We start from the raw sequence: 57,671 nt of genomic DNA on the forward strand, positions 1-57,671 counted from the left end.
GGCCGCTTCGGTTCAAAAAGGATGGCCGTTGCGAGGCTGAACTACATGGCCTGCCGCTCTACGAGGACGCCGAAGAGAGGCCCCCGTTGCTGTCGCGCCCCTGCAATCGCGGGTCGCCGATAACGTCTTGAGCGTCGCCCGGTCAACCCTCTCGTCAACGTGGATCACCGATCGTCGTCTGGCGTGGAGGTCCAGACTGTGCGGATGAGCAGAGCGATGAGATAGAATGCGACAAAAAGGACGATTGCCGCACCCACATAGTGAACGTTCTCCATCAGCTTGCGATGGTGCTTCTCAAGCAGCTCGCCCATATTGTTGGCGATGATCGCGAAAGCGGTAAGCAGAGCAGCCACCAGAAACGGCCAACTCTTCTTGATGAACGCTATGATCGTTCGCAACATGCGAACCTCCCTGAATAAGATGGGATCATGCTTCTGCAATTCTGATTCCATCGGGTCGCCTGTGAGTGGAGTGCGGGCAGGCGCAAAACGGACCTCTGCCTAGGGCTGAGCAGTACGATGCTCATTTCGGGCAGCATCCCAGACCTCACGTGCGGCATCGGCATTCATTGCGGCGATGGCCAGACCGACAAGGAGGTCAGGCCAGGCCGAACGCCACACGAAAGCGGTGATCAGACCTGCGGCGATGACGGCGATGTTTGCCAATACATCGTTGCGCGCGGAGAGGAACGCAGCGCGGGTCAAGCTACCGCAATGGTGGCGATAGCGAGTGAGCATCAAGGCGCAGGTAAGGTTGACGACGAGCGCACCGAGACCAGTCAGCGAAAGAGGCAGAGGGGCCGGTGCGACAGGGACCATCAATTTCTGCCACGCGGTCCAGAGGGTGGCTATGGCCGGCACCAGCAGGATAAAAGCCAGCATCATGCCAACGCGGGCACGGTTGCGTGCGCTCCAGCCGAGGGCGATGGCAATCAAGAGATTGACCGAGGCGTCTTCAAGGAAGTCGACACTGTCGGCAAACAGGGAGACCGAACCGATCGACAGAGCAACCAGGAACTCGATCCCGAAATAGCCGAGATTAAGAAGCGCTACTTGTGTCACCACCCGCATCAGGCCCTCACCCATGAACACGGCCATCGTCAGTCCTTCTCTTCCGTTGGCTTCGAGGTGCTACCGCGTGTTTCCTCATGCGCCTCGAATACCTGCTTGGCGAAGGTGTCGAGCAGGGTCTCGCAGGCTTTGAGCCGTTCCTGTGCTTCGGTTGCCAGCGGAGCGCCGTAAAAGTCGAGCTTTCCGATCTTTTCCAGCCAGTCTTGAAGCTTTTTCAAATCGGCGTCGTTCTCCTCAAGCTCCGCATAGGAAAACTTGCCCGCCGCCGTTTCCTTGGTGATCTCCTTTTCGAAGTCGCCGCAGCGTTCAAGAAACTCGTGGTAATGCTCGTCCCGATCCGCCTTGAAGCGAGCGATCACCTTTTCCTGCTGGCCGGGGTCGATCGCGGCAGTCTCCAGAATGACCACCTCCCCGCCCATTTCCATAATGTCGTTCTCGAGCATCTTGAAGCGGCGAACGTGCTCATCCGTCTTCGGCAGCATGCAAACGCCGTTCTGGAGATAAACAGCGCCTAGCCCTTTGATCTTGCGCCAAAGGGCCACCCGCTTGGTCGCGGGATCGGACGGTACCTTATATGTCAGCAACAGCCATGATATCTCTGCCATGGTTTGCGCCAGGCCCCTTCCGGTTTTATCCCACGGGCGGCGACACGGTAGTCCCGCGTCGAACCTGGCCGGCTCTGCCTCACTTCCGTGACGTCGCCAACGCCTCATAGCGCGGCCGGGGATTGCCAGCGAAACGATGGGAACCGGTGTGACTGAGCCTGCTGCCGGTGTCGAGCCAAATCTCTCCGCCGAGAGCCCGCCAGCGATGACAGAAGGCAAAGTCCTCGCTGAGATAGATGCCGGTTTCTTCCTCGATTAGGCTCTCGAAGAGCGCATATTGCGTGGCTGGCGAGCGTTTGGTGCCGGGATAGGCGTGGATCGCACCGTAGCGCAGGTCGGGATAGGCGGCGATCATCTTTTCGATGACGGCACGCTTGATCAGAAGCATGCCCGTGCCCGCATAGATAGCAGTGACGAAATCGCCGTCCCATTCGGCACTCGGACCGGTCAGCGGCGTGCCTACATAGTGCAGTGCTGCTTCTGCCAAAGTTTCAGCGTCCCTTGAGGGCACCTTTACAGCATTGCTCCAGTCATAGTCCTTGATGGGATACATGGCGGCGACCACATCCTTGTCGGCACTCAATAGCCGCATCACCTGCTCGGGCTCGAAGCTGATGTCCGCATCGACAAACAGCATATGGGTCGCCGCTGTATCATTAAGGAAGTGCGAGACGAGCGTGTTGCGGCTGCGGGTGATCAGCGCATCATTGCCGAGCAACGCCAGCGTCAATTGCACACCGGACTGCGCACCGACCTGCATCAGGGAAATGATGGATTGCATATAATCCTTGGCGACCATACCGCCGAAACAAGGGGTGGCTATGAAGACAAGCCGGTTTTCGGTCATTCACCAGATATTCCTTTTCCACCGCATGCCCGTCCGCAGAATCTAGGGAGATTCGTTGTTTCTGTGTGTACCGAATTATTGAATTTTGTTTCTGGCGACCTCGGCGCGGCAACTTGGCGTGAGCCATGCTTTTCACACGCAACGACAAGCTCAGCGATGAAGCTGGAAACGAACGTGTCGGCAGGATCCGATAAGGTTCGCGCAAGTTTCCCTATGCAGGTTTAAACCGTTGGGGAGTACCAGATCGAGAATGCGGCGACTGCCGATGACACCATGACGGCAATAACTGTCATGGCCAATCTTTTTATCTGTTTCCAAGTTGCGCATTCGCGCAAGCGAGGACCCACAACAAGCTTGGCCTCCAGTCTTCGGTAACTCAGTCCGGTCGTATTGAACTCGAAAGGTACGCTGCCGCGTTCATCGAACGCGACATGGCGGCAAGAGTAGCATCGTGTAGGCGTAAAACCGGAGTCCATGTCAACGCTCGCATCTGGAGGCCCCCTTGACGAGCATTACATCCGTCTTATCAAATAGTTATTACCAGTATCAAAAATCTGGTTCGACAACATCGTCCTCATCGGACGATTCCGTGGCGTCCATTCTGGGCAGCAGTTCGTCCAGCAAAAGCTCATCGTCCTCTTCATCTTCTTCGACGGACGATCAGTCCTTGATACCGGCGGCCGAGCAACTGGTTGCGCAGCTCATGAACATCATGCTCAATCTGCAGTCAAACGCTTCCGGCGACGACTCCACCTCGGCGTCGGATGACAGCTCCAGCAGCACATCGGCTGCTCAACAGTGTGGCGGTCCCAACGGTCAAGGCGGTAGCCAGAGCAATAAGATCGCTGCGATGGATACGAATGGTGACGGGAGCATCAGCGAAGCAGAATTCGTCGCCGCACGTCCGTCCGACGTGAGCGAGGATCAGGCTACCACGCTGTTCGAGAGCTTTGATACCAGCAACACCGGATCGCTGACGGAAGATCAGTTGGCAAGCGCAATGCGGTCCAATGAACCACCGCCGCCGCCTTCCGGGCAAACGCCGGACGACAGCCAGATCTCCAGCATGTTCTCCGCAATGGATACGAATGGTGACGGCAGCGTCAGCGAAGCGGAATTCGTCGCCGCACGTCCGTCCGACGTGAGCGAGGAGCAAGCGACAACTCTGTTCGATAGTCTCGATACGACGAGTTCGGGTTCGCTGACGGAGAGCCAGCTTGAGAGCTCGATGAAGGCACAGCCACCGCAGCTTCCGGACTTCGGCTCGCTGTTCGCCTCCAACTATCAGGATGACACAACAAGCAACCTGCTTACCGTCTGATCAAAAATAACGGTAGCAGTTCACATTCAATAATTTCTATCGGTCGGCTACTTGAGCAAGAGACGTTGGGGCCTTTCCGCCCAAGTGTGCCGGCCTTCTTCACAAGCGATCCGATCTGGGCAGACACCCTATCGAAGGGTCAGACTTCGCGCGATGAACGCGCCGGTTCCACCGGGCGCATGGCCTGTGTCATACTCGATCCGTTCAACGCCAACGAGATGCCGACCGCTCATAACCTCGCATATGCCGAGATGATCGAAGGGGCTCCATCGAGAGACTAGCCGGTTTTTCGCTGAGTGGATGAAAAAGCCGGAGCGAAAGGGCGTGCCAGCCTGGCATTCCGAGTGAGCTGAGCGCACACGTTGGCGACCGCCGCCACAATACCCTGGCCGAATAGCTGCAACCCACTATCGGCGGTATCCTACGGTAACTTACCACCTATCAAACGTATTTTACTACGATGTTCAGTTTGCCTGTTCTATTATTCTCTAAACAAGTGGAGGGTAACGTTATGGCTGAAGAGAAATCGGATCCTCGTCCTTCGATGATCAGCGCGGACGAATTGCGCAAGCGAGCGCTTGAGTTGCAGCTCGTGGAGATGCAACGTGACGAAAAGATCAGGGCACGTGAAGCCGAAAAACATGCTGAATTTATCGATGACTTCTTTCGAAAGCATATCGGCGACAAAGAGCGGGACATGATCCGCCGCGTGGTCATGAAGGCTGTGGCAGATGGGAAAGTCGAAGCGCTGGTCTACAGCTTTCCATCCGATTTTTGTTCCGACGGTGGCCGCGCCATCAATAGCCAACGCTCTGATTGGCCTTCGACCCTCCAAGGAAAAGCAAAGGAATTGTACGATCTTTTCGAGGAAGTGGCCCGTCCCCAAGGTTACGGGCTCACCGCGGCGGTCATCAATTTCCCCGGCGGGATGCCGGGCGATATCGGCTTCTTCCTGAATTGGGAAGCCCCCGTTGCCTGATATCTGCCGCAGTCTTGACGCGTGAACGGAGCCGGTGCCTGAGGGTATCGGCTTTTCCGGTTGGTTTGAAAGAGCGGAATTCGCCGCCATTCTTTCCGATCCGCTCTTAAGCGGACTCTTGCGACGACGACAGAGAAGACATTGATCCGGCACCGCCTACCCAAGGTCAACGGGGATGTGGCTCTCGATGATGCTCGGCGTCACTCGCCAATCGACCAGTTATGGTCAGGATTGAATTCCTTAATGGATTCAGCGATCTTGGCGGTATCTTCACCCAGGTCTCGTTGGTAAACCACGCTCTGGTCGCTGATCATGAACGTCTGTACGCCGGTTTCGCGATATTTGACCGGCCAGGCAATAAGCGCAAAGCCATCTGTCATGTGGCCGTTGACCACATAGCTATGTCTACCACCCAAGACATTCGGGCCCTGGCCAGTGAGAATGCGGTACCGGTAGCCGAAATAGCCTTCGCCCTTGAGCGCTTTTCCGAATGCCGCACTTTCGATCAAGTCGGCGGCAGGACTTGCATCGTCTTCCGTCTCGGCTGGCCAATAGAGCCCGTTTCTTTTGCCTTTGTCGCTGATCAACACCTGGGCATACTCGTGTATGCCGTCCCCATTTCTGGGTTCGCTCGCGTAAACATGCTGGGCCAGGACGTAATCATGCATCGTCTGAATGGTTTGCAGCTCGTTTTCACCGATGCGCCGATTGAGAATCTCTTCAAGACCGGCTTGCGTATCGAAAGCCCATTTCCCGTCCTCCCGTTTGACTAAGGGAAACGGGAGCGGCCATAATTTGTCGCCGACAGCAAGAATCTTGCGGTCCCAGATATCTTGCACGGCAACCTGCCTTGCCGCACCTTCCTTGATAAGACCGAATGCAGCAATGGCTTCCTCGCTCGCCTTCAATTTTGCGCCGTCAAGCCCCAGCAGCTGCGCCAGGCCATCAACATCATTGGAAGCCATGACCGCCTTGAACCGATCGATGGCCTGCGAGGGCTGATCGAACTCAGGCGACTTGCTGCCTGAAGCGAAGCTCTCGAGTCTTTGCCGGTCCTGTGCCATTCCGGTGTGCCCGCCTGACAGGGCCAGCACCGAAGCCCCGATGATCAAAGCGGCCAGCTGCATTCCGCGTCTCGTTCTCATTGCACTGCCTCCCCGGAAAATATCGCTTGCCTATCTTCTGCCGCCTCTACCGCCGCCGCCTCTGCCGCCGCCGCCCCGCGGCATGGGACGATGTCCGCCGCCACCGCGGTTCATTGACGGTCTGGGGCCGCCGCCGCCTCGACTTGCCGACGCTCTGGGGGCTGACCGAGGTGCCGCTCCCATGCTCTGACGGCCACGCTGGGACGCCATCGCCTCCCGGCGGCCCGACGACGACGCGTTGCCAAGCGCCGAAGGCTGGCGACCTCTGTTGTCAGGCCTCGAGGCTAACTTCTGCTTGTTTTGACGAGCTGCGTTTCCTGCCTGATTGGGACGGTTTGCGCCTGACGGCGTCTGGCGAGCCGCCGGCCGATCGGCTACGTTCGCCGGCCGCGTCGCCGGCTTCTGTTTCAGGCCTTGCATGGTATCCCTGCGGACGTCGGCCGCGCGGTTGACACGATCGGCCCCGGCGCCGGTACGCTGCCGATTTATATCCTGAGCCCGGTTGCGCAGGTCGTTGCGGCTATCGGACTGAAGATTGTTTCTGATTGCGGACCTGTCCATATTCGCAAGCTGTTGCCTGTCGATGTTCAGCTTGCTGCGATCCACATTCTTCCAGTCGATATCGTTCCATTTGACCTTGCCGTTGAAATTCCTGTTGTTGAAACAGTTGTTGCAGTCAACATCGACGTCTCCGCGCCAGTTGCCGCCCCATACTCCCCAATTATCCCAGTTGACGGCTGCAGCCCATGCGACGCCGGTCACCGCTGCGGCGAAGAAGGCCGCTCCGGGATAGTAATAGTTTGGGTAAGGCTCGGAATAATAGGAAACGGGCTGCGGCGCGTAGCCGGTCTGATAAAGCATTTCCGGCGGATATTGCGGAACGTAGATCTTCTCCGGATTGGTCGGCTGAATGATGACGTTGTCGTTTTGCGTCACCACGGTGATCTTTTCATCAGTCTTGATGATGCCTTTGGCGACAGCCTCGTCGCGCAACTGCTGGATAGCGACCAGTACATCCTTCTGTTGGTTCGTCAGGGCACTACCAAACGCCTGCGTCCACTCCAGGTCGTCGCTCATCATCTTGACGACTTCCGGATAGTTCAGCAGCGAGATGACACTGCCGTCCCAATCACTCTTCGGTTTGAGATCCGCATTTTTCTTCTTCGCTTCCAGGAAACGAGCTGCCTCGACGATTTGAAGCGGGAAAAGTGACGCTGCGGAGATGGCTGCTACCAGATCGTCAGGATAGAGCGCGATGCGGGCGACAAGGACTTCCAACTCGTCGTCCGAAAGTTGCGCCGGCTGCTCTTGGTCCGCTTGAGCCGCCGCGGGCGGATTGTTTGCGGGTGCTGTTTGCGAATAGGCTGGACGCTGCTCCTGCATTACAAGGAATGACACGACCGATAGGCCGATAACAAGCTTTTGCACTTTCATCCCCATAATGATGCCTCCCCCATAGCGATTGATTTCAAACGCCGATTGCGGCCGCAGCAAATGCGGCTTGATGGAGCTCCGTTTGGATCTCGCATCGCTTCCAAATCTGCATCGGCTGCTTGCAGAGAAGCGGGTCCCAAACCGCAATAAAGGCCGCTTGCCATATCCGATTGGCTTGCATGCGACCGCATCGCAGTTCCCGCCAAACACATCGGCTCAACCCTACCGATGCCAATGATCATATTATATCCGGTTGTATATTGAATGTATCATACACGAAGTTACGGCAGCGCCGTTCAGCAGGCGATTACGCCGCCCTCGGCCTGGACACGCAACGCATGAGCGCTCGGCGGACTGTCGTCGCATGCGCGGATCGTTCCATTTCGTGGCGGGCCAAACTGGTATTATCGCACGAGGCCAGACGAACAATGTATCGGGTCCCTGTAGCGGGCTTTGGGACGGTATTTGCAACGGCCGATAGGTTTCCAAACCTGCCCGCCCGTCGCAAAAGCCGCCAGCCGGTTGGTAAGGATTGGCCAGATGGCGGTTCCGGTAGATGTCACCCGCATTTGCGCCGCCAACCGGTAGCAATGGCTTACCTTCGTACTTGCCTTCACCGAGGCGGCATTCGCCTTTGCGGATGGAATCTCCTCCCGGTCATTCTTCTTTGGCTCACTCATCGCATCCGAACGGAAACGATGGATCGCCCTCGCGGCGCTGCGACGTCATTCCGGTAGGAACAAGAATGTTCGTCGATGGTCTGTATACTGGAAGCTCGCACCCCATCGGCGAACGAACTCCAGTTGGTTCCCAAGTCGGCTGCCAGCACGTGACGCGCCGTCGCCGGACGGCGACACGGGGGATGTTACGCGATGCTACACACGCTGCGACGGCCATCGCATTAAAATCGCATCGGCGGACCAGGACGAGGATAAGAGGATAAGCAGTTGGATGAACTACGTCTTTCTCGAACATTGCAGATGCTGTTCGCAGCCATGGCGGCGGAGCTGGCCCGTTTGACCGACGCCCCTTGCGGAAGGGGGGGCTGAATGGCCGTCAGTTTTCATCTGCCCATATTGCGAGGCTTGCGCGGATTTCGCTCGGATTGGCTGCGTGGCGATATCGCTGCCGGACTGTCGATCGCGGCCGTCGGACTGCCCAGCGCCATCGCCTATCCCGCCATTGCAGGACTGCCGCCGGAAACGGGAATCTATGCGAGCATAGTCGCGCCTATTGCCTATGCTCTTTTCGGCCCTTCGCGGCTTTTGGTGGTCGGACCGGACGCCGCCACAATGACGGTGCTCGCCGCCGCGATGACCGCAGTCGTCGCGAGTTTCCCAGCTGGGGCTGAGGTCGATCGGGTGTCGATCGCAGCGGCTCTTGCGCTCGGAGTTGGGTGCTTCTGCTTTGCCGCCCGGCTATTGCGCCTCGGCGTCTTGGCGAATTTTCTCTCCCGCCCAATCCTTGTCGGCTTCTTTGCCGGCGTATCGCTTTCGATACTCGTGGGCCAGATCAGTCGTTTCACCGGCGTGCGGATTGAATCGGATGGTCTGCTGGCACCGATTTTCGAATTACTTCGCAAGAGCGCATCGATCCACTGGCCGTCTTTGCTATTCGGACTCGCGATGTTCTGCCTGCTTTGGGTCGCAAAGTTCATGAACTTTCGGATACCGGGGCCTGTGCTGGTGGTTGTCGTATCCTGTCTGCTCTCTGCCCTCTTTGATTTTCAAGGGCGGGGAATTGCTGTGATTGGCGATATTCCTCGCGGACTTCCGTCAATTTCCTTGCCTGCGATCTCGCAGATGCCGCTGGACAAGATCGCGCTGGGATCGGCCGCAGTCTTCCTCGTCAGTTTCGGTGCAGGCCTCGTCGCCGCCCGGAGCTTCGGAACGCGCGCGGGCGATGAAGTCGACGCCAATCAAGAGCTGATCGGCCTGGGCGCCGCCAACATTGCTCCGGGCCTGTTTGGCTCTTTTCCGATCAGCGTATCGGACTCGAGAACAGCCATCAATCTATCGGTCGGCGGCCGCTCGCAAGTAGCCGGCCTGGTGTCCGCGGCAACCCTGATTGCGGCATTGGTCTTCCTGCACAGCGCCTTGCGCATCCTGCCAATCCCGGCCCTTGCCGCTATATTGGCAACCGCTGCGATCGGCCTGATCGATGTTCAGGAACTCCGGAAGATATGGCGCATCAGCCGGATGGAGTTCGTCTTCGCGTTGATCGCCATGTGGGGCGCTATCAGCTTCGGCGTCTTGAATGGTGTGATCGTCGCCATAGTCGCGACAATGGTCTACCTCCTGCGCAAGACAATGTATCCCCGCGATGGGCTTCTGGGTCGTATCCCGGGCCGCAACGGCTTTTTCGACATGCAGCGGTTTCCGGATGCTGCCGGGATCGAAGGCGTGGCAATATGCTTCATTCAGGGCAGCGTCCTGTTCTACAACGCCGACTATGTGCGGACGCGGCTGTGCGAGATCGCGAACGGCCTTCCACCCAACTTCAACCGCTTTATTCTCGATGGCAGCGCGATCGTGCACCTCGACAGCACTGGAGCGCTGGCACTCGATGCCGTGCGCTTGGCCCTGCGGGAGCGCGACATCGTCTTCGGGGTCGCAGAGCTGAACGCCGAGGCAAAGGGGCTGCTTGAGCGCGCGGGCGTTGCCGAACGCATGGGAGCGGAAAACTTCTTTAACGACAAGGAGTCCGTCCTCATGAGATTCCATCTCCAGAAGGAGCGCGACGGTATGACTGCTCGCGGCGGAGAAGAAGCACAGACATCGTCACCGAGGGAGGGAAATCATGAACAAGGCGTCTGACCCAGGGCAAGAAGAGCTAGCAAGCAGCCGCGACAGCAAGAAAAAGAAAAACAAAAACTATGAAAAGGAGATCGGCAAGCTGCAGGTCGAACTCGCGCATCTGCAAGCTTGGATCAAAAGCTCCGGCGCCCGTATCGTGATCATATTCGAGGGCCGCGACGCCGCCGGCAAGGGCGGCATGATCAAGCGCATCACCGAACGCGTCAGTCCGCGGGTGTTTCGGGTGGTCGCGTTACCTGCCCCCAATGATCGGGAGAAATCGCAGATCTACATGCAACGCTATATCGCCCATCTTCCGGCAGCAGGAGAGGTCGTGATCTTCGACCGTAGCTGGTACAACCGCCCCGGCGTCGAGCGCGTGATGGGCTTCGTTCCGGACAAGAGAGCCCGTCGGTTCCTCGAACTCACTCCTCGTTTCGAGGCCGCGATCGTCGAGAGCGGCATCGTTCTGCTCAAGTATTTCCTCACCGTCAGCGAAGAGGAACAGGAACGCCGTTTCCGCCGAAGAATCGACGACCCGATGCGGCAATGGAAGCTCAGTCCCATGGACGTGGAGTCCTATCGTCGCTGGTGGGATTACTCGCGTGCCTACGACGAGATGCTCCGAATGACCGACAGTGAGCATGCTCCATGGTGGATCGTCCCATCGGATGACAAGAAGCGGGCGCGGATCAATTGCATCTCGCATATTCTCAAGTCGATCCCCTACGAGCGCGTAAAATTCGACAAGCCGGATTTGGGCAAGCGGCAGAAGCGGCCGGCGAACTACGTCGAAGACGAGAGCGTTCGCCATGTCGTGCCCGATGTCGTCTGGTAGGTCGTGGGTCAGCCAGGCGAACGCCAAGTTCATGAGCACGCGACGGGGTTCAGCGTTCTAATGGAAAGTAGCGGGGGTAGCGCCAATGCATGACGACTACTACAAAAACGAGGCCGCTGGCGACGTCCAGCCAAGCCACGCCTCGACCGACGCGCGCATAAGCGATTTCATCCGATTTGGCATCATCGGCCTCTTCGCTTATTGGTCCTTCACGGTCATTGCGCCCTTCATCTCGATCATTGCCTGGGCCGCGATACTGGCAATCGCTCTTTTTCCGCTCTTTCGTCTGCTCACGGCGCTTCTGGGCGGCCACGGTGTAATTGCTGCAACCGTAATCGTGATCGCATGCCTGGTTGTCATCATCGCGCCGCTGGCGGCGATCGTGTTCAGCTTTGCCGACGCGACACAGGGGTTCCTAACCGGCATGAAAGAGGGAACGATTGCGTTGCCGGCCGCTCCTGAAGGCTTGAGAAATTGGACTCCATTCGGCGAGCGCCTTTACCAAGCGTGGAACTACGCCGTAGCCAATTTCGCGGCGATGCTGAAGCAATTCCAGGAGCCCATACGGCAAATGGCCGGCGTCATCCTTGAGAGGACGGCGGCTTTCGGAAGCAATGTGCTTAGCTTCATTGCGTCCGTATTGCTGTGCGGCTTCTTCCTGGTCGCAAGAACCCGGCTGACGACGGCAGTTAACATCGTTGCAATGAGGGTCGGGGGGAAAAGAGGCGCCGACTTTGTCCAGCTCGCGGGCATGACGGTGCGCAATGTTTCCCGGGGAGTCATTGGTATAGCATTGTTGCAGACGCTGCTCTGCGGCCTGTTGTTCGTGCTGTTCGACGTCCCGGCACGCGGAGCGCTGACCTTCGTCGTTTTCATATTGTGCATCGTACAAATAGGGCCAGGCCTCGTGCTGTTGCCCCTGGTTGTTTGGGCCTGGTTCACCTGGACATTCTCCGATGCGTTGCTGTTTACGCTTCTTTCGGTACCGATCACCGTTCTCGATAATTTCCTGAAGCCAATCTTGATCTCGCGCGGCTTGTCCACCCCCATGTCGGTCATCCTGCTGGGTGTCATCGGAGGGGCTTTGTCGCATGGCCTGGTTGGCTTGTTTCTCGGGCCGGTCGTTCTCGGCGTCTTCTACGATCTGCTGGCTGCCTGGGCGAACCCGGCTCCACGTTCCGACGATAAACCCGCTGTGGCCCCGGTTTGAGGTCTGCAGTGATCAAGACGATCTCTGATCACATTACCACCGGCTCTTTCCGGATATGGTCATCTTGGCATGACCACCTTCACGACGACGGCGCTACGACTTGGGCCGGTCGGCCGGCCGTCTCAACACCACGACGTTCGAGTGACGGATCGCTTCGTGTATCTCGTTTACAAGAGCCTCGACGAGATCGGCGTATTCCTGTCGTCGCGCCTCACGTACACTTTCCGGTAAGCGGTCGACATGGGCGAGCGTTTCCATGGCTGCGGCCAAATCTTCACACATGCTGCGAAAGGTTTCGTCGATGTTGAGAAGCTGTTGTACTCGGATGACGTCGTCAGGGAACCGTATCCCTAGAATTGCGAGGGCGGACAAATGCGCTGAATTGTTCTCTTCCGACATTATCCCCCCCTACCCATCATGCGCGCGTCATAAAGATTGAGACATTATATTGGCACCACTTAAATTAGAGGTGTAATATACGGGAACATACGAGGGCACAGACGCCGAAAAGGCGCGAGGGGACACAATGCAAAGTGCGCGAGTAAGCGGCGGGGAGAGCGCGTCGTCTCCCCAAATCTCGGAAATCAGAGAACAACTTGAGCGGATCCTTGCAAGTGACGAGTTTCTCGCACCCGAGCGGGGCCGCAGGTTCCTGGAATATGTCGTTGAGGAGACGCTGGCGGGGCGTGCGGACTACCTCAAGGCCTATACGATCGCACAGGAGGTCTTCACGCGGGATCCCTCCTTCGATGCACAAAACGACCCGGTCGTCAGGATAGAGGCGGGCCGCATACGCCGTGGACTCGAACGCTACTATCTGGTCGCGGGGCAGGCAGACCCGGTCGAAATTACGATTCCGAAGGGCGCCTATGTCCCCTGTTTCCGCTATGCCAATGCTACTGAAAGGCCCCTGGATCAAACGACGGTTGAGGACGACTTTGCGATCGTATCCGAACCGCCGAAACCGGCACCAGCCGCGGAGCGTAAAGATGGGGCATCTCGCCTCTCATGGGCATGGTATGTGCTGCCGGCTGCCGTAGCCGCCCTTGCTGCATTGATCGCGATCACCTTCCTCTTTCCGTTTTCCTTGGCCCGCAAGACTGCCACCTCCTCCATGGGCCTGGTCACGCCCAAGGTTCTCGTCGAACCGTTCGAAGAAATTTCCAAGGGGGGAGGAACTTCCGACATCGCCCGCGGACTTACCGACGAAGTCATTGGCGAACTGGCGAAATTCAAGGAAATCGCCGTCATTACGAGAGAGCCATCCGCCGGACCAGGTATCCAACAGGAGGAACCGCGCTTCGCATTGCAGGGAGGTGTCCGCGTCGGCGGAGACAAACTTCGGCTTACCGTCAGGCTGGTCCATCGAGCCGACGGATCGGTGATTTGGGCGAGCAACTACGACAGGGACCTTCGAGTTCAGGATGTTTTGGAGGTAGAAGCTGATGTCGCACAGCGCGTTGCAACAGCTCTCGCTCAACCTTATGGCGTCATCTTCCAGGCCGATGCTGTGGGAGTGGCGCAGTCCCCACCCGACGACTGGGATGCCTACGCCTGTACACTGTCCTATTACAGCTACCGGATTGATCTCAATCCGCAAAACCATGACGCGGTCCTCGACTGTCTCAAACGCACGACCAAGCGTCTCCCGACCTATTCGACCGCATGGGCATTGCTGTCCCTGACCTATCTGGACGAGGTCAGGTTCCAATACCAGTTGGACACGCGGCAATCGGCCGGGCCATTGGGGCTTGCCGTTGACACCGCCAACCGCGCCGTGGATCTGGACCCTCAAAATGCCCGAGCTTTGCAGGCACTCATGCTTGCGAATTTTTTCAAGGGCGATGTCGACGCAGCATTGAGGGCGGGGGCCGCCGCCTTCGCCATCAACCCTAACGACACCGAAGTCGCAGGCGAATATGGGTTTCGGCTCGCTTACTCCGGAAAGTGGGATACAGGGTGTGAACTGATGTCGAGCGCGGTCAACAGGAACCCAGGCCCGATTGGATACTACGAGGTGGGCTTGGCGCTCTGTGCCTATATGCGCGGCGACTATCAGGCGGCCGAACTTTGGGTTCGCATGGCCGATCTCAAATACAATCCCATGCACCATCTCGTCCTGCTCGCGGTATTCGGGGCTGAGGGCAAGCTCGAGGATGCCCACCAGGAGGAGGCCTGGCTGAAGGCGAACGCCCCGGCTTTATTGCCCAATATTCGCAAGGAAGTCGCGATGCGCCTGCAGCGCCCGTCGGACCAGGACCGCTTTCTTGACGGACTAAGATCGGCCGGGATTGCAATCTCCCCCTGACAAGCATGTATTTTGTGAGACGTCCCTAGCCTCGCCGATAGACGATACGTGATGTTACAGGCGTTCGGGACGTCGCAGCGGTACTATCTCCCTCATCGACTACGGCCGGTAGGCTCGGTTGCGCCAGCCGAAAAGGAGGGACCGTGTTTCTTGACTATTTTGCCCTTGGGGTGCTGTTTTTCGTAGTGATTACCCTGTTCTACGCAGTGATCGCAATTCACGACATCCCGCATCTGATCGCCAAGGCTCGCAATCATCCGCACCAGGACGCAATCCACGTCGCTGGATGGGTGAGCCTGTTCACGCTGCACGTCATCTGGCCGTTTCTGTTCATTTGGGCGACCCTCTATCGGGAGGATCGTGGCTGGGGAATCCGGCCCGACGGCAAGCTCTCGCATGAGGCTGAAGCGAATGCCGAAATCGCCCGCCTTCACGCCCGGATCGCCGAGCTTGAAGCCCGCCCGTCGGAGAAGGAAAAAGTCTGATGGATCTGCTTCTTATTCTTACCTATGCCGCGATCTGCTGGACAATCTTTAAGGTGTTCCGGATTCCGGTAAACCAATGGACGCTTGCAACGGCCGTCCTCGGCGGGATCTTTCTGATCTCTGCCCTGTTGCTTATCATGAGCTACAACCATCCCTACTCCAGCGATGGTCGCATCTATTTTACCTCGGCACCTGTCATTCCCACGGTCGGCGGGCAGGTCGTGGAGGTGCCTGTCACGCCAAACGTGCCGCTGAAGAAGGGCGACGTCCTCTTCCGCATCGATCCGCGACCATACCAGTTCGTCGTCGATCAGAAGAAGGCAGCGCTGGCCGAGGCGGAGCAGACTGTCCTTCAATTGAAGGCTGCCCTCGACGCCGCCAACGCCGGCGTTGTCGGGGCGGAAGCATCGCGAGATCGCTCGTTGCAGGCGTTCGAAAAATTCCAGCAAACAAACGAGAATGCGAAATCCAGCGGCCGGGGTGCCGTCTATTCCGAACTGGAAGTTGAAAACCGTCGTGGGATCTATCTGACGGCGGAAGCGGCTGCCGACACGGCACGTGCGCAGGCGACGCAAGCGAGACTTGCTTACGAATCCGACATCAATGGCACGAATCCTACCGTCGCCCGACTGAAGGCAGAGCTGAGCAATGCGGAATACGAGCTCGACCAGACGACGGTGCGCGCACCTAGCGACGGGTACGTGACGCAGGTCTTTCTCCGTCCGGGGATGATGGCGAACCCGTTGCCGCTGCGTCCGGTCATGGTGTTCATCGACAGTGCGGACCGAATCCTCGCCGCAGCGTTCATTCAGAATTCGTTGCAGCGTGTGCGCGTAGGCGATGAAGCCGAGGTCGCTTTCAAGGCGGTTCCCGGCAAGATCTTCAAGGCCCGCGTCGCACAAGTCATCGATGTGATGGCCCAGGGTCAGCTTCAGCCGGGCGGAGCGCTGATAGACCCGCAGTCGCCTGAACGCGCCTCCCCGGGACAGACGCTGGCGGGTATCGAACTGCTGGAGCCGACCGACCAGTATCAGCTACCAGGGGGCGTCGTCGCGGAGGTTGCCGTCTACACCGACCACTGGCACCATGTTGCCGTGCTCCGGAAGGTCCTCCTGCGCATGAGCAGCTGGATGAATTACGTCTTCCTGGAGCACTGAACAGCTCGAAAGAGCCGCAGCAAACCGACAGTGTGGTGCTTGAATATTTGAACGGGCCAGACCGATCCCAGAGCTTTCTGGGATCGGTCTGGCCGCCGTTACGTGTAGAAGCCATCGTCTATGGCGCACGCTTCAGCCGGGCAGCTTCCGGATGATGTCCATCAGCGCGATGATCAATGGCTTGGTGAATTGGGTGGAGAAATGCTCCGCCGACGCTGTTCGATGGCGATCGTCCAGCGACAGCGCGTTGTGAAGAGCCGCGCGCTGGCGTTTTGAAAGGCCGCCTGGAAGTGCCGAAGAAATTCCATTCTCCTTCGCCTCCAACGCATTGGCGGCACCAAAAGGCCTTTCTCCTGTCAGCATCAGATAGGTTATGACGCCAAGGGAATAAATGTCGTCGCCTTCGCTGGGCTCGGCGCCCATCAGGCGTTGCGGCGAGGCATAGATCGGCGTGACAGCGCCGAGGCGGCCGAGGATCCTCACCGTGTCCTCCTCACCCAGGCGCGAAACCCGCGCGACCGGATAGGCAATGTTGAAATCGATGAGCTTCACCCGGCCGCCGCGCTCGATGAAGACATTGCCCGGCTTGAGATCGGCGTGAATGATATTGCTGGCATGGGCATAGCGAAGGGCGGCGGAAATGTCGGCGACAATTCTTTCGATCTGCGAAAGCTCCAGTCGATGCTCTCCCGCCTCCCGCAGGATTTTCGCCAGCGTTTGCCCTTTCAGATATTCCATGACCATAAAATGGACGTTGCCGTCGCAATCCATGTCATAGACGCGCACGATGTTCGGGTGTTGCAGGTCACGCAGCCGGCGCGCCTCTCGGTACATGAGCGCAAGAACATCCTGATCGGTTTCGGCATCCTCGACGAGGATCTTCAGGGCGACGAAGGCGTTGGCAAGGCCGGCCCTCGTGGCGACCAAATCCCTCGCCTTGTAGACCACGGAAAGGCCACCGCGACCGATCTCGGCGATCAGCTCGAAGCGGCCGCGAAGAACAGCACCCAGCTCGACCGTCGGCCAACGTGACCGCAGCGGCAGATCGACAACATCCTCACGTTGCGCCTCAGCGCTCATGGTAGCCCACCCAAACCAAAATGGCCGTCACATCGTCCGCCGATCCGCCGGCTATGGATTTTGCCAGCAGCCGGTCGACGGGCGCATGACCCTCCGATCCGAGAAGCTCGGCGACCGCCGTCTCGCTCATACCCTTGAGAAGCCCGTCGCTGCAGAGCAGAAAGACGTCGCGATCCCTGACATCGATGATCCGCCGATCAACCTCGAGACGAGGAGACGAGCCGACCGCCCGCGTCAGAACCCCGCCTTCCCCTACGTGATCCTCGGAAATCAGATAAAGACAGTTATTGCGGAAAAGATAAAGGCGAGAATCGCCGGCCCAGAGACAACATGCATAATTCTCGTCGATGATGACTGCGACAACCGTCGAGCCGGAAATATCAGCGCCCGGCACCGCTAGTGTCTGGTCGTGCAGCGCATTGTTTACGCTCTGGATCGCCTGCGTCGCCATCTCGATTCTTTGCTCGAACGGCGCTTCGCCGTCGAGCGCGTGCTCCAGCAGCGAAATGATCGCACCGCTGGCAATATGGCCGTCACGATGTCCGCCCATGCCATCGGCAACCGCGAACAATCCGGCCTCGAGATTGACGGTGTAGGAATCCTCGTTCACCGCATGCTTGCGGCCGCGGCTGGTCGCGGCCTCCGCCTCCAGGAACTGCGATCTGGCTGCGCTGTGCTCTTCCATCATGCCTCAGTCTCGCCTTGGACTGGAAGGGCAGACAAGATCCAGCCGTGCTTCAGCCATTCGCCGAGGAGGAACGGAATGGCGGCCTGTGCGGCGGGAAGACCGCGGCTGACAGAAAGGGCGGCCGGCTGCGTCCGGGTGTCGTCATGCCACCAAAGGCAAAGGCGGGAGGCCCCATCGCCGGCGCCTGTCCAGGAATATGCCGTCCGCGATGAACCGTGTTGGACCGGACCGGACAGGCAAAGCATATCCTCTCCATCGCGCGGCATCAGCAGTTCGCGGTCGCCATCTGCGGGGAGACGTTTTAGGGCTGCGCGTAGCGCCTCGGCACAGACATCAATCTCGGCAACCAGCTCCTCCCGAGTGGCATGCTCCTCCATGAAAGCGAGCATCCGGGTCTCTAGAGGGTCGAAAAGCGCATCGATCGTTGCAATCGGTTGCCGAGCGACGGGATCGAGATCGACCGATATCATGACGGTAAAGGGAAATTCACGGCCGACACGGTCGATCGACCCTGCAAAAAGCCCGACCCAAGCTTCCGGGCTCACGACATCGCGCGCAAGAGCGAACCGCCAGACGGGCGAGGTCAGGAAGGACTCTTGAAAAGAGGCCCCGCCAATCGGCCGTGCCGCCGCCAGCCAGCGTTGCATCTGGCTCGCCCAGACTTCCGTCATGCGGACGGGCAGGGCGCGGAAAACGAAATCGCCAACCGACGGAACCTTGCCGAAATAACCCTGCGCCTCCATCGCTGCCTGCGCCTAGAGTGCCGCGGGGCAGCGGAAGGAGGAATAGAGATCGAGATTGAACGGGTTCGTCACACTGCTGGCCTTAAGTTTGAAGCTCGCCTGCACCTTGTCCTTCGCGATCGAGAAGACGAACTGATCCTGGCCCTTGACATTGGCGAGCCCGGAATTGCTCAGCATGCGGAAGATCGCCCAATTGCCGGTGCGCTCCAGAGTCTGCGACGTGCCATCCAAGAGGTTGATGCGCAATGTGGCGGTGCTGGAATCCAGCTTGCTCGGCCAGGTAAAATCTTGGCCCCGAACCGGACCGTGGCGATAGTCCAGCTCTGCATCGTCGAGGATGAAGGAGGATTTGAGCGCCTTTGGATCGAGGAAGAAGGGCTCGACCGTGAATTTCGCCTGCGGCGTCGTGCCGCCGGCGCCGAAAAAGGCATCGCGGATCGTTTGCGCCCTCGCAAATTGCGCGAGTGAATCCTTCGAAAGACCAAGTCCTCCGCCCTGCCCGGCCAGCTCGGTCAGCTGCCGCCCCCTGACGCTGACAAACGGCGTGAGGTAATCGGTGAAGAACTTGTCGATGATGCCGCTCGGTTTGAAAAGGTCGGAAAAATCCTGCAGCGAAACTTCCTGCTGTGAATCGAGCGCGAAAGGATAGCGGTCGGCCAGGATGTTGTTGCAGGCAGGGACGACTTCCTGCTGCCAGCGGCCGTTGATGTAGGCGTAGCTCTGTCGCATCAACAGGTCCATAGTCCGCTTGGAGACAAAGCCGACCATGGACCGCACCGGCTCGGGTTTCGTCGCGGCCTGCGCCCCGAGCTTCGAAAAACTGTCATTGATCGGGCTCTTGGCGCGCTGGGCGATAAAGTCGTAGGCGGCGGCGGATGGATCCGGCGCGGATGTGACGCTGGCGACGGTGCCCAGCATATCGCCGAACAGCTGCTGCACCTGATTGAGCGAACCCATCGGGTTTTGTGGATCGACAAGGGAATTCAGCGGCCTGAATGCATCGCCGATCAACGTGCCGGGCCATGGCGCATTGCCGAAGGCGGTGGAAATCGCCGTCTTCGCCATGGCATCGGTCGCCTCGCCCGCGACAGCCGTGACCAGCCCGGCCGGCCCGCCGACCTTTGCCGCTGCCTGAGAGGCGGCCTCGTCGGCAGCACCACCATCCTTCACGGCCGGCAGGGGCAGCTCGGTATTCTCCCGGACCTCATTGAGCAAGGCGGTCAGCGGCGACTGCGGATTGGAAAGTTCCTGCAGAACCGTCTGGGCGCGATTCAGCGAATCGAAATCGATGACACGGACCTGGCCAATGGCACCGCGCCATGCCCCGATATAATCCTTTGCGTAGGCGAAAACGATCTGCTGAGCCACCTTGTTATAGGCATCGTTGCTGATGGCGTTGCTGCCGAGAACCCAGTCGCTGCCGGTGGAATTGCGGATGTATTCCGGCAGGCGCGGCAGGAAGAAATTATAAAAAGCGTTCTTGGTGTAGAAGCCGGGAATGACGCTGTTGCCGCCAAGCGCGGCGGTATCGACCCGCAATACGCTGGTGCCGAGAACATTGACGATGCTGATCGGCGTCAGCTGATAACGGCGGTCAGCGTCAATCACCATGCGCCGGTAGATATCCAGCGCCGGCGGAACCCGGCTCAGACGCTCGCGCGCATCCCCCACGGTGCCGCTATCAGGCTGGGTCCGCTTCGGCAGGAGATCGATAAGATGCTCCATATGCGCGTCCATCCGGGAATGGTCGACGGGATTGAGGGCGAAGGCCGCATCGTTCTGCTTGGCGAATTCCTGCTCGACCTTGGGCTTCGCAAAGTTCTGGCCGGTGGTCAGCATCAGATAGGTTTCGAGCTGATCACGCAGCAGAAGATTGTTGTTGTCGCCGGAAGAGGAAAGCAGTTGGACCTGTGTCTGCAGCCGTTTCGTCACCGTCGGCAGCAGGTATTGGCCGAGCACATTGTCATAGGTCGCACCCGCCGCAGAGGCCAGTTGCGGGCGGGCGTCGATGCCGATGATCTGTCCGAACCAACCCAAGGATCCGAAAACATTGTCACGCAGCGCGCTTGCGCTATCGAGCGCCGGCAGGATGGTGTTCAGGCTGCGGTTCTGATTGGCAATGTCAAGCCGGTCGCGCAGCGTATCAGCGGTGTCGTTGGTTTGCTTGATCTGCGCAAGCGACGCGCTAAGACCGTAGAGCCAGAAGCCGGAAAGCGCGATGGTAAAGACGACGAGCGCCGCATAGGCACTGTATCGGGCCGTCGCCAGCCGTCGCTCGACCTTGGTGTTCCTGCCGACCAGATTCTGCTCGGCGAAGATGATATCGGTCAGAAGCTTGCGGATGAAGAAGGCCTTGCCTTGCCCGCTCATCGGCAGTTGCTGGCTGGGCGCCAGCGAGAAGCTGCGGCCCATGGCGCCGAGCAGCCGGTCGAACGGCGTGCCTTCCTGCGTGCCTGAGGTGAAATAGACGCCCCGCAGAAGTGGCTGAGCCTCGGAACGATTGATGCGGAAAACATCGGTGACAAAGCCGCGTAGCGTGCTCGCCATGGAGCCGAATTCATGCGGGAACAGATAGATGCGGCAACGGCGGCTGTTGCTGCGCTCGGCGGAGAGCTTGAGCGGGAGCCGACGCTCGAGGCGGGCAACGAGATCGGTGAAGCCGGACTCGAATTGCCGCCCGAATGTCATCTGCTCGTCGTCGCGATTAAAGGTCATGCCCCAGATCTGCTCGCGCTCCTCCTCCTCCGTCTCATCGAAGAATTCCTCGAAGCCGGCTATCAGGTCGCATTTGGTGAAGAGCAGATATACCGGCAAGCGCATGCCGAAGATGCGATGGAGTTCGCGCAGCCTTTGGCGCAGGGTCTCGGCCTGCTTCTGGCGTTCGGCATCGCTGGCGAGCACGACATCGGCAATGCTGACGGCGAGCAGCACGCCATTGATCGGCCGCCGGCGGCGATGCTGCTTCAAAAGCCCGAGGAAGCCGTTCCACGCGGCAGCGTCGATGTCGGCATTGATGTCCTGCGTCGTGTAGCGGCCCGCCGTATCGATCAGCACGGCCTCGTCGGAAATCCACCAATCGCAATTGCGCGTGCCGCCGATCCCCTGAAGCGCCGGGTCGCCATCCACCGCCAGAGGAAAGTTCAGGCCGGAATTGCGCAGGATCGTGGTCTTGCCGGTGCCCGGCGGACCGATAATGATATACCAGGGCATATCATAGATGAAATCGCGCTTGCGGCGACCGTCGACCGGATTGTCCCGCAGCGTCTTCAGCGTCTTTTCAAAGCGCTCGCGGATGATGTCGATCTCGCCGGAGGAGAAGTCGCTGCCCATCGAAACGAGCTCGTCATTGGCAAGCATCGAGTTGATCAGCCGGGCATTGGCGCGGCGTGCAAGCAGATGGCGCAGAAACGTCACCAGCAGGTAGAAGACGAAGACGCCAATGATGATGTAGACGCGCAGGGAAGCGTCCGCGAACGGCTTGACTCCTTCGATGGCAAGCGCCCCGCCGAAGAGCCAGAAAACCACCGAAAGCGCCGCAAGAACGAGCAGGATGATCAGGCTGGTCGGTCTGAGGAGAGTGACGAGATACGTTCTCAACATCGCGCGAAACCCTATCCCGCCGTCAGCGCATGAATTTTAACGAGCACCGGCGCAAGAGCGTAAGAGAGCGTGAACTGCGCATAGACATGCACGATGACGAGCACGCAGATGGCCGCGACGACCACCATCCAGAGCGGTATGGCTGTCCGGATCCGCCGCCCGTCCTTGGCAGCCTTCCCCTCGGGGGAGAGAGGCTCTTCGGGTTTTGCCTCGGAATAGCGGCGGATCGTCCGCGAGAGGTCGTTTCGCAACTCCTCCAGGAGATCGCGGCCACGCTCCAGAACCCTGTAGCGCCCTTCGAAGCCGAGCATCAGGCAGGCGTGGATCAGGAGCAGCAACGGCAGCTTCTTCTCGCCGTTCGTCTTGACGCGATCGAGGATGGTGAAGACCTTTTCGCCGCCCCAGGTTTCGTTGTGATATTGGTTCAGAAGGCTATTGGCGCTCCATTCGCTGCGACTGCCCCAAGGTGTCATCAGCACGGTCTCATCGAGCATCGAGCAGAGGACATAGCGAGCGGCGATGATGTCGCCGGCCTCGCTGCCGCTCTTCTGCGCCGTCTGCTGAAACCGGTCCATTTCCTCGGCGACTTGGCGGCGCAACGCGGCAACATCGGCCCGGTCGACGGAATTGCGCAGTTGGGCGCCAATCAGAAGCAGCGGAGCGGCAGCGCGCACGAGTTTTCTCTCGGGCGTCGCTTCAAGCTGCTGGACGATGACCGCGGCACTCTGCAGCGAAGAGGTGCCGCCGGCGGCCGGCGCTTCGGCTGGCGAGTTGGGATGGCGATGGATCACGACGGTCGGCGCATCCTCTTCGCTCTGGGTGGCTAGCGCGGTGCGCGCCCGCGGGCTCAGGCGCCGGGCGATGGTCGGGTGGTCAGACTCCTCGCCTGCCTCGCTCATTGGGCCGTTCCCCTCTGGATCGCCCATAATTCAAGATCGAGCCCCGGATAGTCGCCGCTGACATGCAGCGCAAAGGCTGCCGAATCCCGGAACCGGCTCCACAGCGGATTGCTGTCATCGAGCTCGAAATAGACGGCGTTCTGAATGAAGGGAATCTCGCGCGGCGCGACCGACAGCGGCTGCACGCCGATGCCCGGCAATTGCAGATTGACGAGATCGCGGATCTGTTCGACCGGACCGATCTTGATCTGGATCGGCATCTGCACGCGGATGGCCTCCAGCGCAATGTTTGCCCGCGCGATCAGCACGAAGCGCCGGCCGACAAAGGTCATACGGTCCTTGATCTCGCCGAGCCAAATGCCGTAATCCCTCTCGGTCAGCGGGATGCTGACGGCGTTGCGCTCGACGATGACGCTGAGCAGATTGCGCAGGATCGGCATCAGGTTTTCAAAGCTCGTCCTGAGATCGCGATGATTATAGCGGCCGAGATCCGGCAGCTTGCGCCCCGTCGCGGCATAGGCTGAGAGCTCGCCGGCAAGGGCGATGCATTCGCGGTAGACGATCTCCGGCGCGTGTACGGCGGAGGCGATCATGTGATCGAAGATTGCCTGGTAGCGGTTGACGATGCCGAGCGTGATGAGGTCGATCGTGCCGGACCGTGTGCCGCCGTCTTCGCCGGCAGCGCCGGAGGCCAGCGCATCGGAACGGCTTTTCAGGAGGCTGCGGATCTGCTCCATCAACGAGACGAGCCGCACACTGGCGCCGGCGACGAGCGCGGGCGGAATGAAGGTTTCAGACAACGTCACCTGCCCCTGCGCATCGACGGCGTCAATCTCGGCGATCGGAACATACACCAGCTCGTCCAGTGCCTCGCCTTCGATGACCAGGCGCGCGTTTAAGGCGGCGAGATAGATATCGGCCGGCGGACGATCCGCCTTGGCGCTATCGCGTAGCTCCGTCGCAACCCTCCGGAAGCGGTGTGTCGGATTGTCGTTATCGGCGACATCGATACCGCCGGGTGCCCGTAACGGCACGGCCATGAACAGCCGCTTGCCCTGGAAATCGGTGGTCAGATGCCGCGCGGGCGGCAAAGGCTGTGCCGCGGGCGCGGCATAGACCGTCCCATCGGGAAAGACCATTTCGACCGAAATGACCCTAACCTGGCCGTTCTTCAGCGCATTGGGATCGAGCTGAAGGCTGCGGAGACCCCAGGAATGCGGCAGCAACGCCGCGACCCGCTGTTCGAGGCTGTCTTCGATCCAGCGGTCGTATTGCTGCAGATGCTGTGGGCGAAGAAACATGCCCTCCAGCCACAATGGCTTACCCGTCGACACCAATCGTTCCCTCCGAGGACCCGCGCCTCATAAACTCTCTGCCCATCAGCCGAACCAGCCGCTCGCCTTCTGAATCCGGACCGCAGCGCTGGTGAGATAGACAACCAGCCGGTTCTTCGAACCCTTGTGCAGCTCGATCGAATCCCGCCAGGTCGCCGACTGGATGTTGCGGAAGGAGGCGACGACGCCGATATAGCCGGCTTCGCTCGAAATCTCCTTCTGGTATTTCTGCTGGCTGCCCGGGGTCATCTCGTATTCGCGGCTGGCGATCAGGTCCGCGCCGAGAAGCTGCGTATCCTTGTCGAAATCGAAGAAATTGGCGTTGTTGAACGCCTTGATGCCTTTCAGTTCATAAATTCTGACGACAACGGGAGATGCCGCGCCGGTCTCGCCCGGATTGATGCCCGGATCGGCATTCAGGACGATGGATGTGGGCGTCGGATCAGGCGTATGGCCGCATCCGGCGAGAGCCAGAATGGCGCTCGCACCCAATCCCTCGAAAACGGCACGTCTTGTCACTGTCACTACTTTGCCTCCCAATAGGCGGATGCTGCCTTGCGCGCCTGCTCTTCCTGAACCTGTGCAAATGCCTCGGCGATGATCTGGCGGGCGACCCCATCGATATTGCCGCTCATGCGGGCATGGCTTTCGACATAGGTTTCCCATTTGCCTTTGCGGGCGCCGAGACCGCGGATGCGCAAGCCACCCTCATCCTCCGCATCACGGGCAATGACGTCGGGCGAAAGCCGCCGGAAGAGTAGATTGATCGCCCGCTGCATCGCCGACATGGTCAACACGGCATGCTGCTGCAGATCGGCGAAGGCCGAGGCAACGGATTCAGCCGGGGGCTGGAAGCCGCCGCCCTTGGTCAGGAACAGCTCGTCGAGCGCCAGTTCGGCGATCTTGAAATGCTTGAGTGCATTGTTTTCCTCAGGCTGCACCTGGGTCTCATCCATCCGGAATTCTGTCTTCAGCAGGCGCCGCGCCGCTAGGAGCCTAATCAGGCCCTCCGCCGTTTCGCGGACGAGTTCGCCGGCTTCCTTGGCAATCGTGCGCCCCTGCTCGGCTGTCACGCGTTCGGCCGGAAAGCCCATGCCGGTCAGAAGCGCTGCGAGGATCGCCGTGTCTGCCGCTGCAGTGCCAGGATTCGCGATAACGGGAGCGCTCTCGGGCGGCAGTTCCGGACCGGCGGGCATGGGCGGTGGTTTGGGCACGTGCGGCAAGACCGCCGCTGGCGCGGTGGACACGGGAGTCGCAGACGGCAGAGGCGGGATGGGCGGAACGACATTGCCGTTGCCCTTCGCCTTTTCGAGCAAGGTAGCTTTGCGCTCCTCGCGACGGCTTTTCATCGCCGCGAGCGGATCGAAAGGCTCTCCGGCTACACTCCCATTTCCGGCGCGTGGAGGTACGGCTGGACTCTCGACTTTCACGAAATCCGCAAGCAGAGCCGGGCTCAGCGGTTCGGGCTGGCGGGCGGCGGCGATCGGCGGCAAAGGCGCTTGCGGTACGGGGATACGCACCGGTGCCTCGGCCGCAACGGGCTGTGGGGTGGATGCGCGCAGGGCGCCGAAGGAGGTCAGGGGATCGAAATCATCCGGGATGAGCCTTGCCGCCGGTTTAGCCAGGGGTGCTGCGAAAGAAGGCTGAACGGACGAAACAGGATTGGCCGGAGACAGCGCCGGAGCGGGCGACGGGCCGCTTTGCCGGCTTGCGCCGAACGACGCGAGAAAATCCTCCGGGATAGAGTTGCTGGCAACCGGCTGCGGCGCTGACATTGGCTGGGGGATTGCGATGGACGGAGGTGCTACCGGTTGCGCCGGATCGCGCGCAAGCGGCGGTGCGGCAAATGCCTGAACGGGCGCAGCCGATATAGGCCGCTCGACGCTCGGTCGAATGCCGCGCGGATCGGGCGTAGCAGCAAAAAGGTCGTCGAGGCTTCCGTCGGCAGCGGACAATTCGGGCGGCTGAACTGCCTGCATGCTGCCGAAACCGGCGTCATAGCCTCCCACCCGCGCATCGTGGGCGGGAAATCCCGGCGTGGGAAAGGAAGAGGCGGCACGAGGGCCGGCAATATCCACCGAAACCGGCGTGTCGAAGTAAGCAAGAGGATCCTGCGCGTTGCGTCCCGCGGCTCCATCAAACAGACCGTCGTGGCGCGGGGCTGGCTCGACACGCCGTTCCCCGGCCAGCGGCACCGGCGCATCGGGCCACGGAGATGGCGCGGGCTGCTGTAGGCCGGATGCCTGACGGGCAGGCAGGCCCTGATCGGCCTCGCGAACCATCTGCGCTTCGATCAGGAACTTTGCGGCGCGGAATCGCAACTTGTCCTGCAGGACGATGGAATTGCCACGGCCGAGCGAGTCCTGCCGGCCGTCGAGCACGATGCCGTTGGTGCTCTCATCGATCAGCAGGTAGCGGCTGTTCGAGTACTGTATCCGGCCATGGACGGAAGAAAGAATATGCTCCGGATCCGGCAGCACCCAATCGCACTTGGCGGAACGGCCAAAGATGCCGCCGTCCGGTCCGAATGTGTAGCCGGTCTGCTCCGACGCACCGACAAGAGACAAGCGAACCTTCATAGCCCTGCCCTCGCCTCTCTGAAACGCAGCGAGGCTCCGAGGCCGGGCATGGCTTGGTGTACCGTATCGTCGCCAAAATCCTTTTCGTCCGTGTCCGCATCGCCATCCGGTGTAAGGACCGCGAGCCGCACGGTGCTCTCCAGGTGGTCGGCATCATGGGCATAGAGCCAACCGGACCAGCCGAGCTTCATCTCTCCCAAGCATCCCATCGGGACGGTCTCAGGCTCAAACTCGAACTGCATATCCCAATCGAGCGGCTCACGATTGACCATGGAGAGCAATTCCGAGAGCTGCCGATGGCGGTTTCCTCCCGGAAGAAAGGGCGCGATGGTCGAAAACGGCGACCGTCCCAGGCAGACCCGGAATTTCCCGAGATCATCATCGATCTCGCTGCCAATGATCGTATCCTCGCCGAGCTGATTGTTCGCCACTCCGAGCTGGAACTGGGAATCCGTATCCATAACGACGTGCCGGTCGATGAATTCCTCGATCCGGCAGGGTATCCTGAAGAAATTGGAGAGCGTTGCGGATACCACATCCGCGGAGCTGGAATAGAGCGACAGAAGACCGACATGCGGCAGCAGCGCCGAACGTGAGATCTGGCCGATACGATCCCTATCCTCAACCGGAAAACCGCAAAGCGCCAGGAATCGCTTGGACAAAGCGTCCGAGCCACCGGTTTCGTAGCGCAAATAGTACCGATACTTCCGCCAAATGACGTGAAGCAGCGAAATCAGGCGATGGTTGAAGAGGTCGAGCAAGTCCTCGACGGATGCCTGGGCCCGATCCTCCTCGATGATCCGTTCCGTAAAGGATGGCGGTAGCGGCGAGGCCGGACCGTAGAGGCCAAAGAAATTGACCCGGATATCGAGACGCTCGCCGTCGTCGCTATAGTCGACAGCGGAAAGATCGCTGGGGCCGAAGCTCAGGGATCGCGTCGCGCGGAAGCGAATATACTCCTGCGCGGGATCGCCGAGCGCGCCGACCGGCCGGGCGCCCTGCCGCTGCATCTCGATCAGCGTGATCAGTTGGTGGAAACGGAAATGACGCAAGCCGGCCAGCCGATGGGCGCGGGCCTTGCGTACATCGCTCAGTTCTTCCGCCGATGCGGCGGCGATAACCGTGCCACCATCCGGGGTCATAGCGTCGCTGCCTCTCCCCATTTGGGAGTCCACTTGTAGGTCGTGTTCGTGTCCAGCCCCCGCACCGAGAAGCGGTGCAGGCTGTTGATGCTGGCATAGGACTTCAGGAACTGATCCAGGATCGTGCCGAAGAGATACATTTCCCCTTCGCCGCCCATCTGGCTCTCGGAGACTGTCAGCGCCAGTTCATAAGCCCGGGTCGGCCGGCCACGGCGCATGATATCGATGCCGCGCCGCTCGAAACTGCGAAAACTCTGCAGCAAGAGGTCGCGCTGCTGGGCAGCCTGCTTGTCGGCATTGGCGCGAAAATCATAGGCGCCGACCACCGTGCGCAGCGCGTCGACATCGATCAACGACGCGAAATTGCGGGCGAGATTGGCGATCAGCGTCCAGAGGATATTGTCTTCGAGCGGCGGCGGCACTTCACCGAGGATCGGGGTGATGTTGGAGAAATCGAGCTTCGGCGGCGTCGACGAAGTCGGCTGATTGACCGAGCCGATGCCGTGCTGGAGGGCCAGCGGGCCGTTGGAGCATAGAAGCTTCATCGACACCGTCTCGGTCTCCGGCCGGCCGATCTCGTCGAGACGGGTGACGAAGGAGAGGTAGTGGTCGACACCGTTTCCGAGAATGGCCGGACGTACTTGCGTGCGGTAGTAGAGCTTGGCTGTACCCTCGTTGGCGGGATCATGCCGGAAGCTTTCAAAGGCTTCGTAATCGACCCGCCTGCCGCTCCCCTGCACCCAGCCAACGACGGATTCCACGGCATGGACGCTGCGCTTTTCGAAGCCGCCCGTCGCCCGGACCGGATATTCCGAACGGTCGTGCGAGATCATCAGCGCCTGACCTTCGACCGAGAAGAGATTGACGGCGGGTGACGTGTTGAGCGCGAACTGATCCGTGGTCAGCCGCGATGCTTCCGGAAAGCGCTGAGTCATGTCGAAGGAAAGGCTGAAGCCGGCCGTCTGCTGGCTGGCGAACCTTTCTAGTCCGTGCAGGCGGGCATACATGAACTTTTCCGGACAGGAGAAATATTCCTGCATGACGCGGAATCCGTCGAACGACCCCTGCGGATAGGGAAGCGTTGCTTCATCGGCGGAAAAACCGAGCGGCTCTATCCTGACGGGCACGGCAACCGGCTCGCCGCCCTTCGGTGTGAAATAGACGCGCTGCACCTTTTCCATGAAGAAGAGGTAGAGCTGGCGGGCAACCGCGGCGTCGCGATGGCTGTTGAAGAAGATCGTCAACGGCGCCTCGGCAATCGCCTGCAGGCCATTGCCAGCAATGCGCTCGAAATTGAGGGTCAACCTTGCGGTGTTCTTGCGATTGTCGAGATCGACGCCGGTAATGTCGAGCGGCAGGACCGAAAGGTCATAGCTCGTGCTGAAGACCACCGACTCGCCACCCAGAGGCTTCGTTTGCACCTGCGTCCCGCGTGGCACCTTCATCGAGGCGCCGCTTGCGCCCTCGGCAAAACGGAACTGGACTGTGGTGATCGGCGGGACCGGGCGCAGGTAGTGCGGCCAGACAAGCTGCAGCAGCGTCAACGCCAGCTCCGGCATTTCCGCATCGAGCCTCTGGCGAAGCCGCCCGACCAGGAAGGAGAAGCCTTCCAGAAGCCGTTCGACATCCGGATCGGATGCCTCCTTGGCGAGATAGGCTGACAGCCGGGGATTGGCCTTGGCAAACAGGCTGCCCATTTCTCGCAGGTAGGAGAGCTCGTCCCGGTAGTAGCTGTTGACGGACACTCGGTTCGACCCTCTATCCGTTGAGACGCATATAACCGTCGCTACCGAGGACGGAATCGAAGGAAATTCGCACTGTGCGGTCGCTATGAGCGAGTTCGCCATTGATGTGGAAGATCAGCTGCGACAGCTGGGTCTTGTCCTCGACCGCCCGGACGATGACGTTGCGGATACGCGGCTCGAACAGCCTGATCTGCCGCTCGACGTCCCGGGCAATCAGCGGGATCGAACTGCGGTAGTCCTCTGTCGCGTTGAAATCCTGCAAGCCGTAATCCGGACGGGTCTCACAGCAATTGCGGCGGCTGTTCAATAGGGACCGCAGGTTGCTGAGCACGCTGTTCATGATCGCAGTGTCGTCGTTGACAGTAGAACCTGATCCGCCAGCGACATCATCACGCTCAAGACGTTGCAACAAACTAACCGATACCATTCCCAACTCCCTTCCGACGCCGGCTCCAGCGGGCAAAATTGCCTCGTTTCAGGGCCGGCGGCGGCACTCAAAGCGCGCTTCAGGCCTTATCCAGCTTACCCTTCAGGGAGAGGGTAAAATCCGCGCCCATATATTTGAAATGCGGCTGAACGGACATACCGACGCTATACCAGCCCGGTTCGCCGTCGACATCCGAAACAGTAATCTGTGCCTTACGAAGTGGACGGCGCGAACGGACGTCGGCGGACGGATTGTCCTGGTCCGATACATACTGGCGGATCCAGTTGTTGAGCTCGTTTTCGAGTTCGCCGCGGTTCTTCCAGCTGCCGATGTTTTCGCGCTGGAGCACCTTGATGTAATGCGCCAGGCGATTGACGATCATCATGTAGGGAAGCTGCGTGCCGAGCCGGTAGTTCAGTTCGGCATTTTTGCCCTCGGCCGAGTTGCCGAAGAATTTCGGCTTCTGCACCGAATTTGCCGAGAAGAAGGCGGCGTTGTCGCTGCCCTTGCGCATGGTGAGCGAGATGAAGCCCTGCTCGGCCAGTTCATATTCCTTGCGGTCGGAAATCAGCACTTCCGTCGGAATCTTGCTCTGGAGTTGGCCCATAGCCTCAAAGGTGTGGACCGGCAGGTCCTCGACTGAGCCGCCCGACTGGGGACCGATGATATTCGGGCACCAGCGATAGTTGGCGAAGCTGTCGGTCATGCGGGTGGCAAGCGCGATCGCGGCATTGCCCCAAAGATAATTGTCGGTGCGGCCCTCAGCGCGCTCTTCATAATTGAAGGCCTTGACCGGCACCGTTTCCGAACCATAGGGCGTGCGCAGAAGGAAACGCGGCATTGCCAGGCCGAAATAGCGGGAGTCTTCAGATTCGCGGAAGCCGTTCCACTTGGCGTATTTCGGGCCTTCGAAAATGGATTCCATATCCTTGAGATTCGGGATCTCTTCGAAGCTGTCGACGCCGAACATCGACGGTGCGGCACCGGCGATGAAGGGCGCATGCGACATGGCACCGACACTGGCGCAATATTGAGCGAGCTTCACATCCTGGGCGCCGGGGCCGAAGGCATAATCGCAGACGACGGCACCGACCGGCTGACCACCGAATTGGCCGTATTCCGCAGTGTAAATATGCTTGTACAGGCCGGACTTGGCGACCTCCGGGCTGTCCTCGAAGTCGGTCAGCAGATCGGCTTTCGAGACGTTCATGATCTCGATCTTGATGTTCTGGCGGAAATCGGTGCGATCGACCGCGAAGCGAAGACTGCGCCAGGTCGATTCAAGCGTCATGAAGTCCTTGTTGTGGAGGACTTCGTCGACCTGGGCCGACAGCTTCATGTCGATTTCGGCGATCATCTGGTCGATCGCGGCGCTGTTGACGGTGCTGTCGGCACGCGTCGGCTTCAGCAGTTCGGCGATGAAGGCGCTGACACCCTTCTTCGCAATATCGTAGCCATCGTCGCTCGGGGAAAGCTTGGTTTCCTGCAGGATCTGGTCGAGGAGGGATCCCTCCGCTTCCTGGTAGGTCGTCTCGATTTGCTGCGCCGTCTCTCTCTCAGACATCGTGTGAGCCTTTATTCGATCGTCATCAAAAACGTGAGTTCAGTCCGCGAACTCCACAGACAGGCCGGGCGCTGAAGCACGGCGTCACATGGAGCTTCGGTTACTGATCTTTTTTGGAGGATTCAGTATGGGCAATCAGCTCCGCGAGAAGCTTTTCGCGGGCGTCGTCGTCTCCGAGCACGCCCTGGATTGCTTTACGGAAGGCTGGGACGTTGCCGAGCGGACCCTTCAGCGCAACCAACGCTTCGCGCAGTTCGAGAAGCTTCTTCAGTTCCGGCGTTTGGCGGGCGATCGCTTCCGGCGTGAAATCGTTGAGGTTGTCGAATTTCAGCGAGACGGTCATCTGGCCTGCGTCTGCGCTGCTCTCGTCCACGAGCTTGTTGTCGACGGACAGATCGAGCGACAGATTGTGGCTCTTCATCACCTCGTTGAAGTTTTCCTTGTTCACGTTGATCAAGGAACGATCTTCGACCGGCGTCTCATCGGCGCGCATCGTATAGTCTGCGAGAAATACCATCTTCAGCGGAAGTTCGACTTCTTCCTTCGCGTCGCCGGTAGCTGGTTTGTAACGGATATTGACGCGCTCTTTCGGAGCAACAGACGATTCGTTCGCCATCACCTAATCCCAATCCATGCCCATCTCGAGGCATATGAAAACAAACATTAAGTATAAATGCCCAAGCATGCGGTAGCTTGCCGGTCAGAATATTGCTTGGCCAGTAATGAGGGCCGTGCGGGAGATAATGACTGATGGAAATGTCAGTTTTACAACGTTTTTGTCACGGCATGGAAAAACGTGCTGCCATGACCATGTCGAGGCCCGCGAGCGCCGAGACGATCGCGCTTTTTCTTTCCAGTAGCTCGCCTTCATCCATGAAGCGTTTCGCATTCTCGTGGTCGAGCGCTCGCCATGAAAGATTGGCGAGTGCCGCAGCCAATTGCGGTTCCCAATGCGCGAGGCCGCTGTTTTCGGCGATGGTTTCAAGCTTGCCGACAAGCCCGAGAAGCGACTGCAGCAGGTCGAAGCGCAAGCAATATTCGCCGACTTCGAGCCGGGCAAGAAAGCGGTCGCGCTCGCCATGCCGGCTCTCCGCAAAATCCGCCAGAAGCTTCAGGCCCGGAAGAATCTGGCCCTGCTGCGCGAGCTTGGCGGCCTCCGCCTTGGCGATATCGATGTCGGAACCCGATGCATTCGCACCATCGCCCGCCTCGACCTCCGCCGCAATCCAGCTGATGGTTTCGGCGCTGGCGAAAGGCGTGCCGTCGCTGAACGAGAGCTGCGGGAGACCCGACACTCTTTTCAAGAACAGCCCGAGTTCGCCGGTGACCGCGATGCGCGCCTGATCATATTGCGCGCCAAGCGCCTGCATCGATTGCGCGATCATATATTGCGCGTCGAGCCAGAAGGGCGACGAAAAGAATGCGCTCTCGGCCGACATCAGCAAATCCTGATGATTTCCCGCAGCTTTCAAAGCCTTAATTTCGGCAAGCCGGTTCGCCTGCGGCGGCGGCAACGCCGTCTTCCCGGCTCTTTCGGGCGGAAGCCGGTCGATCTCACCCCATAGGGCGAGGCGAGCGCAGAGATAGACACGAGCATCGGCAGGGGCCTCCTGCCGAACCGCCGTCGCAATTCGTGCAACGGTACTGAAGAGCGTTTGTAGCGCTTTTTCCGCGCCTTCGCCGACCCCTATCTCTGGCACGGCCGGTATCGCGACCGCGCTGGCGGAAGGAACGGGTGGCGGCGGGATCGGAACAGTCACCGCCGGTGCCGGAGGCGGCGTTTCGGCGGGTGGAGCCGGTTGCGGCGGCTCAGCGGGTGCAGCGAGGGTAGGCGGCTCGGCCGCCGCCATCTCGGCCTCGGCTTCCTGCGCGACCCGGGCTTCGATAGCCTGCCGCGCCTCCCGGCCATGTGGACGCAGGGCGCGCACGAGCGGTCCCATCGCCACCGGATATTTCTTCAGCTTTTCGGAAAGAAGCGTGTCGATCTCGACAAGGCGGTCATATGCAATCAGGGCAAAAACCTTCCTGTCCTCGGCGGGCGGCTCACTTTCCACCGTCGTCGCGAGCTTTTCCGCCAGCCAATCGAGCGTCCCTGCCCTTCCGCGCTCGCGGCTGAGCGGAGGAAACATGCCCTCCCAATGGTCCGCCACCATGCCACGCAGGATGCTGATCCCAACCGCCATGCCGCGATAGCCTTCCTCGCGATACAGCCCGTAGACGAGCCGGGATGCCAGGACGAGATCCTTCGAACGGCCCTGCAGAATTTCAAGCGTCTTCCTGTTCAACAGCTTCCAATCGACCGCGGTCGGGCCGCCGGTTTCGATCTTGCGGAACTCCGTCTCCAAGGCCTCGAATTCCGGCTCGCCGCGCAGATCCTCGCCCGCGGGTAGCGGCTCGATCGGAACAGCGCCGATATCAGCTCGAGAATCGTCAAGAAGGAGGCTAAGATCGATGTCCGTCATAAATTTCTCCGGCTGCCGACCGAGAGCCGACGACAGGCGCTGATGAAAAGGAAGACTGCGGCAAATGAAGCAAAACGAAACAACGTCATAGTCGTGTAAATTGTAACTTCTATGAAGTGCCATTCTAAGCGCTTCGTCCGCCTGCGACGGTGTGGGCGCACGGTATCACGACGGGCGCAGATCAACGGGAAGGCACTGGTGAATGCTTGAGCTGGCGGATTCTTTCGAGAACGGCGCGACGATCGTTCATGCGTCGGGAAAGCTCGACACACTGACGGCCAAATCCTTCGAGACACATCTGAGGGCGCATGTGGAAACGGGCAGCGGCCCGCTTCTCGTCGACATGCAGGCAATCGACTATGTCAGCAGTTTCGGCCTGCGTTCCCTGCTCATCATCGCCAAACAGATGGCGCCCTATGGCAGAAAATTCATATTGTTTTCACCCAATGTATCGGTGCTCGAGGTTCTGCGCGTCTCCGGCTTCCTGCGGATCATTTCCGTGGCCGACAGCAAGGCCAAAGCCCTTGCGGACATCGCCGAAGCCGCCGAGAGCGACCAGCAACCGAACTAGGCCGGGCCAGGGGCACCATCAGAACACGTGACATCGATGACGCGCATCATCTGCGAAATATCCGTCGACAACAGGCTGGAGCAGCTGACGGAGATCTACCATGGCCTTGAAGGCTTCGTCGACGCCAACGGGCTGTCGGACGATGTCAAGAATCGGCTGTTCCTGGTCACGGAAGAATTGTTCACCAACATCGTGCATTACGGCTACCAGGAGGGCATCTGCGACCGCATCGTCATAAAGGCCGAGCTGCGGGGGCCGGACGTGCAGCTCACGATGCGCGACCATGCCGCAGCCTTCGACGTATCGCAGCCGCCGAAAGCACCGGCTTCAGACACGGGTATCGAAAGCATGGAGATCGGCGGCCTCGGACTATTCCTGGTCCATGAATTCGCGCAATCCGTTGAGAGCCGGAGGGAAGGCTCCGCCAACGTGACCGAACTGGTTTTGCCGCTTTAGGCGGGCACCACCGTCATTCCGGGCGAGAAATCGCGGCCCAGTTCTCCTGGAACTCCCCTAGAATTCCACGCGCAGAAACGAAAAATCGTCCGGAAGCGTTTGGCTTCCATTGATCGCGCGCGCCCAGGCGAGAACGGCGGACGGCTCGTCCCCGCCCGGCTTGCGCGTAAAATTGAGAATATCCTGGAACGTCAGAGGCTCGCTGCCGTCGGTCCCGATTTCATACGTCCCGTCGCTCAACACCAGCAGACGGTCGCCCGGCTGCACGAGGACCGTCGATGCATCATAGTCCAGATCGGCGATCGCGCCGATCGCCATGCCACCGCTACCGATCAGGAGATCGGTGCTGACGGAACCATCCGGCATTTCGTGCAGCAGAATCGCCGGCGGATGCCCGCCACTTGAAAAGACAAGCTGTCCGGTCGATCGCTGATACACGCCGTACCAGATCGTGAAGAACATGTTGTTCTGCTTTTCCATCGGAAAGGCCGCATTCAAACCGGCAAGAACCGCGGACGGATTACGAAAATCGGCGTTCGGAAGAGCCGAGGCCCTCAGGACATTGATGACGGACGCGGATAAAAGCGCGGCGCCGACGCCGTGACCGCAGACATCAAGCAGATAAATGGCGAAATGATCCGCGTCGATATCGTGATATCCAAAGGAATCGCCGCCAAGCTCTGTCGATGGAACGAGCATCCAGTCGGCCCGCGGCCCGCTTTGCCGCGGCTGTGGCAACAGTGACAGGATATAGCGCAGCGCATCTTTCAATTCTTCGTCCAAGCGCGCCTGAACGCGCTGAAGCAGCATGTTGCTCTCGGCAAGCTGGTCCTCCACCGCTTCGCCGTGCTCGATCGTCGCCTCGTAGAGCAACTTGAGGTCTTCATTCTCGGCACGAAGCGCCTCAACTTCCGCAAGCAGTCGCGCGATGGTGTCGCCGCTGCCAGCGGTTGAAAAATGGTGTTCGTCATCGATCGTGCTGGTAGAAGCCTGAATATCTTGCATAGCGGATTGAACGGGCCAATAGGTGGTTTCGAGGTGTCACAATAAACACGCCATGTGACATAATACTGTCAACCGCCGTCTATAGTTTAGTTATCGGAGAAAAGATCTGCCGTATATCTTCGACACGGCAATTACTAGATTTCTAATATACTTGCGCCCGCTTTTCGGGACTTTCTGGCATATTTTTCAATCCTGGTTTTGGATAATGAATATAGCAGCCTTTCCGCACGACACGTCTTCCGCGACCAAGTTTCAATCGCTCATCGAAGTCGATATGGAGATTGGGATATTCGGTTCGAATTGGAGCCATTGCGATCGCCTTTCCTCCTATGTGGCGCGCATGATCAGCCACAACCGGACCGACTCGCTGCTCTATTCCAACCTTTTCTCCTCCGCTCTGAACGAACTTCTCGAGACCATCTTTCGCACCCATGAGGGATCGGGAAAATTCAGCTGCTCCGTGCGTCGAAACGGCGCGGTCGATCGGGTCGAACTTGTCCTTCCCTGCAGCCCCGGTCAGGCGGGCTTCTATCGCGACACCGTCGAGCTCGCGCGAGGTCCGGACGCGACTGAGAAATACAGGGAGATGCTCTTTTCATCGGATGTAGTCGATACCCGCATCGGCCTGTTCGAACTCGCCGTCGATTATTCGGCGGATATCTCCGTCGAAAGCACCGGCGACGACACCATCAAATTGATCGCCGAGCTGGCGTTGGAAGATGCGGTGGATTGATGTCCGAAGCAGCAAACAGCACATACAAGGTCCGCTTCGACGAGAACAACCAGGAGTTCTCGATCATCGGTTCGATGCGTCCGCAATATGTCGAGGAACTCGATTCCTGCATCCGCTTGATGGAAACCTCGATCGCCAAGGTCAAGGGCACCGTCTATGTCAACGTCAAGCGCCTCGTGCGGCTCAACAATCTTGCCTTCCATGTGCTGGCGAACCTTCTCGTGAAGGCTTGCGCGGAACGGCCGGATCTGAAAATTTCCGTCGTCACCTCGAGCGTCGTCGGCTGGTCCACCCGCAAGTTCAGCGCGCTCCGCGAAATCAGCCCCAACATCGTCATCGAGCAGTACGACAGCGCGTTCTATCCAGGACAGACCTTCCTGGAAGAGGGCGGATTCATTCCGGTTCTGCGGACGCAGACGAAAATGACTTGGCAACACGAAAAGGCGATCCTGCCGCGGCACGGCATGCGCGAGGGGCTGACGATTGCCGATATCTGCTGCGGCATCGGCGATTTCGCTGTGTTGCTACACAAGGAATTCCAGCCGGCACGGCTGGTCGCGCTCGACCATTCGAAATCAAGCCTTGCCTATGCCCGCAAAGTCGCCGCCGATTTCGGGATACAGGGCATCGAATATATCTACGGCGACGCCTCCGAAATGCTGCTCGACGAAGGTCAATTCGATTTCGTCACCTGCCGTCATTCCCTGCAGGTCTTCGACCGGCCGGAACTGATCCTGCGGGAGCTCTATCGCATCTGCAAGCCGGGCGGCCGCGTCTACATCACCAATGAGAAGAACTCCCATTGCCTGGGCGAGCCGCGCGCCGAATCCATTCAATGGACATATAACGAAGTCGCCAAGCTCTGGGCGCATTTCAACATGGATATCGAGTTCGGTCCGAAAAGCCGCCGCTATATGACCGAAGCCGGCTTCGAGGACATCCGCATCGAATCCTTCATGGTCACCAATCTCGATGGCGATCCGCAGAACTTCGCCGACATCATCCAGTCGTGGGAAGACGTCTACGCCGGCCAGATGTCGGTTCAACGTGGCGACAGCGCCGAATTCAACGAGAAATTTCGGCGCGGCTTTCAGGATCACATCTTTGCGGCTCTTCATCCCAAAGGCTATGCCGGCTGGCCGGTCTGGGTCGCATCGGGACGCAAGCCGCAATGACAATAGTTGATAATGCCATCGCGCGACCATCCGCCGTCGGCCGCTTTTCCCGTCGCAGTTTTCGCGCAAAGTTCATCCTCGTCGTCGGCGCCGCGGTGCTCTTCGATCTCATACTGGGTGGCGGGATTGCCATCTGGAACGTGCAGCGGCTTTCCCACAATGCCACGCAGCAGGTGGGTGAAGGCCTGACCGAGGCGAGCGAGGAATATCTGCGGACCTATATCAATACGACGGCCGAGCGCGCCGATCTGCTGCTGGATCAGGTGCATTCGGAAGTGGAATCCCTTGCGAACTCGATGCAGGGGCTGATCGACAATCCCGATCTGCGCCAAGGCCTTGGAACGACGATCGAAGCCAATCCGCAACTTCGGGACGAGCTCGTTTACGACGCGGCTGGAAACTGGGCGCAGAATACCGGCGGTGGGTCTGTCATCAGCGTGTGGAGCTATCTGCTCGGCCCGGACAGGAAGCCGCTACCGGAGGTCGATGCGCTCGTCAAACAGAGTGCCGCCTTCAATCTCTTCGCACCGTCACTGCTTGCGACCGGAGCGCCGAAGCTGCAGATGTATTATGTCGGGCCGAAGAATCGGCCGATCATGCGGACGACGCCCTATTCGCAGCAGGCCCAGACCTTCGACAAGCTCTATCCCGGTCATAACAATATGAACTTCTGGGATTTCTTCTTTCCTGGAGTGTACGAAGGCTGGCAGAACTGGATCAAGAATCCGTCGTCGCACCGGGTTCCTTCCTTCATCACCACGACGGCGCCCTATATCGACGCGATCACCGGGAAGCTTATCGTCAGCTTTTTCCATCCGCTCTGGACGAAGGATCGCAGCGACGTCGCCGGGATGACGGCAGCCGACATCACGCTCGACCAGCTTGCCGGTGTCGTACAGAGTGTCAACATCGCAAAGACCGGCTTCGGCTTCCTGGCAATGTCGAACGGCAACGTCATCGCCACCAGCAAGGCCGGCGAGGAGATATTGGGGCTGAAGTCGAGCGATGTCGGTGGGCAGGGCGTCACCGGCATCAACCGCTCGCTGCGCACCAGCTCGCAACCCGCCATCGCTTCCCTGCAACTGCCGCAGGATCAGGGCACGACGATCAAGCACATCTACCTCAACCGCGACGGCGAGGATGTCCCCTATCTGGTGGTGCTGAAGCAGTTGAGACCCGCCAATCTTTGGGACGGCAAAAATATCGTTGATGAAACGATGTCACTCGGCTTCGTGGTATCCGAGCGCGAAATCTATCACGCGCTGATCGCCGCTCAGGACAATATATCGAAAGCGACCTCCCGCATCGTCGATTATCAGCTGCTGGCGGTTCTGGTCAGCCTGATCATCGTTCTGCTGGCGGTCTTCGCCATTTCTGGCCGCATCACCGCCGGGCTCAGTGCCCTGACCGATGCCGCAAGGCGATTGCAGAACAAGGACTATAGTGTACGCGTCAAGGTGCAGACCCGCGATGAGATCGCGGAAGTCGGGCATGCCTTCAACCGCATGGCCGAGGAAATCAGCTTCCACACCGAGAATCTCGAAAAGCTGGTCGACGAGCGAACGCGCGAACTCGAAGATGCCAATGAGGAAATCACTACCCTCAACGAGCGGCTGAGAAGCGAAAATGTCCGTCTCGGCGCGGAACTCGACATCGCCCGCCACATCCAAATGATGGTTCTGCCCAAGGCCAACGAACTGAACGACATCCAGCAGATCGAGATTGCCGGCTACATGGCGCCCGCCGACGAAGTGGGCGGCGACTATTACGACGTGCTGCACGAAAGCGGCCGCGTCAAGGTCGGCATCGGCGACGTCACCGGCCACGGTCTCGAAAGCGGCGTGCTGATGCTCATGGTCCAGTCCGTCGCCCGCGCCCTTCAGGAAAAGGGCAGCGACGATCCGAAGATGTTCCTCGAAGTCCTGAACCGCGCCATCTACAAGAACATCGAACGGACGAACTCCGACAAACACTTGACGCTCGCCTTCCTCGACTATCACGACCAGAACGTGACGCTCTCAGGCCAGCATGAGGACGTTCTCATCATTCGCCGTGATGGTGCGATGGAGCGGATCGACACCGGCGATCTCGGGTTCCCGGTCGGCCTGGAGAGCGATATTTCGGCCTTCGTCGCCACCCGCAACCTGCCCTTCGAAAGTGGCGACATCATCATATTGCACACGGACGGCGTGACCGAGGCAGAAAGCCCCAGTGGCGAGCTCTTCGGGTTCGACCGGCTTTGCGCCAGTGCGCATGACTACCGCTCGGGCGGTGCCGACGAGATCGTTCGCGGCATCATAGCGGATCTGATGGCGCATATTGGTACGCAGAAAATTCACGATGACATCACGCTCGTAGTTATGAGGCATCGCTAGGCATGATCCAGCAATTCGGACACACCGATTCTTCGAACGGAGCCGCAGCCGATCTCAGTAAGCTTCGCCTTTCGGAAGGTTCGCTTGATATCAGCTGGCACCATTGCAGCACGACCGCCGATTTTCTCGGCGACTTCTTTGCCGTCCAGGCGAAGGCCGGTGATCCGGAACTCAACGAGATTCGCCATGCGATCGGCTATCTCGTCAACGAACTCCTGGAGAATGCCGTGAAATTCCGCGCACCTGGCGATATCGAGATCGAAGCCTCCTTCGAGGACGGCAATTTCGAACTGCGCGTCTTCAACCTGATCGCGGAAGAGACTGCCCAGCGCTTTCAGAGACTGCTGTCAGAAATCACGGCTCGCGACGCAGGGGAACTTCTGATAGAGCGGATCGAGCAGAATGCAGCCGATCCGTCGTCGAGCGGATCGGGCCTGGGCCTGCTGACGTTGATGAGTGACTACGGTGCGCGTCTAGGGTGGAAATTCATACATGACGAGAGGGCCGGGCCAGTAGAGCTGCAGACCTATGCCGCGCTCTCCCTATCATGAGACGCTGATAAACTGGGAAATGGTTATCGAAAATGGAAATTAAAACCAAAGAATATCGCGTCTGGCGGGAAGAAGCGACGATCCACTATGAGGGAACGATGCGTCTTTCCGGGACAGAGGCCTATGCGCCCATTCTCGAGCTGATGGACGATGTATTGAAATCGAAGCCGGAAACGATCGTTCTCGACGTGACGGAACTCGAATTCCTCAACAGTTCCGGCATCAATCTTCTGGCGAAATTTACCATAGAGGTTCGCAATCGGCCGGATGTCGGGATGGCGGTCAGGGGGTCGACTCGGATTCCGTGGCAATCGAAGTCCCTGCCCAACCTGAAGAAGCTCTATCCGGCCGTCGAACTGACGATCAACTAAACAGTCTGGCGCCGCCTAGAGCGTCCTGCTTTCAGGTGGTGCGACCTGAAAGCGGATAAGGCGCTCTAGATTTAAAAGACTAGAGCGACCTTTGTGCGTTCAAATGAACGCACGGCGCTCCGGACCTAAAGCAGCAATCGCTGGGAGAAAGACGTGGCGGAGCCGGAAGGAGAAAGTGCACTCAAGAGCCTCGCCGCAGTATGCGAGGCGATTGCACATGCCAGCTTCGATGACGCGGATCTGCTCTTCAACATCGTCGCCGACGAGACGGTTTCCAACGATATCCGCAACCTCGCCGAGACCTTCGCCAGCATGATGGTGCAAGTCGAGGCGCGTGAGTTTCATGCCAGCCGCCTTATCGCGGATCTCAAGGAAACGCAGCGTCAGCTCGAGGCGGCACAGCAGCAGCTGCAGCGTGAAAACTCCAATCTCAAGCAGCGCTTGAAAAAACTCGATGTCCATTTCGATGAGACGCAGGCCGATCTCGAAATCAAGGAAATCGTCGAGACAGAATATTTCCGCGAGCTGCAGCAACGAGCTAAATCGCTGCGCTCGAAATTCAAACACCAGGCCGACGGCGAGGCCCCTTGACCAAGATCATCTCGACCCATTCCTATCGCGGCGGCACCGGCAAATCGAACCTCACCGCCAATCTCGCCGCGGGCCTTGCTCTGCGCGGCTATCGCGTCGGAGTCATCGATACGGACATCCAGTCTCCGGGCATCCATACGCTTTTCAAGGTCGATCCGCACAACCTCCGCTTCACGCTCAATGACTATCTCTGGGGCCGCTGCGGCGTGACTGAGACTGCGCTCGACGTGACCTCGGGCATAGTCGATGAACAGGGTACGGTGGTGGTGCCGGAAGGCGGACGCGCCTTCCTTGTTCCGTCAAGCATCAAGACCGGCGAAATCGCCCGCATCCTCAAAGAAAAATACGATGTCGAGGATCTGAACACCGGCTTTCAAAACCTCTGCGTCGAGCTGAAACTCGACTATCTGCTGATCGACACGCACCCCGGGGTCAATGAGGAAACGCTGCTGTCGATCGCGATTTCGGATACGTTGATGTTGCTGCTGCGTCCGGATATCCAGGACTACCAGGGAACGGCGGTAACATTGGAGCTCGCGCGCAAACTGGAGGTGCCGCAGCTGCTTCTCGTGGTCAACAAAGCGCTGGAAAGCTTCGATTTCCAGGACCTGTCGCAACGCATCTTCTCGAGCTACCGCACCCCGGTTGCCGCTGTCCTGCCCCTGTCGACCGATCTGGTGCGCATAGGCAGTACCGGTCTCGTCAGAACGCTGTACCCCGATCATCCGTTTTCGCAAGGGGTAGACGCCATCCTCGATCTCATCGAGGACTGACAGCACTCACATCTCAAACAGGCCTTTTTCGAATTCCTCGACCGAACCGATGCGGCCTTCCCTCTCGAAGCATAGGGCTCCGGCAATCACTGCCCAGGCGGCGGGATCGAGATCTGCAATCGGCTCCGGTTCGATCTTTTGGGCGGCGACCTGGTTGGACGGCTGCATGAGGAAGGGATGAACTCCCGTCAGCAGTTGATAGGCAATGCAGCCAAGCGCGAAAATGTCATCGCGTGGATCGCGGATCGCGCCGGCAAACATCTCGGGGCTCGCATAGGATGTCGTCAGCGCATTCAGCGACTGGACATCGAAGCCGCCGGATGAGCCGGCGGTCGCAAGACCAAAGTCGAGCAGTTTCACGCCGTTGTCGTCGCCGACGAAGATATTTCCCGGTTTCAGATCGGAATGCACGACGCCGTTCTGATGCGCATAGGCGAGCCCGGCGCAAATGCCCTTGAGGATCGACACGATCTTGCCGCCCGGCATGGCCTCGCCGGTTGTACTCGCCAGGAGCCTGCTGAGCGGCCTGCCGGTGAGCAATTCCATGACGATGAATATCTCCGACCGATCGCGGTCGAAATCATAGACCGTGGCGATATTCGGATGGGCAAGACTCTGTGCCTTGCGGGCCTCCGCCTCGAGCACGCGCAGAGCATCGGAATTGTTGCGGAATTCGTCGTTGAGAAGCTTCAGCGCCACATAGGGGGCGCCGGCTCCGGCCTCGAGACGCCTGCGGTCGACCGCCGAATAGACGATACCCATGCCGCCCCGACCGATCTCCGCATCAAGGATGAAGCGGTCACGCAGGATGGCGCCGACGCCAGCTCGTTGTCCGTTGAAACCATCCATCTTGCCGAGTTCGAGACCACCCCGTGCGTTGCCGCTGACGGCGCGGCGCGCATCGGAGCGGAATCTGGCGCTTTTGTAGTTGACGAGCAGACCATCCAATGCGTCAGGGCGCCCGGCCTTGGAGGCGGCATCAGCCGATTGCCTGTCGCCTCGAAGCCCGCGATAGTCCTTGACCAGGGCGGACAGAACGACATCGTCGACCTTGCTTTGCACATCGCTATATTGCGGTGGCGCTGCCCCATGGCCGGCCAGGTTCATATAGGACGACGGTAGCGGCGGAATTTTCTCCGAAGATTGCTTCGGCGGATTTGCCGCAGGTTCTACCGGTGATTCAGCGTGCCGGAGCAGCGGCACGGTTGGTTCGTCAAACATATCCTCGCCGGCGGCGAGCGATGCCGTCACGCCCTTGCCCGCTTCTGGATCTTTCGACCGTCCTGCGGCCACTGCCGGCAACAATTTCAGAAGGATATCGGCGATGTCGAGAGGAAGCATGCCGACTGTAGCCGCATTGGAGATGGCGTCCCGAACCCCTGCCGCACCCGCTTCGCCACTGCCAACTTCCGCGGCCAGGCGGCTGACGAGGCCGTCATAGGTCAGCTTGCCTGTGACGAACATCCGGATCGCCCCATCCGCATCTTCGGCGGGAGGTTCGCTACGATCGCCTTTTTTGCCCAGCAAGAATTTCAGCTTTCAATACTTTCTAGGTCTATGCGTGATGCGGAGCCCGGGCGACGAATGTCATAGCGTTGGAGCTTCTCGACAATCGTGCGTCGGCTGACATTGAGATTGCGTGCGGCGCGGCTTTGATTCCAGTTCACTTCCCGCAACTTCGCTTCGATCACGAGAGCCTCATATTGGCCAACGATCGATTTCAGGTCGCCGGCGGGAATCGTGCTCGACATTTCCACTGCCGGTTTTCCGGACAAACCGGTCAGCTCGGCCGGAAGATGGCTGCGGCCGATCTGCTGGCCGTCATCGACGAGCAGCACGGCCCGCTCCAGAATGTTGCGCAACTCGCGCACATTACCGGGATAGCTCCAGCACATCAAGGAATCCAGCGCCTCGGCCGAGAGCTGCGGCGCCTGGCGTCCGATATTGCCCGCGGCGATCGCCAGGAAGTGATTGACCAGCTTCGGGATGTCGGACGGCCGTTCACGCAGCGGCGGAACGACGATCGGGAAGACATTGAGGCGATAAAAGAGATCCTTGCGGAACTCGCCGCGCTCGATCTTCTCCTCGAGATTGACGTTGGTGGCGGCGACGATACGGACATCAACATATTCCGCCTTTGTCGAACCGACGCGCCGCACCTCACCCTCCTGCAGCAGGCGCAACACCTTGGCTTGTAGGCTGAGCGGCATGTCGCCGATCTCATCGAGAAACAGCGTTCCCTGATGCGCCTCATGGGCAAGGCCGGACTTATTGGCAACAGCGCCGGTGAACGCGCCCTTGACGTAACCGAACAGCTCGCTTTCCAACAGGCTCTCCGGCAAGGCGGCGCAATTCTGGGCCACGAAGGGTTTGACGCTACGCTCGCTCGACGAATGGATAAAATTCGCCATCATCTCTTTGCCGGTGCCCGTCTCGCCGCGCAGCAGAATGGGCACAGCAGAGCAAGCGGCGCGGGCAATCAGGCCGTAGGCGCGCTCGATCGGCGGACTGTCGCCGATAAGACCCTTGGGCTTGACGACCTTGCGCGCCACCTTGTTGAGCAGGCGGCTGTTTTCCTGGAGCAATTCCTCGTTCTGGCGGCCGAGCTGCCGGATCAGACGCTGGTTTTCCTCCAGCAGCCTGGTGTTCCAGATGGCGACCGCGGCATGGGCGGCAAAACTCTGCAGCGGCCGCAGGAGGAGATCCGGAAGCGCGCCGACGGTTCCCGTCGCCTTGTCGCGGACATTGACGAGCTGCAGAATGCCAATCGTCTGATCGCCATGAATGAGCGGCGCGATGACGAGGGATGATGTCTGGAAGCCGATCGCCTTGTCCATCTGCCGGATGTTCGAGAAATCATAGCCCGCGGCACCGTTGATATCAGCGAGATTGACGGCGGTCGCCGTCGAAACGGCGAAGGCGGCAGGTTCCTGCAGATTGAGCTGGAGCGATTTCCCATAGATCGCAATGCGTGCTTCCGACTGCGATCCCTCGGTGATACCGCGATAATTGAAGGAAACACGATGCAGATGCCGAGCGAGACGATCCAGCGTGAAGATCGCCGCGCCTTCGGCATTCGACAACCGCATGGCTGCCTCGACGACACGCGACATCAAGGTCTCGATACGCCGCTCGTTGGAGAGCGCAATCGTCAGATCCATAAGGTCTTCATAGATCGTGCGATTGCTCATCTTCGCGATCTTGGACCTTTCCTCTCTCGGCAAGCGTTGATCCAGCGCCATCGCAGCCCCTCGCCGCTCCTGCACCGGCAACTAAGACAGGAGGTAAGCGAAGCCTCCCGTTCGCGCGAGTTCGACGCTCACCTTGTCATGGCTCTTGCCCTCTTCGCCGAGATTGCTGAGCAGCTCGGTTGCGAGCTGCGGCAGGAGAGTCCGATTGATGATGTGATCGATATTGCGGGCGCCGGTTTCGACTTCCGTGCAGCGGGCGGCGATGGCATTGACGACGTCGTCGGAATAGGAGAACGCCATCTTCTGGTTTTCGCGCAGACGATTCCCAACCTTGTTGAGCTTTAGCCTGACGATCTTTTCGAGCGGTTCGCCGATCAGCGGGTAGAAGGGCACGATCTGCATGCGGGCAAGCAAGGCCGGCTTGAAATGGGCGCTGAGAGTCGGGCGGATCGCCTCAACCAGTTCCTCGACGCTTGGCTTGACGCCGCGCGTGCCGAGTTCGGTGAGGATGTCGGTCGCTAGATTGCTGGTCAGCACGATGATGGTGTTCTTGAAATCGACCAGGCGACCTTCGCCGTCGGAGAGCATGCCCTTGTCGAAGACCTGGTAGAAAAGGTTCATCACCTCAAGATCGGCCTTCTCGACCTCGTCTAGCAGGACGACCGAGTAGGGACGCTGGCGCACCGCTTCCGTCAGCACACCGCCTTCACCATAGCCGACATAGCCGGGAGGCGAGCCGACGAGCTTCGAAACCGTATGCTTTTCCTGGAATTCCGACATGTTGACCGAGATCAGGAAGCGCTCACCGCCGAACAGCTGATCGGCGATGGCAGTTGCGAGCTCGGTCTTACCGACGCCGGAGGGACCGACGAAGAGGAAGACGCCCATTGGTGCATCCGGATTTTGCACGCCGGCCTTGGCGACGCGCACGCCATGGTCGATCGCCTCGATCGCCTGATCCTGGCCGATCACGCGCTGACCGAGATTTTCGGCAAGCGTCAGGATCGACTTGGCCTCATCGCGGACCATGTTGCCGAGCGGGATACCAGTCCAATCGGCGATCACTTGACCGACAGCTTCGGCTGTCACTTCGAAGGAAACCAGCGGATTGCCGCGCTGCAACTGCTTAAGCTTGGCGGAAGCCTCCTGGAATTCGCTCTTCAATGCATCCGTATCGACGGCGGGGTCTGTGGCTTCGCCGCCGTCCGCGGCCGGCTTCAACACCTTATCGCCTTCCAGCGACAGGCCAAGCTGACTGCGGATTTCGAGGATGCGATGCACCAGCTCGATTTCCTCGTTGCGCTTGGCAATCAGGCCGGCAGCCTCGGTTTCAAGGGTTGCAATATCTGCTTCAATTTCGGCAATGCGCGGATCGGTATCGCCGAGATTGGAATGATGATCGCGCAGCAGCGCTTCCAGCGCGCGCTTCTGCTCGGCAATGCGCTTCTGCTTGAGCTCGATGACGGAAGGCGTCGAGGAAAGTGACAATTTGACCCGGGCGCAGGCGGTATCCAGAACATCGACCGCCTTGTCGGGCAATTGCCGGCCGGAGATGTAACGAGCGGAGAGCTTGGCCGCGGCTTCGACGGCGCTATCACGGATATAGATACCGTGGGCCTTCTCATAGGCCCCGCGCAGTCCGCGCATGATGGTGACCGCCTGCTCTGGGCTCGGCTCATCGAGCTTGACGAGTTGGAAGCGGCGGGCAAGCGCCGGGTCCTTTTCGAAATACTTCTTGTATTCGCTCCAAGTCGTAGCAGCGATAGTGCGCAGCTCGCCGCGCGCGAGAGCCGGCTTTAGTAGGTTTGCCGCATCCGCCCCGCCGGCCGCGCCACCGGCGCCGATCAGCATATGGGCTTCATCGATGAAGAGAATGATCGGCTTCGGCGAAGCCTTGACCTCATCGATGATCGCCTTGAGGCGGCTTTCGAATTCACCTTTCACGCCGGCTCCGGCCTGCAGCATCCCAAGATCGAGGCCAATGAGTTCGACATCCCTCAAGAAATCCGGGACATCGCCCTCGGAAATCTTCAAGGCCAGCCCCTCGACGACAGCCGTCTTGCCGACGCCCGGATCACCGACGCAGATCGGATTGTTCTTGCGGCGGCGGCCGAGGATGTCGATCATCTGCTGGATTTCGAGATCGCGGCAGAAGACGGCATCGATCTTGCCGGCACGCGCCTGGCTGGTGAAGTTGGTGCAGAATTTGCCGAGCGCGCTGTCGGGATCGGTTCCCGCCGCGGCGTTACTGGCAGCAGCGGCTTCGCCGCGGCTCACAGCCGCTGCCTCGCTCTCCTGCGAGCCGTCGACGGCGGCAGCAAATTCCTTCTTCAGGCGTTCGAAGGAAATGGAGCCGAGGACGGACAGCCAGCGATCATCGCCAAAGCGATTGGGACGGGCAAAGACGGTGGTGAAGAGACTGCCGGAGCGGACCTGATCAAGCCCCAGCTCGACGGAACTGACCAGCCATGCATCGGTCAGCCATTCAACGAGAAGCGGCGAAAAGACCGGGCGGCCCTGGTTGCCGCTGCGGATCGTTTCCAGAACCGCCTGCAGCTTGCGCTTCAGATTTGCCGGATCGACCTCGAAATAGCGACAGATGGACTGCACATCGTGCTGCGTGTCCTCGATGAACACGAGCAGGAGGTGCTCGATCGAGACTTCATAATGGCCGCGGGAAACCGCAAGGCCCGCGGCAGATTCCAGAGCACGGCGGCAATAAGTGTCAAGGCGCCCGATCAGGCGACGAAGGTCCAGGTCAACCAACGAAATATATCCTTGTTCGCGTCGCAGAAAAAAACGACGCCTGAAAAGTCTCAATTGAAAATACTGTCGGCATATCGCTAGCGCGCCGATGTAACAGGAATTTTTCAACTGTCACGAAATCGGCTTTTGACGAAAGCCGCCCCCGCAAGATGCGGGAACGGCTGCAATCGCGCATCGCAGGCTCCGAAGTGGAGCAATCGCTGCGAGAACTGGATCAGGCAACCGGCTTGCGCCAGTCGTCGGAAGCCGAGGTGCCGGCCTTCTCGTGCGTCCAGTCGCACTTGCGATAGGTGAACGACCACTCTTCGATGTTGCCACGATGATCGTTGGCGGAGTCATTCACGTCCGGGAGGATCGTCTTGCCTTCGACGAGAACGGCATCGGTCCACTTGATGGTGAAGTAATGTTCTTGCGTGCCCTTGGTCGAGGTGCGCCAGAACTTCAGCTCGATTTCGAGGTTTTCGCCGGTGGCAAGCGCCTGCCAGAGCATCGGAGAAGCCTTGTCGAGCGGCTTGACGAACATAGCGGGTTCATGGCGGCGGGTGCCGATGGCAGTGCCGGAATTCGGGTCGCGCGGAACGATCGCGTTGCTGCGGAACGAATAGACGATGGATTCGCCTTCGTGGCCTTCCTGCCAGGTGTTGCCGATGGAGTCAGCGGTCGAAGCGTCCTTGGTGATGGCACCCTGAGTAGCGCCACTGATGGTAATGTAGCCAATGTTAGCCATGAAAAATCTCTCCAGAAAAATCGCGAATGATCAACTGACGGTTCGAGGGTGTCAGCGCCAACATCAGCAGCAAGCAGCATGCCAATCTCATCGCGGAAAAATTCTCGCAACTTAATCAGAGGCTTGAAGCGGCGGCGCCGATTTTTCACCCGCTTTCGGCTGCGCAGTTTTCTTCTCAGCATGGCTCTAACCGCGCGGGTTTCCATACGTACGCTCCGGTCGGAAAAATCGACGGACCGCACGGTCCATAGGATTGCTCCGATTGATTTCATTGGCTTTCCGGGTCCCGCCCTCCATTGCCGAAATGGGCACTGCGCATTTTTTCTGGAATTGACGATATCGCTCGTTCGGAGAAATTTGCCCGACAGACTTGAGCCGATCGGGTCGGAGTCGAGTTTTCAGGAGAGGAGCGACGAGCATGCCAGCCATCATCAAGCCGTCGCGCATTGCCACCGCCGTTCATGTGGAACCGGCCGAAGGCGGCGGGCAGATGACCCTTTCCGCCTTTCTTCTGTTCGATTTCGCCACCCCTCGAATATTCCTGACCGATCAGGCGCTGTGGCCGATGGTCGTCGAGCAGATGCCAAAGGGCGCCGTCTTCGACAAGGGCCAATTGAAGCCCAAGGGCGAAATGATCGTCGCCGGAGCGGCACTTGCGCCCGGCGACCAGCCGATCACCGGCATCAGGGTTACCGCAAGACTGGGAGCGATGGAGAAGCGGCTTGCCGTTTTCGGCGATCGCTACTGGCGGCTGACGGATCGCGGGATCGCCATGACAGAGGCCCGGCCTTTCGATCGGATGCCGATCGACGACCTCCATGCATTCGGCGGTCCGGACCACAAGGTCAACCCTCGTGGAAAAGGCGACAAAGCCCGGCAGATCGTCGATGCGGGCTATGAAGCGCCCCTGCCCAACGTTGAGGATGCCGACCGGCCCATACGCTCGATCGATGACAGGCCGCCGCCGGTCGGTTTCGGGCCTTTGCCGCCCGATGCCGCACAGCGCATGCGCTATGCCGGAACCTACGACCAACACTGGGTCAAGAACGTTTCGCCGCGCAAGCCCGCGGATTTCAATCCGCTTTTTCACTGCGATGCACCCGAGGATCAGCGCTTCGACGCGCATTTCGCCGGTGATGAGGCCTTCGCCGTCTCAGGCATGTCGCGGGGCGGCCTCGCCGCCGGCCGGTTGCCGAATGTGCGGCTTCGCGCTTTCATCCACCGCGGCAGCGATGGCAGCCTCACGGAAACACGGATGGTCTGCGACACCGTGACTCTGTTTCCGAACATCACCAAGGCGACGATGGCGTTCCGCGCCCTGGCGAAGGACACCGATTCCTTCTGCGCGGATATCGCTACCGTGATGGTCGCCATGGAATATGCCGAAGTTCCTCCCCGTCCGGTCGACTACTATCGCCATATTTTCAGAGTGCGTACCGATCGGCAGGAAGCCCATAAGCACGCCTTCTCCGACTTCCAGCTCATGCCCGAGGTCGATCCCGCCATCGTCTCGGCTCGCCGCGCCGCAAAACTCGAGGACGCGCGCGCCAAGCAGTTGCAGTTCATCGACAATCTGAATTGGGCGGCAAGAAAGGCTGTTGAGGACCAGGGCTTGCCTGCCGATATCGTATCGCCGCTCGACAGCAGCGGTATTGACGCCTTGCCGCTGGTTCCTCAGCCGACTGCGCAGGAAATCGCCGATGGCGATTTCGACCTTGCGGAGCTTATCGATGACGTGAAGACCATGGAAAAGGCGCTTCTCGAAATGCGGGACCGGGAGATGGCGGCCGCCGAACTTCAGCGCCGCGCCCTGGTGAAATCGACGCCGGCCTTTCTGACGGATTTCCTGGCGCAGCCGATTGCAGACGACGCCCATATGGCGCGCTTTGCCGATCTCACCCTCGACGACGACGTCACCGCCGGCCTTGCCGGAGCTGGTCGAGTTCTCGGCGACAACAAGACCGCGCTAGAAGGGCTCCACCCCGAATTTTCCGGCGAGGCCTTCGCGCATCTCCCGGACGAGCTCGACAATATTTTCGACGCGCTTTCAGACCGCGGCCCCGCGAACGCCGAAGCGGTTGAGAAACAATTCGCGGCGGCCTGCGCGCGGGCTATGCGGCAACCGGAAGGCTCGCTGCTGTTCGAAGCGCGGCAATCGATCCGGAACACCAAACTCGATAGTTTCGACTTCAGCCAGCCGTTCGACCAGACAGCCGATGTGCACCGCGAATTCGCCAATCTCTTCAGCAACATAACGGCGGAGACGCCGTCTAAGGAAGCGACGATCTCGCCGGCGGGGCTGTTTCCGACGGAGGAGATCGCCGTCGATCGCGGCGATGCCGAGCAGGCGCTCGCGAAGGCGGCGTCAACTATCGAGGCCAAGTTCCCGCATCTGCTGGGCAACGGCGAAGACGGCGACGCAATCGAGCGCCTGATGTCGAAGGTCCGTGAGTTTGCGCCTACCGCCAAGGACCAGGAGGCCAAAGGACTGGCCCCAGCCACATTGGTGGAACGCAAGAGGTCTGAAGCCCTGGACAATCTGGACGAAGCCGAGGAGATGGTCGACGAAGCGATCCTCGCCGGCAGGCAGAAGACCCCGGCCGCAATCTTTCCGATGCAGGCTTTCCTGCCCGGTGTCGCCGACCGTCTCGGCGCTTTCGTGATCCAAAAGCTAAAAGAAGGTCATGACTTCAGAGGCGCCGATCTCGCCGGCGCCGATCTGCGCAACGCGGACTTCAGCGGCCTCGATCTGCGCGCGACATTCTTCGAGCGCGCCGATCTCACCAATGCCCGTTTCGCCGGCGCGAATCTGGAAGGCGCGGTCTTTACCGAGGCCATCCTTAGCGGCGCAGACTTCAGCGGCGCATCCATGACCAAGGCGAACCTCAGCAAGGCCGTCCTGCGCGGCAGCAGGCTCGACCGCTGCCAGCTCGACAATTGCACGCTGGTCGGCACGGATTTCACCGGAGCGTCGGCGCGTGAAATGCGCGCGTCACGGATCACGATTATTGAATCGGTTCTCGATGACGCCGACTTCAGCGGCGCCGATCTGGCCGAAGTGCAGATACTGAAAGGCAAAGCCGATGGTCTGGTTCTGGACAAGGCTCGCGTCAGCCGCGCATCTTTCATGGTGCTCTCCATGAGGGACGCGTCTTTCAAGGAGGCAGCGCTGGAACGGGTCGCCTTCATGGAGCTGACGGCGCCCGGCGCGAATTTCGCGCATGCCCAGATGAACTGCGTCGGCTTCATCGGCAAGGGCGATCTGAGCGGCGGCCGCTTCGAGGAGGTCGTGGCGACCGATACATCCTGGAACACTGCCGACATGACGGAGTCCTGCTTTTTGCGGGCGCGGTGCGACTCCTGCCTTTTCAACGATTGCGATATGAGCGCGTCCGATCTGCGCCTTGCCTCGCTGAAACGTGCCCGCTTCGATAAATCCATTCTTGCCGACAGCGATCTCTTCGGCGCCAATCTCTATGGCGCGTCGATCGGCAAGGTCGACCTGCGACGGACCTCGCTGCGCGGAGCCAACCTCTATCTCGCCAATCTGACGGACGCCCAACTTGGAAGCTGCGACCTGACGGGCGCCAATCTGGGCAAGACCATGTTGGAGGTGCCGAGCGATGCCTAAGCAACCCGAGAGAATGCCAACCAATCTCAGCGAGATTTTCGAATACCTGGCTCACGCGCAGCCTGTGATGCTGAAGATCGCTTCCGGCACCGATTTTTCGCGCCAATCGATGCGAAGAGCGTCCTTCGTTCTCTGCACCCTCAAATCCAGCTCGTTCGTCGACGCCGACCTGACGGGGGCCTCCTTCACCAGCTGCGATCTCTCGAACGCGGTCTTCACCGACTGCATCCTGTCCGGAACGCGCTTTGTCGACTGCGACCTCGCGCGTGCCGATTTCCGCGATTGTCAGTTGGAAACGACGCAGTTCGTCGCCGGCAAGGCGGTCGGAGCCGCCTATCAGGGTGCGGCGATCGCCAAGGCATCCTTTGCCAAGACGGATATTTCGCAGACCGATTTCCGAGATGCTACCGTGGAGCGCTCGGCCTTCCTCGACTGTCCGATCGAAGGACTATCGGTGACGGGCGCCGTGCTTTCCAGCGTCATGCTGACCAAGGCCGATCTGCGCGATATCGATCTGACTGATGTTCATATCGACACCGCAGTTTTTTCCGAAGCCGATCTTTCCGGCAAGGATCTCACGGGTCAGTCGCTGCAGAGATGCACCTTCTACAAGGGCAAGTTCACGCAGACCCGTCTCGACGCCGCCCGTCTTGACGGCAGCGTATTTGCCGATTGCGATTTCGACGGAGCCTCGGCCTCGGGAATTTCGGGGAATATGACCTGCTTCACCAAAAGCCGGATGGACGGGCTCGATTTGTCGAACAGCAATCTGTCGATGTCGAATTTCGTTCAATCCAGCATCAAGGGCGCGATCTTCAACGGCAGCCAGCTCTACTCGGCCGCTTTCACCGAAGCCGACGCAAAGGCCGCGCAATTCGAACGCTGCAACCTGCAGCAGGCTGACTTTTCCCGTGCCGATCTATCCGCCGGCAACTTCGGCGCCGCAACCTTTTCAAATACCAAGTTTCATGCAGCCAGACGCGACGGCGCGCTGTTTGCGGGCGCATCCGGGAGTGTGATCGAGACCGATCAGGATCGGGCCATCGCCGAGCTCTATACGCCGCGGATCGTCGTGCTCGACGGAGACGATATCAGGGGGACGAGATAAAGAATGTTCGTGAATTCACAAGGGCCCATTCCGGGAATGGATTTCTCGGCGCCTGACGTCTACCTGCAGCCCACACCCGTCGGTCCCGTTCCCGTTCCTTTCTTCAGCATGGGGATGCGGCCTACCGATATTCCGACGAATTTCCGATTCCTGATCATGTGCATGCCGTCGCACAATCTCATGAACGAGGCGCCGGTGACGATCAGCGGTCCCGGCCCCGGCGTCGCATCGGGCATGGTCTGTTCCGAGAGCCACAATGCCATCGGCTCCGTCAAATTCTTCATTCAGGCGATGCCGGCCACCCGCGCATTGCTGGATCCCACCTTGCAGAACGGCATATCGCCTAATTCGGTCGGGATGACGATCGTTCCCTCCCAAGTTTGCCTGGTCAACCCGAGCGCCTGACGACAACAGCCGAGAGAGTAGAAGATGAGCACGAATAGCATGCAGGAAATGCTGATCACGCTGCCGGGAACAACGTCGGACGTGGTCTACGTCGAAAGCGTCAGGGGACGCGAGACGCTGTCGAGCGCCTATGAATTCGAGGCCGATGTCGTCTGCCGCACTCCGCTTCAGATCGAGCCGATGCTCGGCAAGGCGGCGAAGCTCGAGCTGCGCGTGCTTGACGAGGAAGCCGTGGTGCATGGCATCGTCGCCGCCGCAACAACGCTCGATCCAACCACCAACCGCGAATTCTGCTACCGCTTCGTCATCGCACCCGAATTGGCCCTGATGAAGCTCAGCCGGCAAAACCAGATCTACGGCACCGACCGCGACATGAACGTGGTCGACATCGTCGAGAAGGAATTGAGCGACGGCAACAAGAGCGGCTCCAAAACCGCCTCCAGCCGGGTCGGCCGCTCCATCCCGCATCAGATACTTGCCGACAAATCGAGCTATCCGAAGCTCGATTTCACCATGCAGTACAACGAAAGCGACTTCGATTTCGTGTCGCGGCTCTGTGAAAAATTCGGCATCTTCTACATGTTCGATCAGAGCGGCGATCAGGAGGTCGTCCAGTTCTGCGACCGCAAGGAGCATTTCCGCCGCGTGTCGGGACGCAAGCTGACCGAAGAGCTGCCGTTTCGCGGCGAAGCGCAGATCCGCAGCCAGGGCGACTTTGCCATCCGCTCTTTCAAAGGCACCTACAAGGTCTCGGCGGGATCAATCCATCGCCGGGAATTCAACGACGAAACCCCGACGGTCGATCTGTCCGTTTCCCACGACGCGACCTATTCTGGTCAGGGCATCGACGTGCGCTACGACGAGAATTACCGCACCGTCGGCGAGGGCAATTTCCTGGCGACGCGACGGATGGAGCAGGTGACAGCCGAACGGCTGACATTTGTCGGCGAAAGCAATATTCCGCTGCTCCGGCCCGGAATGATCTTCAAGTTGGTCGATCATCCGATCGCTGAACTCGAAGCCTATTACGTCATCACCCACGTCGAGCACGAGATGGCCGAACCGACGCCGCTCGGCTTCAGCTCGACGGACAAAAAGAGCGAGCCCTATCGCAACCGTTTCACCTGCATTCCCTTCAGCACCCAGTACCGTCCGCCGCTTTTGACGCCGAGACCCGTCGTCAACGGTTTCCTGATCGGCTTCGTCGACGGCGAAGGCAGCTCGAAACGGGCGGAGCTCGACCAGTATGGCCGCTACCGCATCCGCATCATGGACGAGGAGAGCGGCCTTTCCGGCGGCAAGGCGAGCTATCTCGTGCGCAAGGTCGAGCCCTACGGCGGCGGCGATGGCTTCGGCTCGCATTCCACGCTGAACGTCGGCACGGAGGTCATCCTCGGATTCCTGCACGGCGACCCGGACCGGCCTGTCATCGCGGGCGCCTTCTCCAATGCTCACCTTTCCAATCCCGTCACGCAAACCAACAGCAATGTCGCCCATCGCACGCGCACCGCATCCGGCATCATCCTGCAGATGTGCGATGGCGCCGCCCGCTGACGATAGCCAAAGGACACGGCAATGACCGACGCATCCTCCTCTTCGGTTTCAGTCTCCGATACTTCCGGTACGGCCTACCAGAACTCCTCCACCTATCTCTTCGTCCCCGGCGCATTGGGCAAGGATTCCACCGTCGCGACCGACGACGCCAACACGCCGGGCGCCTACTTCCGACTTGGCAGCTATTCGGACATGGAGACCGGCGCACAGAAAAATAGCGCCAACCAGGCCCTGTTCTTTCCGAGAAATCACCTCAAGGACGAGATGTTGAACGGAAGTCAGAGCGTCGGGAAGGGTATCCTTCTGGCCTGCAACGGCCGGCTGATGATGCGCAGCTCCGAAGAGACCTATCTGCATAGCACGGGCTCGATCAATATCGACACCGAGGACAAGCTGAACGTCCATGCGGACAAGGATATCCTAGTCACGTCGAACGAGACGATAACGATCCAGAATGCCCAGTCGAAGGCGATCACGATCATCGCAGGCAACGGTCAAGGGAACCTGACGACCAAGGGTCTGCAGGCCACCATCGAGATCAACGGCAACGAATTCAAATCCACCACCTCGGACAGCTTCAGCTACTACCGGTGCAACGTCTACACCTATAAGCTCGGCGGCATGGTCGACGTGACCCTGGGCGGCAAGTTTTCCTACTGGCTCGGCGATGCACTGAGCATCACGACGTCTATCGACCTGACGATCTCGCTCAGCATCGCCATGACCCTCTATGTCGTCAAGATCGACATAGGCCTCATAAAATTGGACTTCGTCCGTAACAAATACGAAATGAAAGAAGGCAATTTCATCGCGTCCAAGGCCAACTTCTTCATCTTCGGAGCCAAGGCGGAAACAGCAGTCACGAAGGCCGACGAAACTGCAGTCAGCAACCAGACGAAGGCCGTCGATTCAGGGGATGCTGGCGTGCAGACCTGGGTCAAGGGCGTAGTTTCGAAGGTCAGCGGACCGGACTCCGAAATATCCGAGATCAAGAGCAACATGTGACGCAATGCCGGCAAACCGGATGGGGAAATAGCATGACAGGACCCATGACGAGCCGATCGACGGCTCAGCATGCCGCGGCAAAACTGCAGCCGGTCGCGGCCGCAAACGGATTGCTCCGCGGCACGGTCAAGACTCTGATGACCGCAACCGAGGCAGGCGTCGAGACGGACGAAGGAGAGAGCGTTCTTGCCCGGCAGGCGGCAAGCTGCCTGCTGGCGCCGGCGAT

49 protein-coding genes (1 of these 49 only partly in view) are annotated in these 57,671 nt (G+C 59.6%); 23 read left to right on the forward strand and 26 right to left on the reverse strand.

Going from position 1 to position 57,671, the window contains the following annotated elements:
* Positions 1 to 164: 164 nt before the first annotated feature.
* The 4 genes from PY649_RS07840 to PY649_RS07855 all read right to left on the reverse strand — a co-directional run bounded on the left by PY649_RS07840 (position 165) and on the right by PY649_RS07855 (position 2,522).
* Complete coding sequence (locus PY649_RS07840) at positions 165 to 401, reverse strand: hypothetical protein (protein WP_285867677.1); 237 nt, start codon at positions 399 to 401, stop codon at positions 165 to 167.
* A gap of 99 nt (positions 402 to 500) precedes the next feature.
* Complete coding sequence (locus tag PY649_RS07845) at positions 501 to 1,097, reverse strand: cation efflux transmembrane domain-containing protein (RefSeq protein ID WP_285867678.1); 597 nt, start codon at positions 1,095 to 1,097, stop codon at positions 501 to 503.
* 2 nt (positions 1,098 to 1,099) lie between these two features.
* On the reverse strand, positions 1,100 to 1,675 hold the full coding sequence (locus PY649_RS07850) for a Chromate resistance protein ChrB (RefSeq protein ID WP_285867679.1): 576 nt from the start codon (positions 1,673 to 1,675) through the stop codon (positions 1,100 to 1,102).
* A gap of 79 nt (positions 1,676 to 1,754) precedes the next feature.
* Entirely contained in the window at positions 1,755 to 2,522 is a 768-nt protein-coding gene (locus PY649_RS07855) for a hypothetical protein (RefSeq protein WP_285867680.1), read from the reverse strand.
* Positions 2,523 to 3,024: 502 nt separating this feature from the next.
* Between PY649_RS07855 and PY649_RS07860 the strand changes: the two genes are divergently transcribed.
* Together PY649_RS07860 and PY649_RS07865 are read left to right on the forward strand one after the other, a co-directional pair.
* Entirely contained in the window at positions 3,025 to 3,843 is an 819-nt protein-coding gene (locus PY649_RS07860) for an EF-hand domain-containing protein (protein WP_285867681.1), read from the forward strand.
* Between the two features lie 511 nt (positions 3,844 to 4,354).
* The gene (locus tag PY649_RS07865; protein ID WP_285867682.1) at positions 4,355 to 4,822 is read left to right on the forward strand and encodes a hypothetical protein; all 468 of its coding nucleotides are present in this window, start codon (positions 4,355 to 4,357) and stop codon (positions 4,820 to 4,822) included.
* 200 nt (positions 4,823 to 5,022) lie between these two features.
* Here the strand turns inward: PY649_RS07865 and PY649_RS07870 are convergent, their stop codons facing one another.
* Together PY649_RS07870 and PY649_RS07875 are read right to left on the reverse strand one after the other, a co-directional pair.
* Positions 5,023 to 5,949 carry a DUF2950 family protein gene (locus PY649_RS07870; RefSeq protein ID WP_285867683.1) on the reverse strand — a complete coding sequence of 309 codons (927 nt, stop codon included), beginning with the start codon at positions 5,947 to 5,949 and terminating at the stop codon, positions 5,023 to 5,025.
* Positions 5,950 to 5,997: 48 nt separating this feature from the next.
* A complete protein-coding gene (locus PY649_RS07875; RefSeq protein WP_285867892.1) occupies positions 5,998 to 7,401 on the reverse strand; it encodes a DUF3300 domain-containing protein in 1,404 nt (467 codons plus the stop codon).
* 1,049 nt (positions 7,402 to 8,450) lie between these two features.
* Between PY649_RS07875 and PY649_RS07880 the strand changes: the two genes are divergently transcribed.
* The 3 genes from PY649_RS07880 to PY649_RS07890 all read left to right on the forward strand — a co-directional run bounded on the left by PY649_RS07880 (position 8,451) and on the right by PY649_RS07890 (position 12,244).
* Entirely contained in the window at positions 8,451 to 10,217 is a 1,767-nt protein-coding gene (locus PY649_RS07880) for a SulP family inorganic anion transporter (protein WP_285867684.1), read from the forward strand.
* Entirely contained in the window at positions 10,201 to 11,034 is an 834-nt protein-coding gene (gene ppk2, locus PY649_RS07885) for a polyphosphate kinase 2 (RefSeq protein WP_285867685.1), read from the forward strand. The genes PY649_RS07880 and ppk2 overlap by 17 nt, the downstream gene beginning before the upstream one ends.
* Before the next feature lie 85 nt (positions 11,035 to 11,119).
* On the forward strand, positions 11,120 to 12,244 hold the full coding sequence (locus PY649_RS07890) for an AI-2E family transporter (protein WP_285867686.1): 1,125 nt from the start codon (positions 11,120 to 11,122) through the stop codon (positions 12,242 to 12,244).
* 93 nt (positions 12,245 to 12,337) lie between these two features.
* Here the strand turns inward: PY649_RS07890 and PY649_RS07895 are convergent, their stop codons facing one another.
* Complete coding sequence (locus PY649_RS07895; RefSeq protein WP_432761336.1) at positions 12,338 to 12,643, reverse strand: hypothetical protein; 306 nt, start codon at positions 12,641 to 12,643, stop codon at positions 12,338 to 12,340.
* A gap of 127 nt (positions 12,644 to 12,770) precedes the next feature.
* Between PY649_RS07895 and PY649_RS07900 the strand changes: the two genes are divergently transcribed.
* From PY649_RS07900 to PY649_RS07910, 3 genes are all read left to right on the forward strand, one after another.
* Positions 12,771 to 14,552: a hypothetical protein gene (locus PY649_RS07900; RefSeq protein WP_285867687.1), complete on the forward strand. Its 1,782-nt coding sequence runs from the start codon at positions 12,771 to 12,773 to the stop codon at positions 14,550 to 14,552.
* A 143-nt stretch (positions 14,553 to 14,695) separates the two neighbouring features.
* Positions 14,696 to 15,037 (forward strand): DUF3302 domain-containing protein, encoded by a 342-nt coding sequence (locus PY649_RS07905; protein WP_285867688.1) that lies wholly within the window; start codon positions 14,696 to 14,698, stop codon positions 15,035 to 15,037.
* Positions 15,037 to 16,194, forward strand: a complete 1,158-nt coding sequence (locus tag PY649_RS07910) for an HlyD family secretion protein (protein WP_285867690.1) — start codon at positions 15,037 to 15,039, stop codon at positions 16,192 to 16,194. The genes PY649_RS07905 and PY649_RS07910 overlap by 1 nt, the downstream gene beginning before the upstream one ends.
* A 132-nt stretch (positions 16,195 to 16,326) precedes the next feature.
* Here PY649_RS07910 and PY649_RS07915 read toward each other — a convergent pair whose 3' ends face one another.
* From PY649_RS07915 to tssA, 14 genes are all read right to left on the reverse strand, one after another.
* The gene (locus PY649_RS07915) at positions 16,327 to 17,274 is read right to left on the reverse strand and encodes a serine/threonine-protein kinase (RefSeq protein WP_285867691.1); all 948 of its coding nucleotides are present in this window, start codon (positions 17,272 to 17,274) and stop codon (positions 16,327 to 16,329) included.
* A complete protein-coding gene (locus PY649_RS07920; protein WP_285867693.1) occupies positions 17,264 to 17,962 on the reverse strand; it encodes a PP2C family protein-serine/threonine phosphatase in 699 nt (232 codons plus the stop codon). The genes PY649_RS07915 and PY649_RS07920 overlap by 11 nt, the downstream gene beginning before the upstream one ends.
* Positions 17,959 to 18,705: a type VI secretion system-associated protein TagF gene (gene tagF, locus PY649_RS07925; RefSeq protein ID WP_285867694.1), complete on the reverse strand. Its 747-nt coding sequence runs from the start codon at positions 18,703 to 18,705 to the stop codon at positions 17,959 to 17,961. Before tagF ends, PY649_RS07920 begins: the two co-directional genes overlap by 4 nt.
* 12 nt (positions 18,706 to 18,717) lie before the next feature.
* Entirely contained in the window at positions 18,718 to 22,305 is a 3,588-nt protein-coding gene (gene tssM, locus PY649_RS07930; protein WP_285867695.1) for a type VI secretion system membrane subunit TssM, read from the reverse strand.
* A gap of 11 nt (positions 22,306 to 22,316) precedes the next feature.
* Positions 22,317 to 23,204, reverse strand: coding sequence for a type IVB secretion system protein IcmH/DotU (icmH, locus tag PY649_RS07935; RefSeq protein WP_285867696.1), 888 nt, complete (start codon positions 23,202 to 23,204; stop codon positions 22,317 to 22,319).
* A complete protein-coding gene (tssK, locus tag PY649_RS07940) occupies positions 23,201 to 24,538 on the reverse strand; it encodes a type VI secretion system baseplate subunit TssK (protein ID WP_285867697.1) in 1,338 nt (445 codons plus the stop codon). Before tssK ends, icmH begins: the two co-directional genes overlap by 4 nt.
* Before the next feature lie 45 nt (positions 24,539 to 24,583).
* Positions 24,584 to 25,063, reverse strand: coding sequence for a type VI secretion system lipoprotein TssJ (gene tssJ / locus PY649_RS07945; RefSeq protein WP_285867698.1), 480 nt, complete (start codon positions 25,061 to 25,063; stop codon positions 24,584 to 24,586).
* Positions 25,063 to 27,117 carry a type VI secretion system-associated FHA domain protein TagH gene (tagH, locus tag PY649_RS07950; RefSeq protein ID WP_285867699.1) on the reverse strand — a complete coding sequence of 685 codons (2,055 nt, stop codon included), beginning with the start codon at positions 27,115 to 27,117 and terminating at the stop codon, positions 25,063 to 25,065. Before tagH ends, tssJ begins: the two co-directional genes overlap by 1 nt.
* On the reverse strand, positions 27,114 to 28,259 hold the full coding sequence (tssG, locus tag PY649_RS07955; RefSeq protein ID WP_285867700.1) for a type VI secretion system baseplate subunit TssG: 1,146 nt from the start codon (positions 28,257 to 28,259) through the stop codon (positions 27,114 to 27,116). Before tssG ends, tagH begins: the two co-directional genes overlap by 4 nt.
* Positions 28,256 to 30,004: a type VI secretion system baseplate subunit TssF gene (gene tssF, locus PY649_RS07960; protein WP_285867701.1), complete on the reverse strand. Its 1,749-nt coding sequence runs from the start codon at positions 30,002 to 30,004 to the stop codon at positions 28,256 to 28,258. Before tssF ends, tssG begins: the two co-directional genes overlap by 4 nt.
* Positions 30,005 to 30,017: 13 nt before the next feature.
* On the reverse strand, positions 30,018 to 30,431 hold the full coding sequence (tssE, locus tag PY649_RS07965) for a type VI secretion system baseplate subunit TssE (RefSeq protein ID WP_285867702.1): 414 nt from the start codon (positions 30,429 to 30,431) through the stop codon (positions 30,018 to 30,020).
* Positions 30,432 to 30,510: 79 nt separating this feature from the next.
* Positions 30,511 to 31,995, reverse strand: a complete 1,485-nt coding sequence (gene tssC, locus PY649_RS07970; RefSeq protein WP_285867703.1) for a type VI secretion system contractile sheath large subunit — start codon at positions 31,993 to 31,995, stop codon at positions 30,511 to 30,513.
* A 100-nt stretch (positions 31,996 to 32,095) separates the two neighbouring features.
* Positions 32,096 to 32,611 carry a type VI secretion system contractile sheath small subunit gene (gene tssB / locus PY649_RS07975; protein WP_285867704.1) on the reverse strand — a complete coding sequence of 172 codons (516 nt, stop codon included), beginning with the start codon at positions 32,609 to 32,611 and terminating at the stop codon, positions 32,096 to 32,098.
* A 163-nt stretch (positions 32,612 to 32,774) separates the two neighbouring features.
* The gene (tssA, locus tag PY649_RS07980) at positions 32,775 to 34,457 is read right to left on the reverse strand and encodes a type VI secretion system protein TssA (protein ID WP_285867705.1); all 1,683 of its coding nucleotides are present in this window, start codon (positions 34,455 to 34,457) and stop codon (positions 32,775 to 32,777) included.
* 202 nt (positions 34,458 to 34,659) lie between these two features.
* On the opposite strand from tssA, the gene PY649_RS07985 reads away from it, so the two are divergent.
* Positions 34,660 to 35,028, forward strand: a complete 369-nt coding sequence (locus tag PY649_RS07985) for an STAS domain-containing protein (RefSeq protein ID WP_285867706.1) — start codon at positions 34,660 to 34,662, stop codon at positions 35,026 to 35,028.
* A gap of 36 nt (positions 35,029 to 35,064) precedes the next feature.
* The gene (locus PY649_RS07990) at positions 35,065 to 35,484 is read left to right on the forward strand and encodes an ATP-binding protein (RefSeq protein WP_285867707.1); all 420 of its coding nucleotides are present in this window, start codon (positions 35,065 to 35,067) and stop codon (positions 35,482 to 35,484) included.
* A gap of 57 nt (positions 35,485 to 35,541) precedes the next feature.
* On the opposite strand, the gene PY649_RS07995 is transcribed toward PY649_RS07990, so the two are convergent.
* Positions 35,542 to 36,489 (reverse strand): PP2C family protein-serine/threonine phosphatase, encoded by a 948-nt coding sequence (locus tag PY649_RS07995; protein ID WP_285867709.1) that lies wholly within the window; start codon positions 36,487 to 36,489, stop codon positions 35,542 to 35,544.
* Between the two features lie 205 nt (positions 36,490 to 36,694).
* Between PY649_RS07995 and PY649_RS08000 the strand changes: the two genes are divergently transcribed.
* The 7 genes from PY649_RS08000 to PY649_RS08030 all read left to right on the forward strand — a co-directional run bounded on the left by PY649_RS08000 (position 36,695) and on the right by PY649_RS08030 (position 43,058).
* Complete coding sequence (locus tag PY649_RS08000) at positions 36,695 to 37,222, forward strand: ubiquinone biosynthesis methyltransferase UbiE (protein WP_285867710.1); 528 nt, start codon at positions 36,695 to 36,697, stop codon at positions 37,220 to 37,222.
* Positions 37,222 to 38,397, forward strand: coding sequence for a class I SAM-dependent methyltransferase (locus tag PY649_RS08005; protein WP_285867711.1), 1,176 nt, complete (start codon positions 37,222 to 37,224; stop codon positions 38,395 to 38,397). Before PY649_RS08000 ends, PY649_RS08005 begins: the two co-directional genes overlap by 1 nt.
* The gene (locus PY649_RS08010) at positions 38,394 to 40,772 is read left to right on the forward strand and encodes a SpoIIE family protein phosphatase (RefSeq protein ID WP_285867712.1); all 2,379 of its coding nucleotides are present in this window, start codon (positions 38,394 to 38,396) and stop codon (positions 40,770 to 40,772) included. Before PY649_RS08005 ends, PY649_RS08010 begins: the two co-directional genes overlap by 4 nt.
* A gap of 2 nt (positions 40,773 to 40,774) precedes the next feature.
* Entirely contained in the window at positions 40,775 to 41,323 is a 549-nt protein-coding gene (locus PY649_RS08015) for a slr1658 superfamily regulator (RefSeq protein WP_285867713.1), read from the forward strand.
* A gap of 32 nt (positions 41,324 to 41,355) precedes the next feature.
* Complete coding sequence (locus PY649_RS08020) at positions 41,356 to 41,694, forward strand: slr1659 superfamily regulator (RefSeq protein WP_120706833.1); 339 nt, start codon at positions 41,356 to 41,358, stop codon at positions 41,692 to 41,694.
* Positions 41,695 to 41,847: 153 nt separating this feature from the next.
* A complete protein-coding gene (locus PY649_RS08025; RefSeq protein WP_285867714.1) occupies positions 41,848 to 42,285 on the forward strand; it encodes a hypothetical protein in 438 nt (145 codons plus the stop codon).
* A complete protein-coding gene (locus tag PY649_RS08030; protein WP_285867715.1) occupies positions 42,282 to 43,058 on the forward strand; it encodes a MinD/ParA family ATP-binding protein in 777 nt (258 codons plus the stop codon). Before PY649_RS08025 ends, PY649_RS08030 begins: the two co-directional genes overlap by 4 nt.
* Positions 43,059 to 43,064: 6 nt before the next feature.
* On the opposite strand, the gene PY649_RS08035 is transcribed toward PY649_RS08030, so the two are convergent.
* The 4 genes from PY649_RS08035 to PY649_RS08050 form a co-directional block, all read right to left on the reverse strand.
* Positions 43,065 to 44,585, reverse strand: a complete 1,521-nt coding sequence (locus PY649_RS08035) for a serine/threonine-protein kinase (RefSeq protein ID WP_285867716.1) — start codon at positions 44,583 to 44,585, stop codon at positions 43,065 to 43,067.
* Positions 44,586 to 44,590: 5 nt separating this feature from the next.
* Entirely contained in the window at positions 44,591 to 46,249 is a 1,659-nt protein-coding gene (locus PY649_RS08040) for a sigma-54-dependent Fis family transcriptional regulator (protein WP_285867717.1), read from the reverse strand.
* Between the two features lie 81 nt (positions 46,250 to 46,330).
* Positions 46,331 to 49,015 (reverse strand): type VI secretion system ATPase TssH, encoded by a 2,685-nt coding sequence (gene tssH / locus PY649_RS08045; protein ID WP_285867718.1) that lies wholly within the window; start codon positions 49,013 to 49,015, stop codon positions 46,331 to 46,333.
* Between the two features lie 214 nt (positions 49,016 to 49,229).
* Positions 49,230 to 49,742 (reverse strand): Hcp family type VI secretion system effector, encoded by a 513-nt coding sequence (locus PY649_RS08050; RefSeq protein WP_285867719.1) that lies wholly within the window; start codon positions 49,740 to 49,742, stop codon positions 49,230 to 49,232.
* Positions 49,743 to 50,160: 418 nt separating this feature from the next.
* On the opposite strand from PY649_RS08050, the gene PY649_RS08055 reads away from it, so the two are divergent.
* The 6 genes in view from PY649_RS08055 to PY649_RS08080 are tightly spaced (at most 32 nt apart) and all read left to right on the forward strand, a layout consistent with a single transcriptional unit that may run on beyond the window.
* Complete coding sequence (locus PY649_RS08055; protein WP_285867720.1) at positions 50,161 to 53,373, forward strand: DUF2169 family type VI secretion system accessory protein; 3,213 nt, start codon at positions 50,161 to 50,163, stop codon at positions 53,371 to 53,373.
* Positions 53,366 to 54,481 carry a pentapeptide repeat-containing protein gene (locus PY649_RS08060; protein WP_285867721.1) on the forward strand — a complete coding sequence of 372 codons (1,116 nt, stop codon included), beginning with the start codon at positions 53,366 to 53,368 and terminating at the stop codon, positions 54,479 to 54,481. The genes PY649_RS08055 and PY649_RS08060 overlap by 8 nt, the downstream gene beginning before the upstream one ends.
* A gap of 3 nt (positions 54,482 to 54,484) precedes the next feature.
* A complete protein-coding gene (locus PY649_RS08065; RefSeq protein WP_285867722.1) occupies positions 54,485 to 54,886 on the forward strand; it encodes a PAAR-like domain-containing protein in 402 nt (133 codons plus the stop codon).
* A gap of 24 nt (positions 54,887 to 54,910) precedes the next feature.
* Positions 54,911 to 56,440, forward strand: a complete 1,530-nt coding sequence (locus PY649_RS08070) for a type VI secretion system Vgr family protein (protein WP_285867724.1) — start codon at positions 54,911 to 54,913, stop codon at positions 56,438 to 56,440.
* A gap of 21 nt (positions 56,441 to 56,461) precedes the next feature.
* Positions 56,462 to 57,445, forward strand: coding sequence for a hypothetical protein (locus tag PY649_RS08075; RefSeq protein ID WP_285867725.1), 984 nt, complete (start codon positions 56,462 to 56,464; stop codon positions 57,443 to 57,445).
* A gap of 32 nt (positions 57,446 to 57,477) precedes the next feature.
* Positions 57,478 to 57,671: the start of a DUF3540 domain-containing protein gene (locus PY649_RS08080; protein ID WP_285867726.1), read on the forward strand. 451 nt of this gene lie beyond the right edge of the window; only the first 194 of its 645 coding nucleotides appear in the window; its start codon is at positions 57,478 to 57,480; its stop codon lies off the right edge, out of view.

This window comes from Rhizobium mayense (assembly GCF_030272705.1).
Classification (GTDB): Bacteria; Pseudomonadota; Alphaproteobacteria; order Rhizobiales; family Rhizobiaceae; genus Rhizobium; species Rhizobium mayense.

What these genes read in the sequence shown, in the direction of transcription:
- PY649_RS07840 (WP_285867677.1), bottom strand. Translation starts at nt 401, where the DNA reads ATGTTGCGAACGATCATAGCGTTCATCAAGAAGAGTTGGCCGTTTCTG.
- PY649_RS07845 (WP_285867678.1), bottom strand. Translation starts at nt 1,097, where the DNA reads ATGGCCGTGTTCATGGGTGAGGGCCTGATGCGGGTGGTGACACAAGTA.
- PY649_RS07850 (WP_285867679.1), bottom strand. Translation starts at nt 1,675, where the DNA reads ATGGCAGAGATATCATGGCTGTTGCTGACATATAAGGTACCGTCCGAT.
- PY649_RS07855 (WP_285867680.1), bottom strand. Translation starts at nt 2,522, where the DNA reads ATGACCGAAAACCGGCTTGTCTTCATAGCCACCCCTTGTTTCGGCGGT.
- PY649_RS07865 (WP_285867682.1), top strand. Translation starts at nt 4,355, where the DNA reads ATGGCTGAAGAGAAATCGGATCCTCGTCCTTCGATGATCAGCGCGGAC.
- PY649_RS07870 (WP_285867683.1), bottom strand. Translation starts at nt 5,949, where the DNA reads ATGCAGCTGGCCGCTTTGATCATCGGGGCTTCGGTGCTGGCCCTGTCA.
- PY649_RS07875 (WP_285867892.1), bottom strand. Translation starts at nt 7,401, where the DNA reads ATGAAAGTGCAAAAGCTTGTTATCGGCCTATCGGTCGTGTCATTCCTT.
- PY649_RS07880 (WP_285867684.1), top strand. Translation starts at nt 8,451, where the DNA reads ATGGCCGTCAGTTTTCATCTGCCCATATTGCGAGGCTTGCGCGGATTT.
- ppk2 (WP_285867685.1), top strand. Translation starts at nt 10,201, where the DNA reads ATGAACAAGGCGTCTGACCCAGGGCAAGAAGAGCTAGCAAGCAGCCGC.
- PY649_RS07890 (WP_285867686.1), top strand. Translation starts at nt 11,120, where the DNA reads ATGCATGACGACTACTACAAAAACGAGGCCGCTGGCGACGTCCAGCCA.
- PY649_RS07895 (WP_432761336.1), bottom strand. Translation starts at nt 12,643, where the DNA reads ATGTCGGAAGAGAACAATTCAGCGCATTTGTCCGCCCTCGCAATTCTA.
- PY649_RS07900 (WP_285867687.1), top strand. Translation starts at nt 12,771, where the DNA reads ATGCAAAGTGCGCGAGTAAGCGGCGGGGAGAGCGCGTCGTCTCCCCAA.
- PY649_RS07910 (WP_285867690.1), top strand. Translation starts at nt 15,037, where the DNA reads ATGGATCTGCTTCTTATTCTTACCTATGCCGCGATCTGCTGGACAATC.
- PY649_RS07915 (WP_285867691.1), bottom strand. Translation starts at nt 17,274, where the DNA reads ATGAGCGCTGAGGCGCAACGTGAGGATGTTGTCGATCTGCCGCTGCGG.
- PY649_RS07920 (WP_285867693.1), bottom strand. Translation starts at nt 17,962, where the DNA reads ATGATGGAAGAGCACAGCGCAGCCAGATCGCAGTTCCTGGAGGCGGAG.
- tagF (WP_285867694.1), bottom strand. Translation starts at nt 18,705, where the DNA reads ATGGAGGCGCAGGGTTATTTCGGCAAGGTTCCGTCGGTTGGCGATTTC.
- tssM (WP_285867695.1), bottom strand. Translation starts at nt 22,305, where the DNA reads ATGTTGAGAACGTATCTCGTCACTCTCCTCAGACCGACCAGCCTGATC.
- icmH (WP_285867696.1), bottom strand. Translation starts at nt 23,204, where the DNA reads ATGAGCGAGGCAGGCGAGGAGTCTGACCACCCGACCATCGCCCGGCGC.
- tagH (WP_285867699.1), bottom strand. Translation starts at nt 27,117, where the DNA reads ATGAAGGTTCGCTTGTCTCTTGTCGGTGCGTCGGAGCAGACCGGCTAC.
- tssG (WP_285867700.1), bottom strand. Translation starts at nt 28,259, where the DNA reads ATGACCCCGGATGGTGGCACGGTTATCGCCGCCGCATCGGCGGAAGAA.
- tssE (WP_285867702.1), bottom strand. Translation starts at nt 30,431, where the DNA reads ATGGTATCGGTTAGTTTGTTGCAACGTCTTGAGCGTGATGATGTCGCT.
- tssC (WP_285867703.1), bottom strand. Translation starts at nt 31,995, where the DNA reads ATGTCTGAGAGAGAGACGGCGCAGCAAATCGAGACGACCTACCAGGAA.
- tssB (WP_285867704.1), bottom strand. Translation starts at nt 32,611, where the DNA reads ATGGCGAACGAATCGTCTGTTGCTCCGAAAGAGCGCGTCAATATCCGT.
- tssA (WP_285867705.1), bottom strand. Translation starts at nt 34,457, where the DNA reads ATGACGGACATCGATCTTAGCCTCCTTCTTGACGATTCTCGAGCTGAT.
- PY649_RS07985 (WP_285867706.1), top strand. Translation starts at nt 34,660, where the DNA reads ATGCTTGAGCTGGCGGATTCTTTCGAGAACGGCGCGACGATCGTTCAT.
- PY649_RS07990 (WP_285867707.1), top strand. Translation starts at nt 35,065, where the DNA reads ATGACGCGCATCATCTGCGAAATATCCGTCGACAACAGGCTGGAGCAG.
- PY649_RS07995 (WP_285867709.1), bottom strand. Translation starts at nt 36,489, where the DNA reads ATGCAAGATATTCAGGCTTCTACCAGCACGATCGATGACGAACACCAT.
- PY649_RS08000 (WP_285867710.1), top strand. Translation starts at nt 36,695, where the DNA reads ATGAATATAGCAGCCTTTCCGCACGACACGTCTTCCGCGACCAAGTTT.
- PY649_RS08005 (WP_285867711.1), top strand. Translation starts at nt 37,222, where the DNA reads ATGTCCGAAGCAGCAAACAGCACATACAAGGTCCGCTTCGACGAGAAC.
- PY649_RS08010 (WP_285867712.1), top strand. Translation starts at nt 38,394, where the DNA reads ATGACAATAGTTGATAATGCCATCGCGCGACCATCCGCCGTCGGCCGC.
- PY649_RS08015 (WP_285867713.1), top strand. Translation starts at nt 40,775, where the DNA reads ATGATCCAGCAATTCGGACACACCGATTCTTCGAACGGAGCCGCAGCC.
- PY649_RS08020 (WP_120706833.1), top strand. Translation starts at nt 41,356, where the DNA reads ATGGAAATTAAAACCAAAGAATATCGCGTCTGGCGGGAAGAAGCGACG.
- PY649_RS08040 (WP_285867717.1), bottom strand. Translation starts at nt 46,249, where the DNA reads ATGAGCAATCGCACGATCTATGAAGACCTTATGGATCTGACGATTGCG.
- PY649_RS08050 (WP_285867719.1), bottom strand. Translation starts at nt 49,742, where the DNA reads ATGGCTAACATTGGCTACATTACCATCAGTGGCGCTACTCAGGGTGCC.
- PY649_RS08055 (WP_285867720.1), top strand. Translation starts at nt 50,161, where the DNA reads ATGCCAGCCATCATCAAGCCGTCGCGCATTGCCACCGCCGTTCATGTG.
- PY649_RS08060 (WP_285867721.1), top strand. Translation starts at nt 53,366, where the DNA reads ATGCCTAAGCAACCCGAGAGAATGCCAACCAATCTCAGCGAGATTTTC.
- PY649_RS08065 (WP_285867722.1), top strand. Translation starts at nt 54,485, where the DNA reads ATGTTCGTGAATTCACAAGGGCCCATTCCGGGAATGGATTTCTCGGCG.
- PY649_RS08070 (WP_285867724.1), top strand. Translation starts at nt 54,911, where the DNA reads ATGAGCACGAATAGCATGCAGGAAATGCTGATCACGCTGCCGGGAACA.
- PY649_RS08075 (WP_285867725.1), top strand. Translation starts at nt 56,462, where the DNA reads ATGACCGACGCATCCTCCTCTTCGGTTTCAGTCTCCGATACTTCCGGT.